Raw genomic sequence first — 57,671 nt, 5'->3', positions numbered from 1 at the left:
AGCCGGGCTGCGCTGAAGAGCGCCAGATAGAACAGCGTGACGGCCAGAAAAAAACGGATAAACGGAGGGATGCGGTGGATCATGGCTCACTTTCAGGTAATTATTGCGATAAGATATGAAAATCGAACAGAAAAAACGGGAAGCGTCAACGAGACGGTCTCACTCGTGGGCGCGTCCGATCAGTCGCCGTACCGTAAGGACGCCCAAGGCGGCAAGAGCGAAAAGGGTCAGGGGCAGGTCGGTCAGGTGGTCCCAGAGGTTGTCGGAAGGCAGCAGGTCCAGGCCGGCCGTCAAGAGCGCCGCGCCCAGGATAAAAACGATCCAATGCAGACGCAAGGCCAGGGCGATGAAACCGAGCAGGCCGATCCCCGCGAGCATGGGCATGGAAAAATAGCCCCAGGCGTAGAGATCGAAGCGGGTCAGCCCCAGGGCCGTGGGATAGAGCACCAAGCCAGCCACGCCAATACCCCCCAGCAGAATCAGACTCTGGGGCGGATCGATCACGGGCCGGCCGCGAAACCGCCCTGCCAGGGCCGCGCAGGCCAGAACCAGAGCTGTCACGCTGAATTCGCCCAGCAGCCCTCGCAGCCGGTAGACCGGCGGAGCTTCGCCAAGAGGAAGAGACAACGCGGCCAGGGCCGCAAGAAAAAGCAACCCAAGCTTGACCGGCGTCCAATGCGCTCCCCATGAAAATCGCGATGCAATCGCTGGACTGGAGGCGATCAGAGTCAGGCAGCAGGCCGCGACCACGGCGCTGATCACAAGGCCGATTTCCGGAGCGAACATGTTCACAGTGCGAGCTCCTGGTACGCCCGGTCCTCCAGGGACTGGTCAGGCCGGGATTTCAGCCAAGCCGAATTGAAGGTAACGTGGCGAATGAAAGCCCGGTTCCAAGTATAGAAAAGATGATAACGCCCCTTCACATCTTTGAGCAGCCACGGGTAGTCGAAGCGAAAGTCGCAGATGGGACGCCCGGGTTCGCACTGGGTTTCCGTGGCCGCCGCGGCCACGATTTCAGGGCTGAGGGGCATGTCCTCCTCCGAAACGGATGTCTTCCAAGCTGCGGCCAGGGAATATTCTTCAGGCGAAAGCGATGGCTGATGCGGTTCCACGTCATGAACCACGGCCCAGTCCCGTCCCTGGTCCGTGGATCGCAGAAGAGCAAGCGAGGACCGGTTGTACTCCGTGACGTTGGCCGCGGCCAGAAGGATATTGACGTCGCTCAAAGTGTCGCTCAGGGCGCCGCCCAAGGCGGAATTGCGATTCATAATCTTGCTGCGCTCCGGCGCGGACCACGTCTGTCCGCCGTCCTTGGTCCGGCTGCTCCACGCTAGGCGCGGCCTGTCCGAGTCAGTGTTGCGCATCAGAGCCATGGCACCATGCTTGCCCAAAGGGAATACCACGGGTTGGATCGCGAATCGTCCATAAGAGACGCGACTTTTACCCAGCACCCGACCTTGGCCGTCAAGGCGAAGATACTCGGAAAATTTCCCCAGAAATTCATGATAAACAGGCAGGCCCATGGTTCCGTCGGCGTGCTGCACCACCGGCCCCTTGACCAGGGTGCTCACGTTCAGAAACGGAGAGGTGATCAGTTGGCGCGGCTTGCTCCAGGTTTGGCCGTTGTCTTCGGAGACGACCAGATTGATGGAGCTGCCGCTCCAGCCGCCAAAAGACACGCTGACGTAGAAGAGCAGGATTCGACCTTGCGGGTCCACGGTCGCCACGGGGTTGCCGAGCTTGCGGACATGGCGACGCTCCGCCCTGGCGGTTTCCTGCCTGGTGAGTAATGGGGTCTCGTCAGTCCAGCGCTGCATATCGGGATCAAAGGTCGCCGTAAAAATCCGCACGTCCGCATGCCCCTCCCGAGTGCCACCAAACCAGAACGCCTGAATCGCCCCGTCGGAACGCTGCACAGCGGTGGCCGCATGTACCAGTCGGGTCAGACCGTCGGAGACGAAACGGACTTGGTAGATGGGATCTTCGACCACGGCTGCGGTTTCAGACTCGAAATGCATGGCGAACGGCGCCTCTTCAAAGCCTCTGGTCGAGCCTTGATGATGGAATGCGACCAGCAGGGAGCCGATCAAAAAGAACGCCCAAAATGTCGAGGCAGCGCGAGAGGTGCGGGTAGTTGGCATGAAGGAAGTGTGTTGCGAAAAAACGCCGTCAGGCGAAGAATCTTTAAGCTTCCGCATCTTTCTTGGTAAAAGCCGAAATCTTTGCTTGGCGTCCTTGGGCCCTGAGCGAAGCGAGGGCATTCTTTAGAAGATGCTCCACCCAAATGAACTTCCGGATGAACCGTATTTCACCGCGGGCACAGCTCCGCGACGCACTCGATATGCGAGGTGTGGGGGAACATGTCAACCGGTTGGACCCGGCCCAAGCGATACCTCGGGGCCAACCGCTTGACGTCCCGGGCCAGGGTGGCCGGGTCGCAGGAGACCAGGATCAGCTTTGGCGCGCCGATTTCCAGCAGCCGGGCCACGACGTCGGCCCGCATTCCGGCTCGGGGCGGATCGGCTACGATCACGTCCAGACGCTTGGGAGAAGCCCCTCCGAGAACTTGAGGGATGGTCCGGCTCACGTCTCCGGGCTCAAAGCGGCAATTAGCTATCCCGTTCCGCCGGGCATTGGCCTGAGCGTCCCTTACGGCTTGCGGTTCGGTTTCAAAGCCGACTATCCGGGCCGCTTTCCCGGCCAAGCTCAGCGCCATGGCACCTACCCCGGAATACAGGTCCCATACGGTATCTTGCCCCTTCAGTTCCGCGAAATCCGCGACAACGTCCCGAAGCTTTTCAGCGGCCCCGGAATTGACCTGGAAAAAGGCCCGGCTTGAAATGGCCAGTTCCAGGTCTCCCAGTACATGGATCAGTTCCTTTGATCCGGTGACGGACACGGTCCGCTCGCCCTGGGCCACCAGGGTGTGGCTTTTGCGTGTCTCGTGGATGACGGAGATAGCCGTCAAGGAATGATGCGGCAGTTTTTTCGCCATGTATTCCGCAAGGGGTGGACCTACCTCTTTGCCCCGAGGATCGTTGCTGGTGATCAAGGAAACCATCAGGTGACCCGGATCGGTCCCGCGACGTAGGACCACATGCCGCAAGAAACCGCGCCCCGTGTCCGGATCGTACGCCGGCAGTCCGGCTTCCTCGGTCCACTTCTCGACCAGATTTCCCGCGTCGACCATGGCCTGTGTGCAGAGCGCACAGGACTGGACAGGCACGACCGCGTTGGCCAGCCCTCGTGGACGCAGGCCCACGGCCACTCCAGCCTTGGCCACGGTCCAACCTCGGATGTCCCTTGCGCCGGTTACGATGGTCGTGGCCGCGGCGAACTCCATTTTGTTCCGGTAGCCGTGGGTCAGCGGCGAGGCGATGGTCGGAGCCACTTGGACGTCCGCGGCGGCGAGGTGGCGCAGCGATTCCCGGACCAGTTCCCGCTTCCAGTGCAACTGCCGATCATAATCCATGTGCAGCCAGTCGCACCCGCCGCAGACGCCGAAATGCCGGCAGACCGGCGGCACGTAATCCGGGGACTGCTCCAGAACCTCGACCAGTTCGGCCTTGGCGTGCCGGGCTTTGACCGAGCTGATTCGAGCCAGCACGCGCTGCCCCGGCAACGCACCGGACACGAACACGGCCATGCCCTCATGCCGGGCCAGCCCGTCCCCGCCCAGCACGGGCTTGACTACGTCCAGAAGCAGTTCCAGTCCGACGTGAATGTCCATGTTCAGCTCCCCCTCACCCATGCAGCCCGGCCCAAAGATCAATGATTGTAGCTCAGCGAGATGATTTCATAGCGGATTTTGCCGCGCGGCGCGTCCACCACCACTTCGTCGCCCTCCTCCTTGCCCAGCACGGCTCGGCCCACGGGGGAGGCGATGGAGATGCTGCCTTCGTTGGGATCAGCCTCGTCCGGGCCGAGGAGGGTGTATCTTTTGATTTCCTCGGTATCCAGGTCCTCCAGTTCCACCGTGGCCCCAAAGGCCACCCGTGAACCGCCCAAGGTCTTGGGGTCGATGACGTTGAACCGGCCCATCCGGGACTCGATGTACTTGATCTTGGCCTCCAACATGCCCTGCCGTTCCCGAGCCGCCTCGTAGCCGGCGTTTTCCCGCAAATCGCCCTCTTCACGAGCCACCTTGATGGCCTCGATGATCTCCGGCCGTTCCCGCTTGAGTCGGTCCAGCTCTCGCTCGAGCTTCCTAAATCCTTCAACGGTGATAGGGATAGAATCCATCGCGTTATCCTCGGTTGAATGGTTGCCGACGTCGCCGCGTCAACAAACGACGCGAAGCACGGTCCTCGAAACGACGACGTCATGGATGACGAAAGGCCAGGACACCCGCTTGCAGAGGATGGGTCGCCCTGGCCATGAAAATTCCCCCCATGGGGAATATCGAATTTGTTTTTCCGCCCAGCTACCCCATGGCCGGACGGCGGTCAAGTCGGCTCAAACCGGACTGTTGAAGCCCGGTTTCGATTGACCATCCCTTCGCCCTGTGCCAGAGATTTTCCGGATTGGGAGCCCTTCCCCTCATCTTCATCATCTCATCAACGGAGTACGGTGGAATGCGATTGCACATTCTCGGCTGTTCGGGCTCGGACTTGCCCGGATACAATTTGACGTCCTTTCTGGTGAACAAGACCGTCCTGCTGGACGCCGGGTCGGTGACCTCGTCCATGCCCCTGGCGGACCAGGCCGCGATTCGGGAAATCCTGGTCACCCACGCCCACTTGGATCATATCAAGGACATTCTGTTTCTGGCGGACAACCTCATCGAGCTGGTGGCCCGCAACAAGCACGGGGCCGTGCGCCTCCGCGGCCTGGCCCCGGTGCTGGAAAGCATCCGAACCCATCTGCTCAACGACACCATCTGGCCGGACTTCACCATCCTGCCGACCTTCGCCAACCCGGTTTTGACGTACGCGCCGCTGGAACCCGGTGTCTGGGTGGACGTGGTCGGGCTCCAGGTGGTCACCGTTCCGGTCAACCACGCCACTGCCGCGTCCGGCTACGTGCTCCGCGACCCGGCCTCCGGGAGTCATTTCGCCTTTACCGGAGACACCGGCCCGACAAACGACTGGTGGACGTTCTTGAACGACCTGCCCTTTGACCTGGAAAACCTGATCATCGAAGCCTCTTTTCCCGACGCCATGGAAGAGCTGGCCCTGCTCTCCAAGCACCTCACGCCCAGGCTGCTCCGGGCCGAGTTGGACAAACTGGGGGTTCGGCCCAAGATCTACATCTCGCACATGAAGTCCACTTTCTCCACCGAGATCCAGGAACAGTTGCACCAGGCCCTGGACGGCTACACTTACCATCTGCTGCGCGATGGCGAAGAAATCGTTTTCTGATTTCGCGGAGTTCCAGCGGCACATGGACGCCCTGGGCCTGTTCCACATGCGCCTGGGCTTCGAACGGATGCGCGAGGCCGCGCGACGGCTGGACATGGTCCGCTCGCCCGCGCCCCTGGCCCAGGTGGTGGGCACTAACGGCAAAGGCTCCACCGCGTTTTTTCTGTCCCGACTGGCCATGGAGCACGGCTTTTCCGTCGGGCTGTTCACTTCACCCCACTTTCTGACCCTCAGGGAGCGGGTCCGCATCAACGGCCTCCCGGCTTCGGAGGAGCACACCCTGGCCTGGGCCAACACCGTCCACACCGTCTGCCACGACCTCGGCCTGACCTATTTCGAAACCATCACGTTGATGGCCATGGTCGGCTTCAGCGCGGAGCGAGTGGACCTGATCGTGCTGGAAGCCGGACTGGGGGGACGCAACGACGCCACGTCCACCTGGCACCCGGACCTGCTCCTGATCACGCCCGTCGGCCTGGACCATGACCAGATCATCGGCCCGGGTCTGGAAAACATCGCCCGGGACAAGGCCGGGGCCATCAAGCCCGGAACGTTGGTCGTCTCCGCCCCCCAGGCCGCCGTGGTCCGCGGTCTCCTGGAGCAGGAGGCGGCCGCCCAGGGGGTTGTCGTCCACTCCGTAAGCGACATTCCAGGAACACCTGAACTGGCCGCCATCACTCCGGCCCTGCCCGGTCTCCACCAGCGGGACAACGCCCGTCTGGCCCTGGCCGGATGGACGGCCCTGGCCCATGGCCAGGGCTGGCCCCTGCGCCCCGATGCCTGCGAACGCGCCCTGACCTCCAGGGCCTGGCCCGGTCGCCTGCAACGCGTCCCCATGTTGCCGGGAGGCTCACCTGAAGGCTCACCGGATATCATTCTGGACGGCGCGCACAATCCCCCGGCCCTGGAAACCCTGAACGCGGCCCTGCACAACCTGGCCATCCGCCCCGACGCGGTGATTTTCACCTGCATGCGGGACAAGGACTTGGCCGCCATGGCCCCCCTGGTCCGGCAATTGACATCCGGCCCGATCTTTGTTCCTGAACTGCCCACGCAGCCGCGCAGCCGCCCCGCCCGGGAGATCGTCCGCGAACTGGGTCCCCAAGCCCAGGCCGCGCCCGACCCGGCAACGGCGTTGAATCTAGCCCTGGCCCAGGATCTGGTCCCGGCCCGGCCCCGTGGCTCCATTCTCATTTGCGGCTCGCTCTATCTCTTGGCGGAAATCTACGCCTTGCACCCGGAGTGGATGGAAGCATGACCGACACTCCGGGCAATTTATCGCTACAACGGAGATTTCATGTCTGAACTCTATCGTTTGCTGCCTTCCGTGGACCTGATTCTGCAACGGGTCTCGGAGTCCGGTCGCTACGCGCATCTGCCTCGTCCCCTGCTCAAGGATCTCGTCAATGTGCACCTGGATCAATTGCGGGCGGACATTCGTCAGCAAAAGCTGAACACTTCCGAAGACATGCAATGGTCCGCCCTGGAAGGGCCGCTGCACGCCTTTCTGGATCGGGCGTCCAGGCCGCATTTTCGGCGGGTGATCAACGCCACGGGCGTGGTGGTGCACACCAACCTGGGCCGCTCCCTGCTGGCCCGCCAAGCCGTGGAGGCCGTGACCGAGGCCTGCGCCCATTACTCCAATCTGGAGTTTTCCCTGGACACCGGCCAGCGCGGCAGCCGCTACGCCCATGTGGAGGAACTGCTATGCAAGCTGACCGGGGCCGAGGCCGGGCTGGTGGTGAACAACAACGCCGCGGCGGTGCTGCTGATGCTGGACACCCTGGCCAAAGGCAAGGAAGTGGTGGTTTCCCGGGGCCAACTGGTGGAGATCGGCGGCTCGTTTCGCATCCCGGACGTGATGGCCAAGAGCGGGGCCGTGCTGCGGGAAGTAGGGGCCACCAACCGCACCCATCCGCACGACTACGAACGGGCCATCACTCCGGAAACAGCGGCTCTGCTCAAGGTGCACACCTCGAACTTCCGGATCATCGGTTTTCACAAGGAAGTCGGGCTGCGGGAGATGGTCGCGCTGGGCGAGAAGCACGGCCTGCCGGTGCTGGAGGATCTGGGCAGCGGCAACCTGTTCGACTTCAGGCCCTACGGCCTGGATCACGAACCCACGGTCCAAGAGACCGTGGCCGCCGGGGCCGCGGTGGTCACCTTCAGCGGGGACAAGGTTCTGGGCGGGCCCCAGGCCGGAATCATCGTGGGTCGCAAGGAATACATCGATCCGATCAAGAAGAACCCCATGAACCGGGCCCTGCGCATCGACAAAATGACCCTGGCCGCCCTGGAGGCCACGCTGCGCCTCTACCTGGACCCGGAACTGGCCCGCCGGGAAATTCCGACCCTGCGCATGATCACCGCTTCGGACGAGGAGCTGCGGCGACAAGCAAGCAAACTGGCTCGCGGCTTGCGCCGGGCCCTAAACGGTGCCTTAAGAGGTTCCGGGGGAAGCGCAAACGCCGAAATCACATTGCTTCCGGGAGCTTCCCGAGTGGGCGGCGGCGCGTATCCGGAGCGGGATCTGCCCACGACCTTGGTGGCTGTTCGTCCTCTGGGCACGGACATCGGGGTGGAAGCGCTGCGCGACACCCTCCTGGACACCGATCCGCCCCTGATCGGTCGCATTGAACACAATGCCTTCTGCCTGGACCCCCGCACCCTGGACGAGTCGGAATACGTCCTGGCAGGCAAAGTCCTGGCCAAAGTGTTGGCCCCGTAATACCAATTCTAAACCGACAATGCGTTATTCGAAAATGCAGTTATCGGGGTCGGGGTCGGGGTCGGCATCGGAATAGGAAGAATTCAGAACGCATCCCAGCGTTTTCGATCCCGATCCCGATTCCGACCCCGGCAAAAGAATTACTCTATGCTGAATAGTTACACCGTATCGCCATCCTCGCGAACCCAAACACTCTCCCATTTGGAGCAACCATGCCCGCCCCTTCTCTTCCTCTCGCCGAAGTGAGCCTTGATCTGGAACACTGCACCAGTTGTCAAGCTTGCTTGGAACTGTGTCCGGAGGTTTTCGGCTGGGATGAATCTTCGGAACTTCCCTATTTGAAAACAAGCCAGGGCCCTGAAGAGGACCTGCGCAAGGCAGCGGCCTACTGTCCCAAGGACTGCATTGAGGTTACGTCCTTGCAGGGGAAGACGTCATAAAGAGAAATTGTTTGAGGCAAGATCGCGTGTACCTTAATACTGCTTGAGATTGAATATTTAAATTTTCTGGCGTTCCTAGAGTGCCTTCGCTGTTTTTGGGCTAGCGTTGCATCCTTTTATGCCGCCCTTTCAGGGCTATTATTGTTGGGGGCGTTTTACCCAGGGCGTTGCCCTGGGCTACGGTAGTTCGCCCTTTCAGGGCTTGTCTGAAGCCCCAACGGGGCGACATATTATAGCCCAGGGCAACGCCCTGGGTAGAAAGTTAAAACAAAAATAGCCCTGTAAGGGCGGCATAAAGGCATCATCAGATTTTTTTTACTGTTTCACTCTAAACCAGTATATCTTGCCGTCCGTTCAAAAACCCCAAATGCGAGAAGCAAAAAAAACTCAATCTCTCAAGTATTTACTCATACGTGAGAGTTTGAGTTTTTTGCAGCGACGCGGCAGTTGGGAGTTTTTCAGCGGACCGCTAGCCGCTCCGCTCCCGGGCCAGGGCGGCCTCTTCATGGCGTCCCTGGCTCTCCAGAGCCTTGGCCAGGACATCCCAATACGCGCCCTGTTCCGGAAGCAGGGCCACGCTTTGCCTGGCCAGGGTTTCCGCGATTTCGGCGTCCTCGCCCTGTTCGAGATACATTTTGGCCAGCAGATGCATGGCCAGGGCGTCCTTGGGGTTATGCACCAGAGCTTGATGCAGATGCTCCCTGGCCTGTTCGAGGTTGCCTTCCCGCAGTTCCAGGCGGGCCAAGTGACGATGCGTCACGCCTTCACCACCCGGGACCGATCGGGCACGGGCATAGTAATCCCGAGCCGCCTCCACGTCGTCGCTCTGCTCGGCCATTTGCCCCAGGCGGATCAGGCTGAACATGTGCTCCGGATCCAATTCCAGGCAACGCTCGAAAAAACGCCGGGCCTGGTCGGGCTCGCCTTGCTTCAGCAGGGTGTGCCCCTGATTGTAGGTGGCCATGATGTCGTCAGGAGCCTGGCGCAGAATGGCCGCGAACTGGGCCGAAGCGTCGCCGTATTTGCCCAGCCGGGCGTAGCAGACCCCCAGGGAGTTTCTGGCGATGAGGTTGGTCTCGTCCGCCAGCAGGGCCAGCTTGTACTCTTCCACGGCGGAATAGACGTCTCCGCTGGAAAAGGCCCGGTCCGCGCTGACCGTAAGTGAGGTGGAACAGAAGACCACGGCGTTGGGCTCGGACAGCAGCAGGGCGTGCTCCAGGGCCTTGCGGCTGCTCTCCAACGTATCCGCCTTGGTGAAGTTCAGCCAGGGATACTCCGCCAGGCCCACGTAGACAGTTCCACGCAACGTTTCCTCGGCTTCCTGGACCAGGGCCTTTGCCAAGTTCTCCAGGCTTAGAGCGCCGGACTCCGGAACCAGGCAGGCCAAGGTGCTGAAACTGAACCGGCCAAGGACCATGTCCGGCCCCAATTTTCCCGCGGCCATGGCTCCGAGTTGATGTATTTTGCGATCCACGTCACCGTGGTCCAACGGCTCCGACTCCATGGAGCCGCCTTCCAGAAAGACCAACATTACGGCAAACCGGGCATGTTTCTGGCGAAAGCCCGCCCAGTGCCGCGAAAAGTCATGGGCCCGCAAGGGCATCCAAGCCCGCGCCCCTCCGGGGGCTTGATCCCCTTCGCCGTCCGTTTCCCGGGCCTCGCGTTCGCGTCCTCCGGCGTCCGCCTCGGCAACAGGCTCCTGACCGTCGTCACGAACCTGATCTTCCTGAGAAATCGATCGGCGTTCCCGCCTCCTCTCGTTCACGGTGCCGAACACGTCCTGTCGGCTCCCCGGGTGCAGGATGGTCAACTGGTCTTCCGGCACGATGGCGCAGCCAGGATCGTGCAACAAAACGATCTCGGCCACGGAGGTCTCGCCCTGAACCTCGACCAACTGGATTTCAGCCTTGCAGAATCGGGACGGCGGCGCCTCTTTTCCTCCCGGCTCCAGAGGCGCGGCAGCGCCAAACCCGTTCTCCCGAGGGGCGGCCCAGACGAGAAAACGCTGTCCTTCCCGGGCGTCCACGGAGCGGCCCAGGCTGATCAGAACGCGGCTCATGGGTAAAACATCCAGTACGATACCGCTTTCCCGGAGAATGCCGGAAAATCCCCGGATTCTTCCCGGGCCGTGCTCCTGGGCGTCCCGCAGGGCCCGCCGGGCTTTTTCCAGCATCAACCCGGTCTGTTCCCGGACCGAACGCCGGAGTTGCCGGCCATGGAAGTCCTGGGGGTAGGTCACGAATCCCTGGCTGACGGAAAGCCTGATTCGCTCGCCGTTGATCTTGTTTTCACAGCTCAACTCCGAGACTTCCCGGGCCAGATTCGCCGCCAATTGATGGCATTTCGTCGTGGTGGCTCCGGAAAAACAAATGGCCAGGGTATCCTCGCGCAACCTGGCGCAGATAGCCTGTTCCGGAGCCATGCGGGCGACGAGCCGCGCCAGGTCTTGAAGCACCAGGTCACCGAACTGGTATCCCCAACGTTCGTTGATCCGCGAAAAACCATCCACATCCAGACAGATCAGCCCCACGCTGGCACTAAAATCGGATACCCCGTCCTCCAAGCTGCCTGGGGTGTCCGGCCACAGTCCGCGGTGTACCAGCCGGATCTCCCGACCCAGATTTTGTTCCAGACAAACCGCGTTGGCCAAACCCGTAAGCGGGTCCACCTGGGTCTTTTTATGCAGCAGCAGATTGTCCATGATCTGCCGACAAAGACAGGACCAGAGATAAAGCGTGCTTTTGGTCACCCGCCCCGGCACGTTGCGGGCCACGAAGATGCCCAAAAGCTCCCCATGGCGATGCAAGGGCAGCAAGGCTTTTTTTTCCAGGGAATGGTAGACGGGAACAAGACGTTGCCCCTGGTCGTCGACCACGAGCATCTCCTGAGGAGGATGGGGCGGGAAGTACAGTCCGTAGGAGGAAAACGACAGGAACCCGGCCATGGCTTGGCGCAGTTCGGATTCCAGGGTGATCATGTCCTGGCGCTCAAGGCGAATGTTTGATTCCGAGGTGTCTGGCGTCTTGATGAACATCCGAAAGAATCCTGAACCACCGGCGGAATGGGCGAAATAAATCAACCCGACCCGTCATCTCCACCAGGGGAGAGGAGGTGGCGCGTTTTGGGCTCGAAACCTAGTCGGCTTGGCGAAAATTGTCCATGGCGAATGGATGCGGCTACTGAGGGTTCCGGCTGCGCGGCTCGGCCCGTTTTCTGAACCAGTTCGCGACAAAAACATCCATGACCATTTGCACGAGATGGTAGGCGATGCCCGGAACCATGGCCAGGGGAAAGGCATGGGCGAAATAGCCGGCCCAGACCAGGTAGGAAATGGTCAGTGTTTTTTGTGAGGTATGAATGGTAAAGGCCGAAGTGGAAGGGCGGTCCAGGCGGATGCCTTTGGAAATGGCGTAGTTCAGGACGAGAATCAGCGAGTGCAGGACTATCATGAACCCGAACAGACCAATGAAACCCAGGCCCACCGTGCCAATCACGCCCACCGAACTGGAAACGGCATTGAAGATGATCAGCAGGACCACGGATTGCGAAAATATCGAAAACACCTTTTTGTACGGCGCGATATGATCCTTGATCCATGGCCGCAGGATCTGGCCGAGCACCGTGGGCAAAAGCACGATGGAGCTCAGGGTGAGCAAAATGTGTCGCACCGGCAGGGACACGGCCTCCTCCAGATGAAGAAGATCGCCCATAAACCCCAAAATGGCGTTGAGTACCAGCGGGATGGTCAGCAGGGAGAAAAAATTGCACAAAACACAGATGAAAAGGCTCAGCGGGACGTTGCCCAGGGCCATGGCCGTCATCACCGTGCCCGAGGCCACGGTCACCGGAGCCGCGGCGATGATGATCGACCCGATGATGAAGTCGACATTATCGCCAAAAAACAATGAAGCCAGCACGGCCGTGAGTACGGGGATCAAGATCAGGGCCGAAATCAAGGAGGCCGTGAGCACCCGAACGTTCTTCATCTGCTCCAGAATAGTCCGCGTATCCAGACTAAACCCGGTGATCAGGAAAGTCAGAAAGATGGCGTAATTGAGGATCTGATGTTCCTTGACGAACACGCCCAGGCCGGGAACCACGAAAGCCAGGGCCGAAACCACGGCCATGCCGACAAAGAACCAATGTTTTTTGAGGAACGGGATCATGATGATGGAGCGGCTCAGGGTTCAAAAAATGAAGATGTAGGGAACAATGGCGTGTCCTTATCGACAATTCCTTGCTGATGCAATCATCGCAACGTGGCCCCAAAACACGGGATCACGCCTCCATAAGCTCGCGCCCGTATGCAGCGGAAGGATCTCAAAATCCCTCAGCGTGAGGATGCAGGCGCAACAGGCCGGTCTCGCTCATAATCTCCAACCCGAGGATGGCCGCCGCGAAGAGCAGGCCTATCAGGCAGAGCAGTCGAAGAATCGGCCCTCGCCGCCGGTCCATGAGTACGATCAACGTAGGCAGGATGCCGAACAGGATCACGATGCCCACTCCGCCCACGATGTCCAGGGCCTTCAGGAAAATGTCCGGATAGATCAGGCCGATGGCCAGGGGCGGCAGAAAAGTCAGGGCGACCACCAACAGGCGGTTGTTCACCCCGAAAGTGTTCAGGGTCAGGTCGCGCAAAAAGCTCAACAGGCCCAGTCCGTTGGCCAGAAACGAGGTGCAGATGGCCACCAGGGCGAAAAACGAGGCGAACAGGGTGAACGTCGCGCTCTGGATGATCGCGCCCATGGGCACCGTGGCCGGGGTGTTCGTCTTCCAGGCGTCCAGGATGCTATTATCCCCGGCCAGGGGAATCACGCCGATGCCCACCGTCACCCACAGGGCGTTCATCACGAAGGCCAGCAGCATTCCCAGCAACACCGCCCTCCGGAAGGTGGCCATGTCCCAGCGCAGGTCCGCGGTGACCGTGGGAATGATGTTGTGAAAGTGAAACGCGGTGACGATGATCGGCAGGGTCGCCGGAAGAAAGGCCCAGTCCGTGTAATTCATTCGGGAAGCGTCAATGTGCCCACCACCCATGAAGACCAAAAGAGCGAAGGTTCCGGCCAGCATCAGCACCAGCATGGTGTTCAGGCGCTGGATCAGGCTGAGGTTGATGCAGGTCAGGGTGATCAACGGGACGGCGAACAGCAGGGTGACCAAGGTCTGCTGCGCCTCCATGCCCAGCAGGCTGGCCACGATCTTCGCGCCGCCGGTGAAATACGCGGTCAGCAATCCGTACAGGATGATCATGTTCGCGGCGATGGCCACCCACTTGCCCGACGAGCCCAGAAACTTTTCATACAGCGAGGGATAGTCGAAGGTCTCGCTGCGGCTTATGGCCGCCTGATCGCCGAGGATCTGGGCCGTGAGAAACATCATGGCTCCACCAGCAACCATGGCCAGCAGCGACGGCCAAAGTCCGGCCAGGCCGGTGTTGATCGGAAGTCCCAGAATTCCCGCGCCAACGAGGTTTCCGGCGATCAACGCCGCGGCGGCGATGGTCGCTCCGGCACCCAGGCCCGTCGAACGAGTATGATCCATGGCCATGCCTCCTGCATGCTGGTTTCAGCGGTCAATTGTCCCCCTGACATAAAAAGCCGTCCTTACGCTCGAAACACCTAAAAAAGCAATCCCTTGAGCACAACAAGGACGATTCCGGCGCTTGTTAGCCGGACAAGTTTGTTTTACGGATGCATGCCCTTCACCTTTTATCCTCCCTTCACCTTTTGGATCACGCCATGCAAACCACCTCTTCCCCATCCTCTTTGATCACGCCCCCGGAAATCCTCGCTCCCGCCGGGGACCGGCAGGCGTTTCTCGCGGCCCTGGCCGCCGGAGCAGATTCCGTCTATTGCGGCTTGAAGCATTTTTCGGCCCGAATGGAGGCGGAGAACTTTTCGCTGAATGAGTTGGCCGATCTGACCGAGCTGGCTCATGCCAAGGGCCGAAAGGTGCTGGTGGCCATGAACACCCTGGTCAAGCCCGGAGATCTCGCCGCTGCTGGTCGGCTGGTGGACCAGTTGCAACGCCATGTGCGTCCGGACGGGCTGATCGTACAGGACCTGGGACTGCTGGCCCTGGCCGGGCAGTGCGGCTTTTCCGGTGAACTGCACCTGTCCACCTTGGCCTGCATGAGCACGGTTTCCGGGCTGCAAGCCGCGGAGCGTCTCGGAGTTCGGCAGGTGGTCCTGCCCCGGGAGCTGCACCTGGATGAAATCAAGCTGATGGCCGAGGCCTGCCCACCGGGGATGCAGCTGGAGGTGTTCGTCCACGGAGCTCTTTGTTACGCCGTATCCGGGAGGTGCTACTGGAGCAGCTACATGGGCGGCAAGAGCGGGTTGCGCGGACGTTGCGTTCAGCCCTGCCGCCGCCGCTACACCCAGGAGAACCGCCGGGGTGGATTCTTTTCCTGCCAGGACCTGAGCCTGGACGTCCTGGTCAAGACCTTGCTGGACATCCCGCAAGTGCGCACCTGGAAGATCGAGGGCCGCAAGAAAAGCGCCCACTACGTCTTCTATACCACCACCGCCTATCGCCTGCTCCGGGACGAGGCCGTTTCCGTACGCTCCCGAAAAGAGGCCGCCGCCCTGCTGGAGATGGCCCTGGGCCGTCCCGGGTCCCATGCCGGCTTTCTGCCTCAGCGCCGGTACATCCCTCTGGCCCCGGACAGCCACCTTGGCTCCGGCCTGCTGGCCGGCCACGTACCCAAGGACGCCAAAAGCCCGTTCATCCGCCCCCGCATCCCGCTGCTTCCCGGGGATCTGCTCCGCCTGGGCTCCGAGGATCAACCCTGGCACCGGGTCATCCGCGTCACCCGACCACTGCCCAAGGGCGGACGGTTCGATCTGGCCCACGGACCGGTCAAAAGCCGATCCGAAAGCCGATCCGACAATCAGGAAAAAAATAAAACCAAAGCCTGGGGCACAGGAAAAGGCGCACGCATCGGCAAGCCCGGCGGAAGATACGCAGCGGACACCCCGGCCCATCCGCCCGCCGGAACCCCGGTCTGGCTGATCGACCGCCGGGAACCGGAACTGCACCGCTTGCTGAACCAGCTTGAACAAGAGGTCGCGGACATGACCGGGACCAGGGCCGAAACCCCCATCCCGGCCTCGACGTTCGTCCCGACCCTGCCTGAAACGCACCGCCCGGAAGGCCGTCCCTGGATGATGCGGGTCGCCCGCAGGCCTCAGCGCCGCGCCAAGGATGCGACAAGAGCCATGTGGGTGGACCCGAAATTCCTGGAGCACATGACCAGCGTCACGTGCCGCGATCTCTGCTGGTGGCTGCCTCCGGTGATCTGGCCGGAGGAAGAGGAAGTCTGGCGGAATGCCCTGGCCAAGGTCCGCTCCGCTGGCGCGGACGTGTTCGTGTGCAACGCCCCCTGGCAAATTGCCTTGTTCGACGCGGACCAGGAAGGTTTCCGCCCGGTCCGCTCCAATCCGGCCCGCATATGGGCCGGACCGTTCTGCAATACGGCCAACGCCCTGGCCTTGGATCGGCTGGCCGCCTTGGGATTCACCGGCGCGGTGGTCAGCCCGGAGCTGGACGAGCAAGCCCTCCTGGAACTTCCTGAGCGCAGCCCCCTGCCCCTGGGAATCGTCACGGCCGGGTTCTGGCCCCTGTGCGTCTCCCGCTGGCGGGCGCAGGAACTCCGCGTCGACACCCCGCTGGCCAGCCCCAAAGAGGAAATCGCCTGGGCCCGGGAATACGGTTCGAATCTCTGGGTTTTTCCGGACTGGGCTCTGGACCTGCACCAACACCTGCCCCGTCTGGAATCCGCGGGCTACCGTCTGTTCGTGGAACTGGAGGAAAAACTCCCCCCCGGCCTGGGACAACGCCCCCGCACTTCGCCGTTCAACTGGAACCTGCGGTTGTTGTAGAATTTTCAGTCCGCTTTGCAGCGGCTACATGCAAGGCGAGGGTCGTCGAGTGTGAAGGAATTTCCCGATATCGCGGGGCAATTTCGAAGTAGTGTGAAGGGCGAAGCCGTGGATCAGTGCTTGACGGCCATGGGGTTTTCCTGGAGCACCAGGGATTTTTCGCCGTCTCGAAGCAGGCTGATCATCCGGGCCAGGGAGTGGTCGTGGAGTTCGTGGATGTACTCCTGATCCACCCGAATCTTGCGGCGGACGTTGAGCAGGGAGAGGAAGACGAGACTTTTGTAGATTTTTCGGTTGGTTTTGAACGAAAAGATATAGCTGTCCAGGGAGCTTTCCAGAAAACGGTCGTTTCGCCGCTGCACGGCCCGGCTGAAGCTCACGGACTGTAGCCAGTAGGCGCGGTGAATCATGGCGTCGGCCTGCATTTCCAGCCAGGCATGGGACTGATCCTGCTGCTCCTCCACCAGAATCCCGTGAGCCACGGTATCGGCGGCCAAGTGACAGAGGTAGCCGTAGGCAAAGGCTTTTTCCGAGTCGTTTTGGGCCTGATCCAGAAACCGCATCCCAGTGGTCCAGCTGTGCGGGCTCTTGTCCTCAGGCAGGTAGCTCTTGCCCAAAATCATGTCCGCCATCAGGTTTCCATATAAAAAGTCTTGACGATATTTCGTCAACAGCCCAAATATGGCGCTTGGGATAATTGAGGCATAGGCGAAAAGTTCGCTGGCCACGTAGATGTGGGTCAGCGGGCCCCAAGCCCAGGCAGTGGACGGAATGACGAGGAGTCCGATAAGGACGAATAGACACCTGATGAGCATGACGATGACGGTTACCTCCGAAATTGAATCCGGGTTGTCTAGCCCAACCCGTCCCAGACCGCAAGGCGTAGTGGATTCTTTTCACCACCGATTCCCTCGCAGCGCAACAAATATGCTCATTCCGAACAAAGTCCAGGACCTTGCCTGAATCTTTTTAGTCAAAAACTTGACAGACATGCTTTCCTGTCTATCTTTGGACATTCTTTCCACATCTTGCCACGTTGATCTTGCGCAAGGAGAATAATCGACCATGAGCGTTTCCTTCAAAGACTATTACCAACTTCTGGGCGTTTCCAAGGCTGCGCCCCAGGACGAGCTTTCCAAGGCCTTCAAGAAAATGGCCCGGAAGTACCATCCGGACCTGAATCCGGACAACCCCGAAGCGGAGAAGAAGTTCAAGGAAATCAACGAGGCCTACGAAGTGCTCAAGGACCCGGAGAAACGAAAACTGTACGACTCCCTGGGCCCGAACTGGCAGCACGGCCAGAATTTTCAACCGCCGCCGGGCTTTGATTCCAGCCGCTTTCGTTCCTACTCATCAGGCGGCCCCTCCGGCGGCCCGCAATTCGAAGGCGGCTTCGGTGATTTCAGCGATTTTTTCGAGACCATTTTCGGGGGCCAGTTTCGCGGAGAGAAAAGTTATCAGGGCGATCCCTTCGGGTCCGGCGGATTCGGCCCTCGACAGACCAAGGGCCGAGACGTGGAGGTGGGCATGGAACTACCTCTGGAAGACGCATTTTCCGGCGGCAGCCGGACCATTTCCTTTCAGGAGCAGGTGATGGGCCCGGACGGGATGCCGCGCATGGAAACGAAATCCCTGCAGGTAAACATCCCGGCCGGGATCAAGAACGGGTCCCGTATCCGGCTGGCAGGGCAGGGTTCGCCAGGCATGCGCGGAGGACCCAACGGAGATCTGTATCTGAAGATCAAGATCGCCCCGCACCCCAAATTCAAGCTGGAAGGCAACTCTATCGTCTACGATCTGCCTCTTGCGCCCTGGGAAGCAGCTTTGGGAACCAAAGTACGAATCCCGACCCTGGCCGGAGCCGTGGAAATGAACATTCCCGCCGGGACCGGTAGCGGCAGGAAGCTGCGCCTGCGCGGCAAAGGCCTGGGCAAAGGCGACCAGCAGGGAGACCAGTTAATCCGCGTGATGATCGCGGTCCCGGTAAATCCCACCGATCAGGAGCGTGAGTTGTGGGAGCAACTGGCCCAGACGTCCACGTTTCAGCCCCGAGATGACGTTTGATCAATCCACAGGGAGCAAAAATCCATGGTACTGAGCATCAGAACACTAAATGAGGAATTACCCGCGACGTCCGAACTGGTGATCTGGTCCCGGTTCATCGAACTGACCGGCATCCACCCGACCAGACTGGGCGAACTGGTGGAACTGGGCTGGCTCTGCCCGAACAGGACCCAGGAAGACTGCTACCTCTTCCATCCCCGGGACGTGTACAAGGTCAGCAAACTGGAGCGGATCTGCGTCGACTTCGAGCTGTCGGCCCTGGCCGGGACGATCATCATCGATCTGCTGGAACGCATCGAAGACCTGGAGTTGCAAGTCCGTGACCTTCGGCGGCTGCTGTGATCAAACAACGCCGCTCGTCCCGGTCCACGTCCCCGTACTCGTTCACGTACGGCGCGCATCATCAGCCATGTCAAGTACGTGAACGTGTACGGGGACGATAGGTATAACTCGGAACATTTACCCCCTCACGGAGGAACCGCATATGGACATGAACAAATTCACCCAGAAGTCCCAGGAAGCCCTGGCCGAAGCTCAGACCGCGGCCATCCGCTTTGGACACCAGCAAATCGACGTGGAGCATCTGCTCCTGGCCCTGGTCAACCAGGAAAACGGCCTGGCGCCTCGCCTGTTGGATCGGGCCGGGGTCAAGCCGCGAAATTACGTGCAAGCCTTGGAAAGCGAGATCGGCAAGCTGCCCAAGATCAGCGGCCCCGGAGCCCAGCCCGGCCAGGTGGTGGTGACCCCGCGTCTGAACGGCGTCCTGCTCAAGGCCCAGGAAAAGGCCAAGAAGATGCAGGACGAATACGTCAGCGTGGAGCACGTCCTGCTGGCCATTCTGGATGAGCCCTCCTCCACGACCGCCGGGCGGGTGAACAAGCAGTTCAGCCTGACTCCGGACCGGATTCTGGCCGTGCTCACCGAAGTCCGCGGCAACCAGCGGGTCACCTCGGCCAATCCGGAAGACACCTACGAGGCCTTGCAGAAGTACGGTCGCGACCTGGTGGAGGAAGCCCGCAAGGGCAAGCTGGACCCGGTCATCGGCCGGGACCAGGAAATCCGCCGCTGCATCCGGGTGCTGTCCCGCCGAACCAAGAACAACCCCGTCCTGGTGGGCGAAGCCGGCGTGGGCAAGACGGCCATCGTGGAAGGCCTGGCCCAGCGCATCCTGAAGCAGGACGTGCCCGAGGGCCTCAAGGACAAGACCGTTTTCTCCCTGGACATGGGCGCGCTCATCGCCGGGGCCAAATACCGGGGCGAGTTCGAGGAGCGGCTCAAGGCCGTGCTGAAGGAGGTCCAGCAATCCGAGGGCCGTATCCTGCTGTTCATCGACGAGATCCACACCATTGTCGGCGCGGGCAAGGCCGAGGGGGCCATGGACGCGGGCAACCTGCTCAAGCCCATGCTGGCCCGGGGCGAGCTGCACTGCATCGGGGCCACCACCCTGGACGAGTACCGCAAGCACATCGAAAAGGATCCGGCACTGGAGCGCCGTTTTCAGCCCGTACTGGTGGAAGAACCCAGCGTAGAGGACACCATCTCCATCCTGCGTGGCCTGAGGGAACGCTTCGAGGTGCACCACGGGGTGCGGATCAACGACAGCGCCATTGTCGAAGCCGCGGTGCTCTCTCACCGCTACATCACGGATCGCCAGCTCCCGGACAAAGCCATTGACCTGATCGACGAGGCCGGGGCCATGCTGCGCACGGAGATCGACTCTCTGCCTTCGGAACTGGACGAGATCAACCGCAAGGTCCTGCAACTGGAGATCGAGCGCGAAGCCCTGAAGCGGGAGACGGACGAAAGCTCACGGGACCGCCTGGAAAAGCTGGAAAAGGAGCTGGCCGACCTCAAGGAAACCCAGGGCGCGCTCCTGGCCCAGTGGGAAAAGGAAAAGCAGACCATCGACGAGTTGCGCAACGTCAAGGAGGAGATTGAAAAGGTCCGCCTGGAAATCGAGGAGGCCGAACGGGCCTACGACCTGAACCGGGTGGCCGAGCTGCGCTACGGCAAGCTGGCCCAACTGGAAAAAATGCTTTCCGCCCAGGACGACAAGATGACCGCCGAATCCGGCGGGGCGCGGATGGTCAAGGAAGAGGTCGGTCCGGACGACGTGGCCGAGATCGTCTCCCGCTGGACCGGGATTCCGGTTTCGCGGCTCCTGGAAGGAGAGCGGGAAAAGCTGCTCCGCCTGGGTGACACCCTGCACGAGCGGGTGGTGGGCCAGGACGAGGCGGTCACGGCCGTGGCCGACGCGGTGCTCCGGGCCCGGGCCGGACTGAAGGACCCCAACCGGCCCATCGGCTCTTTCATCTTCCTCGGCCCCACCGGCGTGGGCAAGACCGAGCTGTGCAAGACCCTGGCCCAGGCCCTGTTCGACACCGAGGAAAACATGGTCCGCCTGGACATGTCCGAGTACATGGAAAAGCACACCGTGGCCCGCCTGATCGGCGCGCCCCCCGGCTACATCGGCTACGACGAGGGCGGGCAGCTCACGGAGGCCGTGCGTCGCAAACCCTACAGCGTGGTCCTCTTCGACGAGGTGGAAAAGGCCCACCAGGACGTGTTCAACACCCTGCTCCAGATCCTGGACGACGGTCGGCTGACCGACAGCCAGGGTCGGACCGTGGACTTCAAGAATACGATCATCATCATGACCTCCAACTTGGGCTCCCAGTACCTGCTGGAGGGCATCACCCCCGAGGGCGAGCTGCGGCCCGGCACCCGGGACCAGGTCATGGGCACGTTGCGCTCCCATTTCCGGCCCGAGTTCCTGAACCGGGTGGACGAGGTGGTCCTGTTCAAGCCGCTGCTCCTGGAACAGATCAAACAGATCATCGACCTGCTGCTCCAGGGCCTGCGTGGCAGACTGGCGGACCGCAAGATCGAGCTGGAGATGACCGACCAAGCCCGTGACTTCATCGCCCGGGAGGCCTACGACCCGATCTACGGGGCCCGGCCTCTGCGCCGCTATCTCCAGGCACGGCTGGAAACCCCGCTGGCCAAGGCGATCATCTCCGGCAAGATTCTGGACGGCCAGAAGATCCGCATCGACGTGGGCGATGAGGGGTTGGTGCTGAACAATGGGTGAGGTGAAGGGGAAGAATCAGGAGTCAGGAGTCAGGAGTCAGAATTCAGAAGTCAGAAGCCGGACAGGAGGAGAAGCGCGGGAGTTCGATGCGCAGCCGCGCTCGGTTCTGTGTCTGGACATCGGCAGCGGGACCCAGGACGTACTGTTGCACATCCCTGGCGAGCAGCCGGAAAACTGCCCCAAGTTCGTGCTGCCCTCTCCGGCCCGGGTGATTGCCGAGCGGCTTGCGGCCCTGACCGCGGCCCGGCGGGCCGTCTGGCTCTACGGGGATAACATGGGTGGCGGTTTTTTTCGGGCCGCCAAGGCCCATCTGGACCTGGGCCTGCCCCTGGCCGCCCATCCAGAGGCAGCCTTTTCCCTGGGGGACAACCCGGAGCGGGTCCGGGCCCTGGGCGTGAACCTGACCGAAGTCTGCCCGCCCGGCCACGTCCCGCTACACCTGGTCGACTTTGATCCGGGCTTCTGGCGAACCTTTCTGGCCGCCGCCGGACTGGACTACCCGGACCTGATCCTGGCCGCGGCCCAAGACCACGGATATCACCCGGATTCCAGCAACCGTATCGGCCGGTTCCACCTCTGGCGCGACTTCCTGCTCCAGGCCCACGGACGACCCGAGGCCCTGGTCTTCGCCGACCCGCCTTTACAACTGACCCGCCTGCGCACCCTGAAAGCTCGCATCGGAGCCGGACTGGTGGCGGACACCGGCGCGGCCGCGGTGCTTGGTGCGCTCTTCGAGCCCGAGGTCCGCGAACGTCAACGCAGGGAAGGCGTATGCGTGGTCAATGTGGGCAACAGCCACGTCCTGGGCTTCCTGCTCTTCCAGGACCAAATCCTGGGCGTCTACGAACAGCATTCCAACCGGAGCCGCGAGGATGTCCTGGCCGACCTGGCTCTGTTCCGCCAGGGCCTGTTGACCCACCAGCAGGTCATGGACCAATACGGTCACGGCTGCCTGACCCTTAACCTGCCGCCGCAAGCCGGAATATTCGCCCCCACCTACGTCCTTGGCCCCCGCCGGACTCTGCTCCAGGACACCGGGGCCATTTTCCTGGCCCCAGGCGGAGACATGATGTTGGCCGGATGCTTCGGCCTGCTGCAGGGATGGGAGTTCGCCTCCGCGAAGCACGCACGTTGAAAAAACGAAAAAAGCAATGATCTTCGCCAGCCACTACGAACGCCGCCCAAATCACCGCCGATCTGGGTGCCTCCCCCAGGAGGTGCCGTTCCGTCGGTCTACTTCAAGGGCGCGGATGAGATACGAGAACCGATTTGCCGGAACGACGAAGGTGGCTACAGTTGTCAACGCTGGATTGTTCTGCTAGGGCGTAGCAAAAAATTTTTGTCGTAGGACAAGGTTCAGGGGGAACACAATGACCAACACAACAGACGAGACGCAGGATCAGTTCGACCAGGAGATGGAACTCAACTTCGAGGCGGAGCTGGAGCAGTATTTGAACGACGATTTCGGCGATGTCGATGAAGGAAGCATCGTTCAAGGTGAGGTTGTCAAAATCGACGGGGATCACATCCTGGTGGACGTGAACTTCAAGTCCGAGGGTCAGATTCCGGCCGCGGAATTCAAGGACCAGGACGGAAATCTCACGATCAAGATGGGCGACAAGATCGACGTCTACGTGATCAAGAAAAATGAAGGAGAAGGCTCGATTCTCCTGTCCAGGGAAAAAGCCAAGCGGATGCAGCTGTTCGACAAGCTTGAGGGTGTCCTGGATTCCAACGAGGTTATCACGGGGACGATCACCAAACGCATCAAGGGCGGTTATCATGTGGACGTGGACGGCGTGGAAGCCTTTTTGCCCGGCTCCCACGTGGATCTGCGACCGGTACCGGACATGGACGCCCTGGTTGGCCAGGACTTCGAATTCCGAGTTCTGAAGGTCAATCGCCGTCGCAGCAACGTCATTGTGTCCCGCCGTGTCCTGCTTGAGGAAGAACGCGACAGCATGCGTCAGACTCTGCTCCAGAATATTGAGGAAGGTCAGACGATTGAGGGCAAGGTCAAGAACATCACCGACTACGGCGTGTTCGTCGATCTCGGTGGACTGGACGGCCTGCTGCACATCACGGACATGGCCTGGAAGCGCATCCGCCATCCCAAGGAAATGGTCCAAATCGGCGACGATCTGGAACTGATGGTTCTCAACTTCGACAAGGAAAACCAGAAAGTTTCCCTGGGCCTGAAGCAGCTGGTCCCGGATCCGTGGACCAACATCGCGGCCAAATTTCCCGAAGACACCCGCCTGACCGGCAAGGTTACCAACTTGGTGGATTACGGCGCATTCGTGGAATTGGAGCCCGGTGTTGAGGGCTTGGTGCACATCTCCGAAATGTCCTGGACCCGCAAGCTGCGCCATCCCTCCCAGATGGTCCGGGTTGGCGATGCCGTGGACGTGATCGTCCTGGGCGTGGATCAGGAAAAGAAGCGCATTTCCCTGGGCATGAAGCAGGTTGCGCCCAATCCTTGGGACGTGGTCGGCGAGAAATATCCGGATGGCACCGTGCTTGAAGGCACCATCAAGAACATCACGGAATTCGGCATGTTCGTGGGCATCGAGGACGGCATCGACGGCCTGATCCACGTGTCGGACATTTCCTGGACCAAGAAAGTCCGCCATCCCAGCGAGATGTACAAGGTCGGCGACGTTGTCCAGGCCAAAGTGCTCACCGTGGACAAGAACAGCGAGAAATTCACCCTGGGCGTCAAGCAGCTCACGGAAGACCCATGGTCTTTGGTACCCCAGCGCTATCCCGTGGGCTCCACCGTTTCCGGCACCGTGACCAACATCACGGACTTCGGCCTGTTCATCGAGGTCGAGGAAGGCATTGAAGGCTTGGTCCACGTTTCCGAGGTCAGCCGGAAAAAGATCAAGAAGCCCAGTGAATTGTTCCAGGAAAATCAGGTCATTCAGGCCAGGGTCATCCACGTTAGCGCGGATGAACGCCGCCTGGGCCTGTCCATTAAGGCCCTGGAAGAGGACGAATTGAAGAAAGGTCGCGAATTCCATGGCAATGTCGGAGCCTCCACCCAGGCCGCCAGCACCAACCTGGGCGACTTGATCCGGCAAAATATCGAGGAAGGAACATCTGAAGACTAAATCCAGCTTCAGTCAGCGTCATCCATTTCTCTTTGGATTACTGTTGATGTTCACGGCCGTGGCCCTGGTTTCCGGGGCCATGGCCGTTTGGCGTTCTTACGCCGAGAAGCACCCCGGCGCGTTTCTGGCCTTTTCCAGTCCCAAGATTGGCGTGGTGCACATCGAGGGGATGATTCTGGACCCCACGGACGACCTGAACTGGATTCGCCGCTTACGCGAGGATCCCACGGTTCTGGGCGTCTTGGTCCGGATCAACTCGCCCGGCGGGGTGGTCGGTCCGTCTCAGGAGTTGCATCGAGGTCTGCAACGTTTAGCTGAGCGCAAGCCGGTGGTCGTCTCCATGGGGGCGGTGGCCGCTTCCGGCGGCTATTACGTGGCCGTGGCCGGGGATCAAATCATGGCCAATCCGGGCACCCTCACCGGAAGTATCGGGGTGCGGATGGAACTGACCAACCTCCAGGGACTGATGGAAAAGCTGGGCATCCGACGAGAGTCCCTGGCCAGTGGCGAGTTCAAGTCCGCCGTGACGCCCTTTGAGGAGCTGACTCCGGAGACACGGGCCTATCTTCAGGCCGTGGTCATGGACATGCACGGCCAGTTCACGCGGGATATCGCCCAGGGCCGGGACATGCCCCTGGAAGAGGTAGAAAAAATCGCCGACGGCCGGATCATGACCGGCTTACAGGCCCTGGAACTCGGGCTGATCGATGCCATCGGCGGCCAAGAGGAGGCTTTGGATTTGCTGCGGTCCATTGCCGAGATCGACGAGCGCGTCGACCTCATTGAAGATCCGAAGCGAGACCAGTCACTCTGGAAAAAAATTCTCGGCTCGGTGGAAGAAGAGCTTCGCGTTCAAGGCCCTTTGTGGGTCTTTCGGTGAGCGGCTTCGGGAAATGAACGCGGCGAGGAGAATCCCACGTGCTTGACCGCATCATTGAAAAGGTAGTCGGCAATGCCCGGCTCAGTCGAGACGAGGTCCTGACCTTGGCCCGGGAGGCCGACATCCATGTTCTGGGACGGCTGGCCCTGGCCCGGCGCTCCGAACTGCATGGCCAAAACGCCTATTTCGTCTACAACCAGCACCTCAATTACACCAACATTTGCCAGAACGCCTGCCGGTTCTGCGCCTTCAGCCGCCGGGTCGGGGACGAGGACGCCTACACCTTAACCGTGGACGAGGCCGCTGAAAGAGTCCGGTCTAGGGGCGAAGAGCCGATTCGGGAGATCCACATCGTCGGCGGCCTGAACCCGGAATTGCCCTACCAATACTACCTGGACCTGGTCAGCGCGGTGAAGCAAGCCCGCCCCACCGCCTCGGTCAAGGCCTTCACCGCCGTAGAGGTGGCCTTTCTGGCCCAGCGCGGCGGAATATCCCCGCGCCAAGTGCTCCGGGACCTCCAGGCCGCCGGCCTGGACGCGTTGCCCGGCGGCGGCGCGGAGGTCTTTTCCCCAGCCCTGCGTGCCAAACTCTGTCCGGAAAAGGTTTCCGGCGAAAAATGGCTGGAAATACACGAGCTGGCCCATGAACTTGGCATCCGCTCCAACGCCACCATGCTCTTCGGCCACATCGAAACCTGGGACGACCGCCTGGACCACCTCCTGGCCCTGCGGGACCTGCAGGACCGCACCGACGGTTTCATGTGCTTCATCCCCCTGCCCTATCAGCCCCGGCACAACGACCTCCAGGCCAAAGGGCCGGACGGCCTGGACATCTTGCGGATGCTGGCCGTGTCCCGCATCGTTCTGGACAACGTCCGGCACCTCAAGGCCTATTGGGTGATGACCGGGATCAAGGCTGCCCAGATGGGCCTATGGTACGGCGCGGACGACCTGGACGGGACCATTGTCGAGGAACGTATCGGCCACGCCGCCGGAGCCGAGACCCCCAAGGGCATGACCCGTGACCAGATCATGGAAGTCATCTCCCAGGCCGGATTCATTCCGGTGGAGCGCACCAGCCACTTCGAGCCGACGAGCCCGGACGTTAGCGCATGAAAGTCATCAAAATCGGCGGAGGGTGCCTGAACGGCAAGGAAACCATCGCCGCCATCCTGGACTTGCTGGTCACCCGCGGCCAAGGCAACATCATCGTGGTTTCGGCCCTGGGCGGCGTGACGGACCTGCTTTTGGAGGCCATGCCCCAGGCCGTGGCCGAGGAGGAAGCGGTGGGCCGGGTCATGGACCGGCTGAAGCACAAGCACATGCTGGTGGCCCGGTATCTGATCCGCGACGACAAGGACGTCCGGGCCTACTCCCGCGAGCTGGGCAAAACCCTGGCCCGCCTGGAACGGCTGTTCTACGGCCTGCACTACACCAAGGACGTCACCCCGCGCATGGTCGACGCCATCAGTGGGTTCGGCGAAAAAATCTGCGCCCAACTCCTGGCCGCGATCCTCAATGCCCGGGGAAGCAAGGCGTCCTGTCGGCTGCCGGAAGAAATCGGCGTGATCACGGACGGCAAGTTCGGAGACGCCACGGCCCTTCTGGTTCCGTCAGAAAATAATTTCCAGGAGCGGCTCGCCTGCCGCCTCAACGGCGGACAGATCACCATCATTCCCGGATTTTACGGCATCAACGCAGACGGGGAGACCACGACCTTCGGACGCGGGGGCAGCGACTATTCAGCGGCCGTGTTCGCGGCCATTTCCGGGGCGGACGTGCTGGAAATCTGGAAGGACGTGGACGGTTTCCTCAGCGCGGACCCGAAATTCGTGCCCCAGGCCAAATTGATCCCGGAGCTGTCCTATGACGAAGCGGCGGAACTAGCCTACTTCGGAGCAAAAATCCTGCACCCCCGGACCGTGGAGCCTCTGCGCAAAAAAGGCCTGTCCATCGTCATCACCAACACCCTCAGGCCGGACAAGGTCGGCAGTCGGATCACGGCCAGGGGCAAGGCCGCTCCCGGCGTGATCAAGAGCGTGGCCTACACCACGGACATCGCCATTCTCAAGGTGCATGCCTCGGGAGTGGGCAAGCGACGCGGCATTCTGGGCGAGGTGGCCGCTTCCGTGGCCGCCCGGGGAGTAAACATCAAGTCCGTGGTCACCTCCCAGACCTGCATCAGCCTGCTGCTCTCCCGCCGGGACCTGGAACCGGCCGCCTTGGCCCTGGCCAACCTGCATCCCCGCCCCTATCGTAAGCTGGAAAAAAGCACGAACAAAGCCTTGATAGCCGTGGTGGGCAAGGGCCTGTCCACCAAGCCCGGCATCGCCGCGGCCTGCTTCAGCGCCGCGGCCCAGTGCCAAGTGAACATCGAAATGATCGCCTTCGGCCCTTCCCCAGCCGCCCTCTACTTCATCGTCCGCGAAACCGACCTGCACAAGGCCGTCACCGCCATCCACACCGCTTTTTTCGCCAATCCCGCCTGTTCAATCTGACGTTGAAACCCCATGAGCGCCGATAAAATCAGAATAGTCGCGTGCACCCTTTCTCTCGGGCAAGGTAATGGCATTGCCGCGATGGACAACCTTCTCTGGTCAAAAATCGACCGCGACAAATTTGATCTAACGTATTGCTACACAAGCATTACAGATAATCAGATTCCACCTGAAAACACTTACCATGTTTATGTTCCTCTGGAAAATAGATATGAAATTTTGAAAAATTTTTTTTTAAAAGCAGATATTGTACAATTTAATGGAGGCTTTGACCCTGTAGTTTGCGATGCTGCAAGAATATCGAACGTACCGATAGTTGTCGAAATTATGCACCAGTGCGAACGAGGCCAAAGAATGCAAAACATCGACATCACGGTCTGTGTTTCAGAGAGTGTACAGAGATTCCAGCCAAATAAAAACAAAACACTAATCATATCGAATGGAATAGATATAAAAAAATATAATTATTTAAAAGAAATAAGAGATGAAGATAGATTTGTTATTCTTCAAGTTTCGAGGAAAAACAAAAAAATGCACTTCTGTCTAAGCGAAGTTGCTGAAGAGTTCCTCAACATTGATTCTCGCATAGAAATATGGATTGTTGGAGCAGGATTTTCAAGAGAAGAAAGCCATAAAGGAAGATTAAAAAAGCTAGGTGTGAGCAGTAAAATGCAAACACTCTATCAAAAAGCTGACGTTATGCTCCTAGCTTCAGTCCAAGACGCATTTGGCCTTGCTTGTGTTGAAGCAATGGCGTCTGGTTGCATACCGATTGTTTCAGCAGATGGGGCTATGGATACTATTGTAGATCACGAAAAAAATGGTTGGCTTCTCTACAAAACGCACATCGAATATGCAAAAAAATACATAAAAAAAGCGATATAGTTAAAAAAAAACCAAAAAAATTATTTCAATGCAAAAAAAAGCAAGAGAAAAGGTTGTTAGTCAATATTCAGATAAATTTACCATACAAAAATACGAGCAACTTTACTCACATCTTCACGTATTAGGCTCAAAAAAGCAAAATATAGAACATAAGGCTTTCTCAATCAGTTCGGAAAGCCTTCTTGCTCAAACATTCTTTGAAATTCAAGCATCTATTCCAATCGAGAAAATTCTTTCAAAGTGGACAAACATCGACTCGAAATACATAGCCCCACTGAATGAACCACGAGATCCCGCAAATACCCAATGCATCAGGACTATCGAGAACGTTTTTAAAAAAATTGGCCATGCTGGCTACACACAACTATCAACTCATCTCCTTACATTACTGCACCACATTAAGCAGTGAATACTCCACCGGCTGTAAGCCGGTGGCTTCAGTTAACAGCTAAAGCTGGCGACATCGGCTTCAGTGACCAACCCGGGAACATCGTCGCTTTCCGCCACCCACCCCCCCGGCCTCCGTATCCCAAAACGCCGTGACTGTGAATTCTTCAAGCATGCAACTCTCCTTTTCCCCAAAACTCAATCAATACCCGCTTTCCGCCACCCGAGTTCCCCCGTCCCGGGGCTGGACCGGAGGGAGGCGGAGGCTGACACGGGTCAGCGGTTGGCCGAGGCGGTGTTCGTAAATGGCGGTGTAGGACAGGACGCGTTCCACGTAGTTGCGGGTTTCGTTGAACGGGATGGTTTCCACCCAGATGTCCGCGGGGAGTTCGCCGCCCTGGGGCAGCCAGCCTTTGACCCGGTGTTGACCGGCATTGTAGGCGGCGGTGGCCAGGGCGTAGTGGTTCTGGAGATCGTCCAGCTGTCGGCGTAAATAGGTGGTGCCGTAACGGATGTTCCGCTCGGGCTGGAGCAGCAGCTGGGAGTTGGCGAGCCGCTCTCCGTGCCACCCGGCGATGCGCTGACCGGTCTGGGGCATGATCTGCATCAGCCCCAGGGCGCCGGCGGACGAGCCCACGTCTTCCATGAACAGGCTCTCCTGACGCATCACTCCGTAGACCCAGGCTGGGTTGAGGCTTTTAGATGTACTCTGGGCCATGATCTGGGACGAATAGGGCAAGGGGAAGCGGATTTCCAAGTCCGTATGGTGCCGTGCAGCCACTGTGGCCGTGATGGCCCGGTCATGCCACCCCAGTTCCCTGGCCCAGATGGCCGCGGCCAACTTAACACCTTCATCCAGCCGGGGCAGCGCCCGCTGCCATTCGCTACGCCCCGGGCCGAAACGCTTCAGGGCGAAAAATTCCACGGCCCGGCGTAAACCGGGGTCTTGCTTGGCCATGTTCAGCATCTCGGCGGTCACGGCCACGGGCTGATGCTCCACCTCGTAGGCCCGTCCGAGGCGGTCCGCGGCCAGCATGCCGAAATAGTGCGTTTCACTGGCCAAATCCTGGTACAGGGCCAGGGCGTGTTCAGCCCATCCGGTCTGCTCCAAGGCCCGCGCCCGCCAATATCTCCACCTGGGGTCTTGCTGCTGACTTTTCGTCAACCCGTCCAGCTTGGTCAGGGCGGCCGCCCAATCCTGTTGGCGCAAGGCCGCACGCACGCCCCATTCCCGCAGCCGATCACTTCTCAGGTCCACGGGCAGAGTCCCGATCCGTTCCACGGCCCCGTCCTCGAAACGCAGGCTCATGAACAGGGCGATATCCACCTCGATGTCGGCGAACCGCTCCCGTTCCAGGCCGTAGCGCAAGCGAAGCCGGTCCCAGTCCCGAGCTGTTCGAGAGGCGTCCACACGGGTCAGCTTGCGCATGCCGTGGGTCAGCACCGGGAGGACGAAGTCACTTTGGACCCCGTTCCAAGTGCGCTCCAGGACCAGACCGGGACGTTCGTCCACCTTGCACCAGTACTCCACCCAGGGGCGTTCCTCCGGGGGGAGAAACCGCGTCAGGTAGCGCGCCAGCCCTGTCTGTCCGGCGTTCATGGCCAACTGAATTCGCTCCACCACCAACCCCTTGGTCAAGAGTCCCTTGCCCATCCAGGCCGCGAAGAGTGGATCGCAACTCTTTGGGCGGGATGTCCCGGACAGCCACATCTCACCGGCATGCTCCATGGCCGCCCCGGTTTTTCCGGCGCCCAGCAGGGCTTGGCCATACAGGCATTGAAGGTCCTCATTGGTCTGAGGGGTATAGTCCTGAACAAAATCCGCCCAGCGTGACTGTTTGGCCAGCTCCCGCAGCCACTTCCGACGCAGGGAATCCGATGCCGGGATATCACCATAGGCCTTCAAAAAAGCCCGAACCTCTGCTGTCGATCCGGATCCGAGCCTTCGCTCAAGGTCAGTGGCGGCCAGATAGGGCGTCAGCGGGTAGCCGTCGAGGCGGGGCAGCAGGTTCAAGTAGGCTTGGCGTTGCCCTTTGCGCAATGCTTCTTCGGCCTGAAGAAACAACCTCCGTTGTTCTTCCACGGATGCGGCTTGGGCGGGACCAAGCCAAACAAGTAAGGCGGCCACGGCAAAAAGGACGTAGATCGTCAATCGCGGCATGCGCATGTGCGGATCTCCTGAGCGGGTTGAGGTTCGCCTGATCAATGGCTATGCATACTGTCAATTCCGCTCAAGACTGACAAGCCCCATTTCCTTCAGCAGCCAACCAAAACTTTCATCAGGACTCATAATGGACGCGTTCATCTTTGATTTGGACAATACCCTTTACCCGGCGTCAACCTCGTTGTTTCCGTTGATCGACGCCCGGATCAACCAATACATGCATGAACGGGCCGGCATTCCCGAAGACCGGGTGGACGAGTTGCGCCGCCGATACTGGAAAGACTACGGGTTGACCATGGTCGGACTGGCCAAGCATCATGGCGTGGATCAGGAAGACTACCTGGACTTTGTCCATGACGTGGACGTGGCCTCGGTCCTGCGGCCCCAACCGGAACTGGCCCTGGCCCTGTCCGCCCTGCCCGGGGTCAAGGTCGTCCTGACCAACGGCTCCCTGAACCATGCCCTGCGGGTGCTGGCAGTTCTTGGCCTGCGGGATGTATTTACGGAGATTTTCGACGTTCGGCTGGCGGCCTACCGGCCCAAGCCTTACCCGGAACCGTACCGGGAAACCCTGCGCCGACTGGGCGTCCCGGGGTCGCGGTGCGTGATGGTGGAGGACATTGCCCTGAATCTGAAGACAGCCAAGGAATTCGGCATGACCACGGTGCTGATCGGTCCTGGCAACGGCGAAGACTACGTGGACGTGCGCATCGACGAAGTAGGATTGTTTCCGGACGTCTACGCACGCCTTGAGTGGGAAAAGAAAAAGGCGGGCTGATAGCCCGCCGGAAATGTCATCGACTGGTTGCCGTTGGCAGGATGCTATCGGCGTTCCGCCAGAGCCGCTTCCTTGAGCCAGGCATACCAAGGTTCCAGTCCCTCTCCCGTACGGCAGGAAACCGGGAAGACGATGATTTCCGGGTTCAGGGCGCGGGCGAAGCGGGTGGCCCGCTCCAGGTCGAAGTCCACGTAGGGCAGCAGGTCGATCTTGTTCAGCAGCAGCACTTTGGACTGGGCGAACATCATCGGGTACTTCTCCGGCTTGTCGTCGCCCTCGGTCACGCTGAGCAGGGTCACCTTGGCCTTTTCCCCCAGGTCAAACTCCGCCGGGCAGACAAGATTGCCCACGTTCTCGATGAACAGCACGTCCAAGGCCGCCAGGTCCATCTGCTTCAAAGCCTCCAGGATCATGGAGCTGTCCAGGTGGCAGCCGCCCTCGGTGTTGATCTGCACGGCCTGAGCCCCGGTGGCGGCCACTCGCCGGGCGTCGTTGTCCGTCTGCAGGTCGCCCTCGATCACGGCCATGCGCAGTTCGTCGCGCAGATCGTTCAGGGTTCGCTCCAGCAGAGAGGTCTTTCCGGCTCCCGGCGAACTCATCAGGTTCAGGGCCAGAAGATTGTTTTCCGCATAGACGTTGCGGAGCTGATCAGCCAGGCGGTTGTTGGCATCCAGGATATTCCGGATCACGGGGATGGCTTTGGACATGATATCAAGTGTCTCCTTCGATATGGGCGATGTTCAGTTCCTTGCCGGTGAGCACGGCATGCGCGAACTCCTCGCCGCAGGACGGGCAGGGGGCGAAGTGCAGACTCCGCACCTCAGGCGAAAACGTCGTTTCGCACTTGGAGCATCGCAAAGACAGCGGCACTTTTTCATACTCCAATACCGCCCCTTCCAGGGCCGTGCCTCGGGTCATGGCCTCAAAGGCCAGGTCCAGGGCCTCCGGAACCATGGTGGACAACGCTCCGTGCTGGATGGTTATCCGCTGCACGGTGCGCAGACCGTGATTGGCCATCTCGGTTTCCACGATCCGGATCAAGGCGTCGGCAATTGACATCTCGTGCATGGGGAACCCCTTACTGGAAACCTCCGGCATCGTCCAGGGAGAAAAAGACCGCCCGTTACTGCCCAGATTCCTTGCCCCCGCAACCTCGGCTGGACTCCAACGGCTTGAGCGGCTATCAGTGCCGACACCGGCACGCCGAATACTCCGTTCATGCCTTCATATCGCCGTTGACGGAGCAAGTATTGGACAAAAACCTCCATCGCCTGCTCCATTTCGTTGAGTGCGAAAAATCACAACCCATGTTTTCCGCAAGCCCAAGGAGAATCCCGCCATGTATGTCGGACTGAAAATGCTCACGGACATGCCCACCATCACCCCCAAGACCCTGGTGATGGAAGCGGACAAGATCATGGAAGAAAACCGCCTCTGGATGCTCATGGCGGTGGATGAGAAAGGCCGATTCATCGGCGCCGTGCGCAAGGAGGACGTTCGCTCGGCCCTACCCTCGCCGGTGACCACCCTCAGCCGTCACGAACTGAACTACCTGATGTCCAAGCTGACCGTGGAAAAGCTGATTCTCAAGGATATTCCCTCCGTGCCGCCCCAGATGGAAATCGAGGAGGCGGCCAAGATCATGTACGACAAGGACTTGGCCGGATTGCCCGTGGTGGACTCCAAAAACGTTCTGCTGGGGTACATCAACCGCAACGTGATGCTCGACGTTCTGGTGGAGGAAATGGGGCTGGCCCAGGGCGGATCGCGGATCGTCTTCGAGGTGGAGGAACGCACCGGGGTCATCGCCGAAGTCTCGAACATCATCGCGGCCATGAACGTGAGCATCATCTCCACGGCCACGTTTTATCACAACAATAAGCGGATGGTGGTCATTCGGGTCCAGATGGACGATCCAGGGCCGGTTCTCAAGGCCTTGCTGGAACGCGGCTACCATGTCGTCGGCCCCTGCGATTTCGCCAAGGAATGGTGCTAAAAATGGCCATGCTGGAAGTCAGTGACGTCACCCTGACCTTTCGCGGCCTGGCCGCCCTGCTGAATGTCGGCTTCAGCGTGGAGCAGGGCCAGATCGCCTCGCTCATCGGCCCCAACGGCGCGGGCAAGACGAGCATGCTCAATTGCATCAGTGGGCGGTACCATCCGGACGAGGGCAAAATCGCACTAAATGGACGCGACCTGCTCCCCATGGCGGCCCACGACCGGGTCACGGCCGGACTGTCGCGCACCTTTCAGAACATCGCCCTATTCAAGGGCTTGAGCGTGCTGGACAACCTGATGGTCGGCCGCCACGTCCGCCTGGACTACGGCCTGCTTTCGTCCCTGTTTTACTGGGGCAAAGCCCGGCGCAGCGAGGATCTGCACCGCAAGCGCATCGAGGAAATCATCGACTTTCTCGGCCTGTCCCCCTACCGCCACCAGGTGGCGGGCAAGCTGCCCTACGGGGTGCAAAAACGGGTCGAGCTGGGCCGGGCCCTGGCCGGAGAACCGGAACTGCTGCTCCTGGACGAACCCATGGCCGGGATGAACCTGGAAGAAACCGAGGACATGGCCCGCTACATCCTAGACATCAACGAGGAATGGGGCATCACCGTGCTCCTGGTGGAACACGACATGGGCGTGGTCATGGATATCTCCGACCAAGTGATCGTCCTGGATTTCGGCCAAATCCTGGCCACCGGCACCCCGGCCCAGGTCCAGGCCGACCCGAACGTCGTCGCCGCCTACCTGGGCAGCGACAATGCGTCGTTTGTCGGAAGATAGCCACGCAGCCCCCCCCTTGAACCTTACGAAGACTGAATCGCCTTTGAACGATACGGAAGACGAAATGCAGGAAGAACAACGTTCCCAACGCCCTTATGATACAACCCTGCCCCGGTTGCTGCTGGACAACGCTGCACGGTTCGGGGACAAAACGGCTATGCGGGAAAAGGAATGGGGCGTTTGGCAGCCGTATTCCTGGGCCGATTACTTGCGCAAAACCTCGGAGTTCGCCGCGGGGATGAAGAAGCTCGGACTGGGCAAGGACGACGTGCTGGTGCTCATCGGCGACAACCGCCCGGAATGGCTCTGGGCCGAACTGGCCATCCAGTCCCTGGGCGGCATGGCCCTGGGTCTGTATCAGGACGCGCCGGTGGACGAAATCGAGTACATCTTTTCGCTCACCAAGTGCCGGATGGTCGTGGCCGAGGACCAGGAGCAGGTGGACAAGATGCTGGACCTGAAACAGCGCGTGCCCCATCTGCAGTATGTGGTCTATCACGACTCCAAGGGCCTGTCCGGCTCCAAGGAAGAAGGGCTGCATCCCTTTGAGTTGATTTGTGAGCAAGGCCGACCCGAGGCGAACAAGTTCGCCGAGTGGGTGGACCAACTCCAGCCCGACGACACCTGCCTGATCGCCACCACCTCCGGAACCACGGGGCGGCCCAAGCTGGCCATGCTCTCCCACCGCAACCTGCTGTCCATGGCCACCAACCTGGGCAGGGTGGACCCCAAGCACGACAATGACGAGTTCGTCTCCTTCCTGCCCCTGGCCTGGATGGGCGAACAGATGATGGCTGTGGCCTCGGCCCTGCTGTTCGGGTTTTGCGTCAATTTTCCGGAGGAGCCGGACACGGTGCAGGAAAATATCCGGGAGATCGGTCCGCACCTGATCTTCTCTCCGCCCCGGGTCTGGGAGAACCTGGCAGCCCGGGTGCGGGTGAAGATCATGGAGACCAGCCCGCTGAAGCGCTTCCTGTATAATCTGTTCCTGCCCATGGGGACGCGTTACGCCGAGTGCCTGCTGGCCGGAACCAAACCCGGCCCGGCCTTGCGTCTGGGCAAGGTTCTGGCCGATGCCGGTCTGTTCCGGGCCCTGCGGGACCGGCTGGGCTTTTCCCGAATCCGCTCCGCCACCACCGGCGGCGCGGCTTTGGGGCCGGACACCTTCCGCTTTTTCCACGCCCTGGGCGTGAACCTGAAGCAGATCTACGGCCAGACGGAAATCGCCGGTATCTCCTGCATCCACGCGGACGGTCGGGTGGACTTCGACTCCGTGGGCGAGCCCATCCCGGAAACCGAAATCATCATCTCCGAGGAAGGCGAAATTCTTTCCCGTTCCCCGGCCGTGTTCCAGGGCTACTACGCCAACCCCGAGGCCACGGACGAGACCATCCAGGACGGCTGGCTGCGTTCCGGGGACGCCGGATTCTTCAAGGACAACGGCCAGCTCGTGGTCATCGACCGGCTCAAGGACGTCATGCACCTGGCCGACGGGACCCAGTTCTCGCCGCAGTTCATGGAGAACAAGCTCAAATTCTCGCCCTATGTCCGGGAAGCCGTGATCCTGGGCAAGGATCGGCCCCACTTGGCCGCGATCATCAGCATTGACCCGGAAATCGCGGGCCGCTGGGCCGAGAGCCGGTTGCTCACCTACACCACGTACCAGGATCTGGCCGCCAAGAACGAGATATACGACCTGATCCGGACCGAAATCGCCGAGATCAACGCCGGTCTCCCGGAGACCACCCGCATCAAGCGCTTTGCCTTGCTATTCAAAGAGCTGGACGCGGACGACGGTGAACTGACCCGGACCCGCAAGCTGCGCCGCAAAGTCGTGGAAGAGCGCTACCAGCCGCTCATCGAATCCCTCTACGGCCCGGACGTCTGCATGAATCTGACCACCTCCATTCAATACCAGGACGGGCGGATTCGGGAAATGTGCGGGAGCATTCAGATTGCCACGGTGGACTGACCGCCTCCTTGATCATAAACCCTCCAGCCTGAATCAATCATGGAATACTATCTTCAACTCTTCGTGAACGGCCTCGTTGTCGGGAGCATCTACAGTCTGGTGGCCCTGGGTTTCGTGATCATCTACAAGGCGACCAAGGTTGTGAATTTCGCCCAGGGCGAGATGGTCATGGTCGGGGCATATATTTGCTTCGCCCTGACCGTGCAGATGGGCCTGCCGTTTCTGGTCTCCTTTCTGATGACCCTGTTTTTTTCCGTGATTCTCGGCTTGTGCATCGAGCGGGTGATTTTGCGTCCGCTGATCGGCGAACCGATCATCAGCGTGATCATGGTCACCGTGGGACTGTCCACGGTGCTCAAGTCCCTGGTCCAGCTGTTCTGGGGCACCCAGATCCGGGTCTATCCGCCCATCCTGCCCACGGACCCGATCTGGATCGCCGGGGTGCCGGTGGCGCCGGTGTACATCGCGGCCTTCGTCCTCTCCGCCCTGCTGTTCACCGTGTTCTCGCTGTTCTTCAAGTATTCCCGGACCGGCATCGCCATGCGGGCCACGGCCATGGATCAGCAGGCGGCCCAGTCCATGGGCATCGGCGTGAAGAACATCTTCGCCCTGTCCTGGTGCATCGCCGCGGTGGTGTCCAGCATCGGCGGAATCATCCTGGGCAACATCAACGGAATCAACGCCCAACTGGGCCACCTGGGGCTGAAGGTCTTTCCCGCGGTCATCCTCGGCGGACTGGACAGTCTGTTGGGCGCGGCCCTGGGCGGACTGATTATCGGCGTACTGGAAAACGTGGCCGACGGCTTCATGCAGCAGGTCTTCAGCCTGCCCGGCTTCAAGGAGGTCGCCGCCTACGTGGTCCTGGTGATCATCCTGATGTTGCGACCGTATGGTCTCTTCGGCACCCATGAGATCGAGCGGGTCTAACCCCATGAACATTTCAGACATCTTTTTCAAGCAGGTCGGCCATGCGCGGTAAATGCGGACTCTTCCACACCTCCTACGCCTCGGAAACCCGGTTCTTCCAGACCGGATTCCAGAAACTGAGCCTGGGCGTTTTCCTGGCTCTGCTGCTCTGCTCCCCGTTTTTCCTGAGCAACTACCAGGTCTCGATGCTGAACATGATCAACATCGCCGTAATCGGGGCCGTGGCCCTGAACCTGCTCACCGGATGCTGCGGCCAGATATCCCTGGGCCACGGGGCGTTCATCGGCGTGGGGGCGTATACCACGGGACTGTGCACCCTGGCCGGGTGGCCGTTTTTCGCGGCCCTGCTCTTCGGCGGGCTGGTCACCGCGGTGGTGGGCATGCTCTTCGGCATCCCATCGTTGCGCCTGAAAGGCATCTACCTGGCCATCGCCACCCTGGCCGCCCAGTTGATCCTGAGCTACGTCTTCCTGCACTGGGAATCGGTCACCGGCGGTTCCATCGGCATGGGGCTGGACGCGCCGGTGATCCTGGGCATGTCCCTGGATAACGACGCCAAGATGTTCTACCTGACCTTCGGCGTGGCCGCGGCCAGCGTCCTGCTGGTGGCCAACATCCTGCGCACTCGCCACGGCCGGGCCTTCGTGGCCATCCGGGACTTTCACCAGTCCGCGGAATCCGTGGGCGTGAACCTTTTTGCTTACAAGCTGCAAGCCTTCGCGGTCAGTTCGTTCCTGGCCGGGATCGCCGGGGGGCTGTGGGCGCACTACACCATGTACATCACCCCGGAACAGTTCGACATCATGCTCTCCATCCAGTACCTGGCCATGATCATCATCGGCGGCCTGGGCAGCGTGCTGGGCAGCATCTTCGGCGCGGTCTTCGTGACCCTGCTGCCGGAATTCCTGGGCGCTCTGGCCCAATTGGCCGGTTCCTTCTTTCCCAACATCAGCATGTATTTCCTGGCCCTGCGCGAAGGCATCTTCGGCCTGATCCTCGTCCTGTTCCTGATCTTCGAGCCCGAAGGCCTGGCCCATCGCTGGCGGCTGATCAAGGCCTACTGGAAGCTGTATCCGTTCGCGCATTAGCCTTTTTCCACGTATTCCAAGGAGGGATGGAAATGAGACGAGGATTTTTCACACTGGCGGCGGCCATGATCCTGTTCACGTCGTCACCGGGACTGGCCCAAATCAAGATCGGCGTACTGTCCGACCTGAGCGGCCCCACTTCCGACGTAGGCCGGCCGTATGCCGACGGAGTTCGACATTGCGTCGAACACCTGAACAAGCAAGGCGGCATAGCCGGGCAGAAGATCGAATTGCTCCAGGTGGACTACGCCTATAACGTGCAGCAGGCCATCGCGGCCTACAACCGCTTCAAGGGCCAAGGCATCGTGGCCCTGCAAGGCTGGGGCACCGCGGACACGGAAGCCCTGGTCCGTTTCGTGGCCCGGGACGAGATCCCGACCTATTCAGCCTCCTATTCCGCGCACCTGACCGACCCGAAAACCGCGCCCTACAATTTCTTCATCGCCGCGGACTACACCACCCAGGCACGGGCCGCCCTGCAGTACTTCCATGACAACTGGACCGAGGACCGCCCCATCAAGCTCGGCCTGCTCTATCCCAACCACCCCTACGGCCTGGCGCCCATCCCGGGCATCAAGGCCTTTGCCCAGGAACTGGGTTTCGAGCTGGTAGGCGAAGACAACGTCGGCCTGGGAGACATGGACGCCACCAGCCAGTTGCTGCGCATGCAGCGCCTGGCCCCGGACTACGTCTGGGTGGGCGGGACCATCTCCTCCACCGCGGTGATCCTCAAGGACGCTCAGAAGATCGGCATGAAAGCCAAGTTCATCACCAACATCTGGGGCAGCGACGAGCAGCTCCTGAAGCTGGCCGGTCCCGCGGTCAACGGCCATTACGGACTGCATACTTCCGCTGTTTACGGCGCTGACGTGCCGGGCATGAAGGTTATCGAGGAACTCACCGGTGGCCGTCATCAGAATATCCACTACATTCGCGGCTTCGCCTCCATGTACACCATGGCCGAAGCCATCCGCGTGGCCGCGGAGCAGGGCAAAATCACCGGACCGGCCATCCGGGACGCGTCCCGCACCCTGCGCGACTTCGACCCACTGGGGCTGACCCCGCCGATCAGCTTTTTCGAGGAAGATCACCGGCCGAACATGACCGTGTACCTCTATCAGCTCTTTGAGGATCGCATGGAGCTGGTGGCCGAACAGGAGCTGGAGCGTCGTCCGGAGTGGCTGGGGCATTAAAATTCTCCGTGGGGGCGATTCGCGAAATCGTCCCCACGCTATACGGCACGTTCGTCAAACCATGAACCCTGACCCACCACCATGGATCTGCTGAAAATCGAAAACCTCGAGGTCGTGTACAACGACGTCATTCTGGTGCTCAAGGGCCTTTCCCTGAAGGTCCGGCAGGGCCGGATCACGGCCCTGCTCGGCCCCAACGGAGCGGGCAAGTCCACCACCCTCAAGGCCGTATCCGGATTAATCCGCACCGAGGACGGCGAGATCACCGAGGGCGCGGTCATCTATCAGGACCGGCCCATCCACAAGACCCTGCCCGAAAAGATCGTCCGCGAGGGCATCTTTCAAGTCATGGAGGGCCGGCGCGTCTTCGAGGACTTGAGCGTCGAAGAAAATCTGCGTTGCGGGGGCTTCACCCGTCCGGCCTCGGAGTACCCCGAGTCCTTGAAGCGGGTCTACGAATACTTCCCCCGCCTTCAGGAACGCCGCAAACAGCTTGCAGGCTATCTTTCCGGCGGTGAACAGCAGATGCTGGCCATTGGCCGGGCCTTGATGGCCAAACCGAAACTGCTCTTGCTGGATGAGCCCTCCCTGGGGCTGGCTCCGCTGCTGGTGGAGGAAATCTTCACCATCGTCCAACGTGTCAATCAAGAGGAAGGTGTGACGATCCTCCTGGTGGAGCAAAACGCACGGGCCGCCTTGAGCATCGCCCAACACGGCTACATTCTTGAAAACGGACGTATCGTCATGGATGGTTCTTCGGAGTCCCTGTTGAACAATCCGGATGTTCAGGAATTCTACCTCGGCCTGGGCCATGGCGGAGAAAAACGCAGCTACCGCGACGTCAAGCACTACCGTCGACGCAAGCGCTGGCTGGGTTAGTTCATGCCCGCCGGAGAACCGTCCGTGTCGCGCCCTATGGAGAGTCACGATCTGTTTTCGGACGGCCCGGTAGTGCTGATCGTCTGGCTCCCCGCCCCTGGGTGGCCCGTGGAGATGGCGACCCCAAACATTACCGAGTTGCTGGGTTATCAGCCTTCGGAACTCCTCGCCCCTTCCTTCCACTTCAGGGATATCATTCATCCCTACGACCTTTTCTTGCTTGAAAATGAAGTCCGGAGCCATCTCGCTTCAAAAGCCCGTCAATTCGAACGAGTGTACCGCATCCGCTCCAAGAATGGGGTCTATCGCTGGATTCGCGACGACAACCGACCGGTATACGGCCCCACCGGATCCGTAGAGCGCATTCGCGCCTGGCTCTGGGACTACGCACCTCTCAAACAGGCCGAGGCCGAACTGGCCCGCCAACGCTCCCGACTAGAGGAGGTTCAGCGTCTAGCTCGCTTGGGCCACTGGGAAGCCAACCTGCTGACCGGAAATCTCTGGTGGTCTGAAACCATTTACGAAATTTTCGGACAAAATCCACGGACATTCACCCCCAGCGTGGAAGCCTTCAATCAAGCCCTCCATCCGGAGGACGTCCCCCTGGTCCGGGAGAGCGAAGCCCGGGCCATGGAAACGGGTCGTCACGACGTCGAACATCGCATCATTCTCCCCACTGGAGAAGTGCGCTGGGTACATGAGCTGGCCACATCGGCAAAGGACGAGCAAGGCCGCCCCGTTCGCCTGATCGGGACGGTCCAGGACATCACCGAACGTAAGCAAGCCGGATTGGCCCTGGCCGAAAACAGCCGTCACACCCAGGCCATTCTGGACAACGTCATCGACGGGATCATCACCATTGATCAAAAACGCATCGTGACTTCTCTCAACCAGGCCGCGGAGAGTATTTTCGGATACTCAGCGGAGGAAGTCCTGGGACGAAACGTGAACATGCTCATGCCCGAACCTTATCACTCGGAGCACGACGGCTATGTGGCCACCTATATGAAGACCGGAGCCACCAAGGTCATCGGCATCGGGCGCGAGGTCGTGGCCCAGCGCAAAAACGGAGAAGTCTTCCCCATGGAGCTTTCCGTTTCCGAGATCACCCGCAACAACGGCAAGATGTTCATCGGCGTGGTCCGGGACATCACCGAGCGCAAGCGCATGGAGCGAATGAAAAACGAATTCGTGGCCACGGTCAGCCATGAGCTGCGAACGCCCCTGACTTCCATCATCGGCCCCATCGGTCTGTTGCTGGGAGGGGCTCTGGGCGAGATCCCGGAAACGGCCCGCCGGATGCTGGAGGTGGCCCATAAAAACAGTCAGCGCCTGGGCGCCCTGATCAATGACCTGCTGGATATGGAGAAAATTGCCGCGGGCAAGATGCGCTTCGAGATACGCACCCAGGAAGCAATGCCCCTGGTGGAGCAGGCCATCCAACTCAGCCAGCCTCAGGCCGATCTGCGCCGGGTGATCTTGGTCCTGGGTCGACGCGAGGAGGGAGTATTGATTCGCGTTGACGGTCAGCGCCTGCTACAAGTCCTGACCAACTTTCTTTCCAATGCCGTCAAGTTCACGCCCGAAGACGGGACTGTCCGGGTGGACGTCCTAGAACATGAGAATACGGTTCGGATTCAGGTCAACGACGATGGGGCAGGAATCCCAAAAGATTTTCAGGAACGAATCTTCCAGAAATTTTCCCAGGCCGATTCCTCAACCACCCGCGCCCAGGGCGGTACAGGTCTGGGGCTGGCAATCGCCAAAGAACTGGCAGAAAAAATGGGCGGGCGGATCGGCTTCGAATCCGAGGAAGGCCGAGGAGCGACGTTTTACGTGGACCTGCCACGAATGAAGAAGGGAACTTGAGACTGAGCGAAGCAAGCTGGACGTCAGGCTTGAGAAACATCCGGCAACGTCGTAGGGTGCCGCCATCGTCGGCATAACCCCGCCGCCTTCATCCTTTTTCCCCTTCCGCCCCATACACACGCCATGCGTACGCTCCAAAAAATTCTCTACGTTGAAGACGAGCCGGACATTCAGGCCGTGGCCAAAATCGCCCTGGAAATGGTCGGGGGCTTCACGCTGAAAGCCTGCTCTTCGGGCCAGGAAGCCCTGGACTCCGTGAAGGATTTCCACCCGGACCTGATCCTGCTGGACGTGATGATGCCCGGCATGGACGGCCCGACCACCATGCGCAAACTGCGGGACCAGCCGGGCATGGCCGCCGTTCCGATGGTTTTTATGACCGCCAAAGTCCAACCCCAGGAAGTTCAAGAGTATCTTGCCCAAGGGGCCAAGGGCGTCATCGCCAAACCGTTCGACCCCATGAAACTGAGCGAAGAGGTCCGGGCCATTTGGGAGCAAGGCCATGGCTGAGGACAGAACCGCCGCGGCTGAGGACCAGCTCCGGGCCTTGCGGGAAATGTTCCGTCAACGGCTGGACACTGATATCCCCGAACTGGAACGTCTTGCCGAAACGCTCTTTGGCCGGGAGGCTCTCCACCCCCCGGATACAACCGACACGGGCAACACCAGATTAAAGGAATTGAACCAGGCCCTGCACAAGCTGGCCGGTTCCGCCGGAACCTTCGGATGCCCGGAATTGGGAGCGGCGGCCCGTGACCTGGAAATTCGCGTCCAGAGATGGTTGGAAGGTGAACATCCGGAATCTTCTGAAACACGGGCCGCGCATGCCGGGGTCCATGCCCTGCGCGGCCTTGTTCCCACGATGCAAACCGTCTCGGAAACAGCATCGGAAGCATCACAAAAAACAACCCCAAAATCACCTCTGACAAAAGCCCCGGATTCGCTTCCAGCCAACGCGGCCTCGAAACGGCAAGAGGAATCCGTGGAGATCTGTCTCGTTGAGGACGACCTGGAACTCGCCGATAATCTCAAGCGGGCCTTCGGGCACTTCGGCTACCGGGTCGACCATTACGAACGACTACCTGATGCAGCGGAGGCCATGCTCCACAGCCCCCCTGACGTGCTGATCCTGGATGTGACCTTTCATGCCGACGGCCTGAACACCATCGAGCAGGTCGCCTTGTCCCCGGTATATCACGACCTACACTGCCCGCTGATCTTCCTGTCCGACCAGGACGACTTCGAAGTCCGGGTCCAGGCCGCCCGGGTCGGGGCCGAAGGCTTTTTTCTCAAGCCCCTGGACATTCCCAAGCTCATCGACCGGGTGGAGCTGACCGTGAAGCACCTCCAAACCTTCCCGTATCGGCTGTTGATCGTAGACGACGATGAAGACTTGGCCAGCCATTACGCCCTGGTCCTTCGCGGTGCCGGCATGGAAGCCAAGGCCCTTTCCGCTCCCAAACGCATCCTGGAAGTCATGAAAGAGTTTCAACCGGAATTGGTTCTGATGGACGTTTCCATGCCCGGATACAGCGGGATGGACCTGGCCAGAGTGATCAGGATGCACGAGCAATGGACCAGTTTGCCCATCGTCTATCTCTCGGCGGAAACGGACAGGGACCGACAACTGTCAGCCTTAAGCAGCGGCGGGGACGACTTTCTGACCAAGCCCATCGCGGACCATCATCTGGTGGCCGCTGTTTCCGTGCGGGCTGCCCGGATGCGCCAACTCAACGACCTGATGGTCAAAGACAGCCTGACCGGCCTGCTCAAGCACTCCCGAATCAAAGATCTGATTGCCGTGGAGTTCGCCCGGGCCAAGCGGGACCAAACGCCCCTGTGCGTAGCGATGCTGGATATCGACCACTTCAAGAACGTCAACGACACCCATGGCCACACAGTGGGGGACCAGGTCATCAAGGCTCTGGCCCACCTGCTGAAGCAACGGCTGCGCAAGACCGACGGCATCGGCCGTTACGGCGGCGAAGAATTCGCCGCGGTCCTGCCCCGATGCGAGGCTGACTCGGCCTTGGAATTGCTTAACGATATTCGCGAACGATTCAAAGATATTCGCTTCACCGCTGACGACCAGGTTTTCTCCGTGACCCTCAGCGCCGGCGTGGTCACGGCCGCGCGGTATCCAGACGCCTCGGACCTCCTGTCGGCCGCGGACGAAGCCCTCTATGAAGCCAAACGCGGAGGCCGGGACCAAGTCTGTCTCGGTCCCGGCCACATGCAAAAGGATAGATGAACATGGACAAGATCGAAGCCCTGCTTAGGCAGATGCGGCAGACTTTCCTGAACGAAATGGGAGAGCGATGCGATCGACTGGAACAAAAGGTCATTGAACTTGAACGTTCTCCCGACGACCGCGAAGTGTTCGAGGAACTTTACCGCGGCGTACACAGCCTCAAAGGCTCGGGAGGAACCCATGGGCTGCACATCATCACGTCCATTTGTCACCAGCTTGAAAACCACCTCACGGAGGCCGCCGAAACCTGCAACTTTAGGAGCACCTGCATTTCCAAAGCCTTGGCCTACTTTGACCTCTTGCGAAAGGTTCAGCATGTGGCCGGCGAGGACGAACCGGACTACGCTGCTCTGGAAGCCGAGTTGGAACGCCTGCGGGAACCAAAAGAGCAACGGCTGATCCAGGTGCTGATGGCCGAACCTTCGAACATCATGCGCCAGGTTTTGAACAAGGCCCTGACGGATCAACCCGTACAGGTCGCCATGGTGGACGACGGGATCGCGGCCATTGAGCTGCTGATGCGCCAAAAGTTCGACATCGCGGTGCTGGCACGGGAGCTGGTCCGGCTCAACGGGGTGGCCGTAGTCGCGGCCATTCGCGCGTCCAAGGGCCGCAACGCCAACATTCCCTTCATCCTCCTGACCAGCAACCCGGAAACCGTGCCCCTCAATGTGACGATTGACAGGGTGCTGCCCAGGGACAAACACTTGATGGTCGAGGTGCTCCAGACCTTGACGGGGATGACCGGCTCCCAAACCGATATTTGACCTTTGCCGCGAGCCGAGGCTACAAGCCTCACGCCTTTGCCCACGACACAATAATTTTATCTCGCCAGTCGCTCAACATCTACGCTCAAAAGACATCCGGGCGTTTCAAAATCTTCGCGCTCGCATTTTCAAAGGAGCACCCATGCAACGTCGCCTCAACCGCATCCTGGTCACCGGAGGATGCGGGTTCATCGCCTCCAACTTCATTCTGGCCCTGCTGGAGCGCAGAAAAGATATGCTCGTCGTCAACCTGGACAAGCTGACCTACGCCGGAAACAAGATGAACCTCCTGGCCCTGGAACAGGCTCAGGACTCTCGGTATGTTTTCGTCCACGGTGACATCGCCGATCAGGAACTGGTTCCCCGCCTGCTGGCCGAACACCGCATCCAGGCCGTGCTCAATTTCGCGGCCGAATCTCATGTGGATCGGTCCATCCACGATTCCTCGCCGTTCATCACCACGAACATTCAGGGAACGCACAATCTGCTGGAGGCCTCCCGCAAAGCGGGAATCGAATTGTTTTTGCAGGTTTCCACGGACGAGGTCTACGGGACTCTCGGCCCGAAGGGCCTGTTCACCGAGGATACGCCCCTGGCCCCAAACAGCCCCTACTCCGCGTCCAAGGCCTCAGCGGATCTGCTGGTCCGGGCCTATCATGAGACCTACGGTCTGCCCACGGTGATCACCCGCTGCTCCAACAACTACGGCCCGTTCCAGTTTCCGGAAAAGCTGATCCCTCTGATGATCACCCTGGCCTGGGAGGACAAGCCCCTGCCGGTCTACGGCGACGGGGCCAACATCCGGGATTGGATTCACGTCCTGGACCATTGCCGCGGCGTGGAGTTGGCCATGGACCAAGGCCGTTCCGGAGCCGTTTACAACTTCGGCGGCGACGCCGAGCGTACCAACATCCAGGTGGTCACCTCCATCCTGGACCTGCTGGGCAAGCCCCACTCCCTGATTCGCTACGTCCAGGACCGGCCCGGTCACGACCGACGCTACGCCATGGACTTCTCCCTTCCCGCCCGAGAGCTGGGATTCGCCCCGTCCGTCACCTTTGAGCAGGGGCTTCAGGAAACCATCCAGTGGTACGGGGACAATCGCGAATGGCTGCGCCGGGTCCAGGACGGCAGCTACCGGGACTTCATGGACGCCTGGTACGGAGAGCGACGATGAGCGAGCAAACGGATTCCACCGCGCACCAGACACCGCGAACCGTCATGGTCCTGGGCGGCAAGACCGGCCTTTTGGGTCAATCCCTCTGCGCCGCCCTGACCAAGACCGACTGGACCGCGCTGCCCGTGGGCCGGGAAGACGTAGACCTCTTCGACACGGATCAACTCGCCGCCTTTTTGGACCGCCACGAGCCGGACGTGATCTGCAACACCGTGGCCTACACCCAGGTGGACCTGGCCGAGGACGAGCCGGACCTGGCCATGCGGGTGAACAAACTCCTGCCCGTCAAGCTCGGTCGTTTGGCCAAGCAACGCGGCATCCAGTTGGTACATTACAGCACGGACTTCGTCTTCGACGGCCAGGGCTGCGAGCCTTACCGGCCCGACGACGCCGTCAATCCGCTGTGCATCTACGGCAAGACCAAACTGGCCGGAGAGAACGCGCTGCGGGAACTGGCCCTGGACCGATTGAGCATCGTCCGCACGGCTTGGCTCTTCGGACCGGGGCGGACCAACTTCGTGAGCAAGATTCTCACCCTTGCCTCTCAGCGCGCCTCCTTGAACGTGGTCCACGATCAGGTCGGCTCTCCGACCTACACCCCGGATCTGGCCGAATACTCCGTGGAATTGCTCAAGACCGGAGAGAACGGGATATTTCACCTCGTGAACGGCGGCTGCGCCTCCTGGTGCGAGCTGGCCGCCTCCGCCGTGCAAGCCATGGGCCTGCAATGCGACGTTCACCCCATCACCTCGGACCAATATCCGCAAAAAGCCCGCCGCCCGGCCTATTCCGTGCTGAACACCGAATCCTTCACCGCGCTTACCGGCGTCAAACCTCGCCCCTGGCTCCACGGACTGCGGGAATACGTATTCCGCCACGTCTGCTGACTTTCAGTAGCAAAGCGCCCGCACCGGGCCATCTACTTCGCGATACCGATTCTGATCACGGGTGAGGTTCAAGAACGAATCTAACCGGAATCAATCCCTTCTTTCCTTGACAGAACCTTCCGGCATATTTATTGGGTCTAGCACTCTCTCGCATCGAGTGCTAGACAGGATAGCAACATGGAACTCCAGCCACGCGAAATCGGCGTTTTGACGACGCTCATTGAGGATTACATCCAGACGGCCGCGCCCGTGGGATCCCGGACCATCGCCAAAAAGTCCAGCCTGAACCTCAGCCCGGCCAGCATCCGCAACATCATGGCCGACCTGACCGATAAGGGCTACCTGGAACAGCCTCACACCTCGGCCGGGCGGATTCCCTCGGCGCAAGGCTTTCGCTTCTACGTGGACACCCTGCTGAAGTACCACCCACTCACCCTGGAGCAACGGAACCGACTTACCGAGAACATGGGCGACGACCGCCTGGACGTCACCGAACTGCTGCGCAACGCCTCCCGGCTCCTGTCGGCCTATACCCGTCAGGTGAGCATGGTCCTGGCACCCAAGGCCTCGAACATCGGCTTCAAGCACATCGACTTCGTCCTACTCAAGCCCGGCCTGGCCATGGCCATTCTGGTGGTGGAGGGCGGCATCGTCCGAAACAAGATCGTCTCCGTGGAGCCGGAATTGGGCACGGACGACCTGGTCACGTACAGCAATTACCTGAACCAACTGTTTCAAGGCCGGACCCTGGCCCAAGTCCGAACCAAGCTCCTCCAGGAAATGGACGCGGTCCAGCGTGAGTACCAAGCCGTCAGCCAACAGGCCCTGGTCCTGGCCCAGCAGGTTTTCACCGGCGGCAGCGAACGGGAGGTCTATGTCGAGGGAACGGTCAACTTCTTCACCCATCCGGAATTCGCCAACCCGGCCAAGCTTCAGGAACTGCTGCGGATGCTGGAAGAACGCACCCGACTTCTGGAACTGCTGGACAAGGTGGCCAAGCCCGACGGCATATCCATCATCTTCGGGCGCGAAGAGGACCAGGAAGGCTTGCAGGAATTCACGCTGATTTCATCGCCCTACCTGGGACAGGACGACCCCCTGGGAGTGGTGGGCATCATCGGCCCGATCCGCATGGATTACGCCAAGGTCGTCCCACTGGTTGAATTCACGGCCCAGGTGATCAGCCAGCTCTTGAGAAATCGCTTTTAATAATGATGGGCAGATTCGCAAGGAGGAACGCATGTCCCAGAAAAATAATCCCTACGCCGAGGCGGCAAACAAGACGGACATTACCGTGGGCGTAAACATTGATGTCGAGGATGTCGCGCACGAACCTGAAGAAACCGGAACGCCGGAGATGATCGACGAGGAACGGTTGACCCGACTTTGCGAGGAAAAAGTCTGTCCCAACTGTCGGCTTTTGGCCCAGGTTCAGGATGAAAAGCTGCGCATTGCCGCGGACACTGAAAATCTGAAGAAGCGCTTGCAACGGGAAAAGGATGACTTTTGCAAATTCGCCACCGAGTCCGTGCTGGAGGACCTGTTGCCGATCCTGGACAACCTGGACCTGGCTCTGGAACACGGCGGCAAGACCGGCACGGGCAAGGAATTGCTCAACGGCGTGGAAATGACCCGCAAACTGTTTCTGGATATTCTCGCCCGCCACAATCTGGAGCCCCTGGGCCAAGCCGGCGAAATCTTCGACCCTAATTGGCACGAAGCCCTGGCTCAACAACCGCATCCGGACTTCGAGCCCGGCAAGGTCTGCCAAGTGGTTCAAAAAGGCTATCGCCTCAAAGGTCGGCTGCTGCGTCCGGCCAAGGTGCTGGTCAGCATGGAGTGCGCCGTATAATTTTTGCTTCCGCCCCTTTACAAGCGGACAATCAACCTTAACTTGATCGAAAAATATCCATCGCGTTCAGGAGGAATCAAAAACATGGGAAAAATCATCGGTATTGATCTGGGAACAACGAATAGTTGCGTCTATGTGATGGAGGGCAAGGAGCCCAAATGCATCACCAACCCCGAAGGCGGGCGAACCACTCCGTCCATCGTGGCCTTCACCGACAAGGAACGGCTGGTCGGTGAGATTGCCAAGCGCCAAGCTGTCACCAACCCGGAAAAGACCGTATTCGCTATCAAGCGACTGATGGGTCGGCGGTTCGACGCCAAGGAAATCACGTCCTGGAAGGACAGCTGCCCGTACAAGATCGTCGAAGGAAGCAACGGCGACTCCTACGTGGACATCAACGGCAAAAAGTACAGCGCTCCGGAAATCTCGGCGATGATCCTGCAAAAATTGAAGTCCGACGCGGAAGCCTATCTGGGCGAAACCGTGACCGAGGCCGTGATCACCGTTCCGGCCTACTTCAACGACAGCCAGCGCCAAGCCACAAAGGACGCCGGACGAATCGCCGGACTGGAAGTCAAGCGGATCATCAACGAGCCCACCGCGGCCTCCCTGGCCTACGGCTTCGATAAAAAGAAGAATGAAAAGGTAGCCGTGTTCGACCTGGGCGGCGGAACCTTCGACATTTCCATCCTGGAAGTCGGCGACAACGTCGTTGAAGTCCGGGCCACCAACGGCGACACCTTCCTGGGCGGCGAGGACTTCGACCACCGGGTCATCGACTACCTGGTAGCTGAATTCAAGCGGGACAACGGAATTGATCTGTCCAAGGACCGCATGGCCCTGCAGCGGCTCAAGGAAGCCGGGGAAAAAGCCAAGAAGGAACTCTCCACCTCAATGGAGACGGAGATCAACCTGCCCTTCATCACCGCGGACCAGAACGGCCCCAAGCACCTGCTGATCAAGCTCTCCCGAGCCAAGCTGGACAAGTTGGTGGAAGACCTGGTGGACCGAACCATCGAACCCTGCAAAAAGGCCTTGTCTGACGCCGGACTGAAGACCTCGGACATCGACGAGGTGATCCTGGTTGGCGGGATGACCCGGATGCCCCTGGTGCAGAAAAAGGTCCAGGATTTTTTTGGACGCGAACCGCACAAAGGCGTGAATCCGGACGAGGTCGTGGCCATGGGCGCGGCCATTCAAGGCGGGATTCTGGCCGGAGACGTGAAGGACGTGCTGCTGTTGGACGTCACCCCGCTGTCTTTGGGCATCGAAACCCTGGGAGGAGTTTGCACCAAGCTGATCGAGCGCAACACCACCATCCCGACCCGCAAAAGCCAGGTCTTCACCACCGCCGCGGACAACCAGCCCTCGGTCTCCATCCACGTGCTCCAGGGCGAACGCCCCATGGCCGGGGACAACAAAACCCTGGGCCGCTTCGAGTTGACCGGCATTCCGCCCGCTCCCCGAGGCATGCCCCAGGTGGAAGTGGCCTTTGACATCGACGCCAATGGCATCGTCAACGTCTCGGCCAAGGATCTGGGCACGGGCAAGGAGCAGTCCATCCGAATCACCGCGTCCAGCGGCCTGTCCGAGGACGAAATCCAGAATCTGGTCAAGGACGCCGAAACCCACGCGGACGAAGACAAGAAAAAGCAGCAACTCATTGAAGCCCGCAACCACGCCGACTCCCTGATTTATGCCACGGAAAAGTCCATCAACGACCTGGGCGAAAAGTTGGACTCCGTGTTGCGCGGCGAAATCGAAACCAAGATTGAAAGCCTGAAGAAGCTCATGGAAGGCGACGACGAAGCTGAAATCCGCCGGGCTTCCGAGGAGTTGGCCCAGGCTTCGCACAAGCTGGCCGAACAACTCTACGCCCAGAAGAGCGGTGGAGAGCAGGGCGGCCAAGCCGGTCCCCAGCCTGGAGCGCAGCCGGGCGGCCAGCAGGACGGTCCGAAGAAGGACGACGACGTCGTGGACGCGGACTACACCGAGGTCAAGTAGAGACCGCGGGGCACCGTCGCCTTGACAGGCTGTTTGCCGTATCCCTATACCTCAAGCCTGACCCGCGTTACCGCGGGTCAGGCTTTTTTTATACGCGACACCTGCTGCCTCATCTCGTCCAATACTTCCACGATGCTCCAAAGTCTTCATTTCAAGGCGGTTGCATGGTTTACCAGCTTGCTCTACGCGAAATCCTGATCCTTCTCCTGCTCATCCCGGTCTTTTTTGCCGGCGGCTGTGTCGAGAAGAAACGCCTGCCCCCCATTTCCCCACCACCCACGGAAGAAACCGTCCAGGGGCTGCTCCTGCAGGCCGACACGGCATGGCAGGCCAGGGATTACCAGCGCAGCCGACAACTGTACGACATCCTGGTATCCGAGCCCCTGGCCCATCGCCAACTGAACCTGGCCTGGGAGCGGCTGGCCATCAGTTCCCTGCAGACCCAGGACTACGTCCGCGCCCAGGACGCCCTGATCCGCTGGGCACTGCTGGATCCGAAACTGCGCCTGGAGTGGTTCTGGCATGAGTACCGGGTCCTTGCTCTGCTGGGACAAGATAAGGAAGGTCAGGCTGAGGACTATCTGCTTCAAATTCTGCGGCAACCCGAATCCCCTTGGTCCCTGCGTTCCTCCGCCGGAGTCCGACTTTCGGAGATGTACCGCCAACGCCGGGACTACGACCCCTTGCGCCCCCTGTTCGCCGACCTGCACGCCGCGGCCCCGGACGCCAAGACCAGGGCTGAACTGGAACGGGTCGTCATCCAGATCGTCAGGGAAATCCCGGATGCATCGCTCCAACAATTCGTGGAAGTGATCCCGCCTACGGATTCGGCTACCTTTCCCAATGCCGTGTTCGTCTGGGAACAACGCCGCCGCGAGGTCCAAAAACGACCGGGGGATTGGCCGGAGACATGGGCGATCATGCAACGCCTGCTACAGCAAGGCGAGTGGGCCGATCCCCGGCCCTTTGTCGAGGATTTCGATGAATTGCAGGAACACTTTGGGACGCCCGGTATCTGCGTCGGCCTCGTTCTGCCTCTGGACGGGCCACTGGCCGAAACCGGCTGGAAGGTTGTCCGCGGGGCCGAGGCCGGGCGCGACGCGCTTGAGAAAAACGGCTATCCGGTGCGCTTGGAGATCGCCAATTCCCGAGCCGCGGACATGCTGGAACCCTTGGCGACCATGGACCCGGAATGCCGAGTGATCGGCGGCCCCATCCAGCGCGACGCCTGGGACCGGATGCATGGAGCGAACCTCACGTCCCAGCGCCGTTTTTTCACCTTTATGCCCACCATGGGCGAAGCCGAAGAGGGCCGTCAAGCCTGGCGATTCTTCGCCGGCCCGCAAGACCAGGTCCACGCCCTGGCCGATTTGGCCCTGCGGCAAATGGACATTTCCGGCCTAGCCGTGCTTTTCCCCCAAGACCGCTTCGGTGAGCACCTAGGAGAGATGTTCACCCGGGAAGTGCTCCGCATGGGCGGACAAGTCACAGGCCAGCAAAGCTATCAACCTGGCCGGCACGAGGAATGGGGCGATGCCGTGGCCTCGCTGCTGGGCGTCCAGGCCCAGCAGCGCCGTGGTCGCCAGGAGAGGACCGTACTGCCTAGACCACCGTTCCAGGCCGTGTTCATTCCGGACAACCTGAGCGACGCCGAAGTTCTCCTGCCCCAGTTCTTCTACTACGACGAGCCGCGCCTGCTGATCCTGGGCCCGGAACTTTGGAGCCAGGCTTGGCTGCAGCGGCCACGGCACACTGAACTCCAATACTTTCGCTTGGCCGCGATGCCCGGCGCCTGGTGGCCGGACAATCCAACCCCCGCGACCCGCTCCCTGATCGAGGTCATGCATGCCTCCGGCCAAGCCCCGGACTTCTGGATAGCCCTTGGCTACGACTTCATCCGCTTCGCCGCCCGCATCAGTCAAGCCGCCCAGACCAGTTCCCCGGACCGCCTGAACGCCCACTTGGCTTCGTTCAAGGACTTCGACTGGAGCATGGCCCCCCTTTCCTGGAACGACCACGGCCACGCCCGCCAAGACCTCTTCCTGTTCCAACCTACAAGCCAGGGATTGAACCTCATTGATCCGATGGCTCTGCGCAACCAGCTTGACCGGGTCAGGGAGCGATTCGCGCGGTGATGGCCGTGCGATGCTGTGCGAAATCAAGGGCATGTTCCTCTGGATGAAACCACGAAGATAGTTAATGCAGTACGGACAAGGAGAATGCATGAGCATCAGTGTTGATGAAGTGACCAAAGTGGCCGGGTTGGCCAGACTGAACCTGGAGCCGGAGAAGGTGGAACAATTCGCGCTTCAATTCAATGATATTCTCGGTTATATGCGAAAGCTCAACGAACTGGACACCTCCGGGGTGGAGCCGCTGTATTCACCAGTGACCCACGAAACCGTGTTCCGGGACGACGACGTCCACATGGAATACAGTCGGGAGGAACTCCTGGGCAACGCTCCGGAAACCGACGGGAGTTACTTTATCGTCCCCCGGATCGTCGGTTGATTCGCGCCGCCTTGACGCTCCGCCGCTTCACGTTCACGACAACTCAAAATTATCGCTGAAGGACATTACATGTCTGAACCGTATTTGCACACCATGGCCGAGATTCGCCAACGATTGGCCACCGGCGAGGTCCGGGTCGAGGACGTTGTCCGGTCCTGTTTGAACCGGATGGACGCCCTGGAGCCTTCCATCCACGCCTTCCTTACTCGAGCCGACGAGGAAGCCCTGAGCCAAGCCCGGGAAATGGACCGCGTCGGCCCCACGCCGGACATCCTGGCAACCAAACCTTTGTGGGGCGTGCCCCTGGCCCTCAAAGACGTACTGACCACTCGCGGCATGCGAACCACCTGCGGTTCGCGGATGCTTGCCGACTTCACGCCCTGCTTCGACGCCGAGGTCGTGACCCGACTGCGTGATGCCGGGGCCGTGATTCTGGGCAAGGTGAACATGGACGAGTTCGCCATGGGCTCGTCCACGGAAAACTCCGCCTTTCACCCCACGGCCAACCCCTGGAACCTGAACGCCGTCCCCGGCGGCTCCAGCGGCGGTTCAGCCGCGGCCGTGGCCGCGCGGATGAGCTTTGCGGCCATGGGCACGGACACCGGCGGCTCCATCCGTCAGCCCGCTGCCTTTTGCGGCGTGGTTGGGCTCAAGCCCAGCTACGGTCGGGTCTCCCGCTACGGCCTTGTGGCTTACGCCTCCTCTCTGGATCAAATCGGCCCCATGACCCTGACCGTGGAGGATGCTGCCCTGCTCCTGCGGGTCATCGCCGGCCATGATCCCAAGGACTCCACCTGCGCGGATCTGCCCGTGCCGGACTACCCGGCCCTGCTGGCCGAACGGGCCGATCTTTCCGGCTTGCGCATCGGGATGCCCAAAGAGTTCTGGGGCGAGGACGGCCTGGAGCCGGACGTGGCCCAGCGCTGCAAGCAGGCCATGACTCTGGCCGAGGAACTGGGCGCAATCTGCGTTCCGGTCGCCTTGCCTCACACTTCCTATGCCGTGGCCGCCTACTACATCGTGGCTTCGGCCGAAGCCAGCTCCAACCTGGCTCGGTTCGACGGGGTGCGCTACGGGTATAGGGACAAGGACGCCCGAGATCTGATCGAGATGTACCGCAACTCCCGCAGCAAGGGCTTTGGCGAAGAGGTCCAGCGCCGCATCATGCTCGGAACCTACGTGCTCTCCTCGGGCTACTACGACGCCTACTACAAGAAAGCCGCTCAGATCCGCCGCCTGATCCAGCGGGACTTCCTGGATGCCTTTACGCACTGCGACGTGATCTGCGGCCCGGTCACGCCCACCACGGCCTTTGGCCTGGGCGAGAAGACCGCGGACCCACTCCAGATGTACTTAAGCGACATCTTCACCATCTCCCTGAATTTGGCTGGCCTCCCAGGCCTGAGCCTGCCCGTTGGCTTGGGCGAGCGAAGCGGCCTGCCAGTGGGGCTGCAGATTCTGGGACCGGCCTTTCGGGAAGACCTGCTGCTCCAGGTCGGCCATGTCCTGGAAAGCCGCCTGCCCCGGCTGCCTTTGCCCGCCGGAATCGCCCGAAAGGCCCCGTGACCGTCGCCGTTGCCGTCAGCGGAGGCCGGGACAGCCTGATGGCTCTGGCCCTGCTCCGGCGGCGGGAGCGTGACCTTATCGCGGTCCACGCCCAGTTGGCCGACGCGACTCCGCCTGAAGTCCTGGACGGACTCCGAGAGAACTGCCGCGCCCTGGATGTCCCGCTCCAAGTTCTTGACCTGCGCTCCCGGTTCGAAGAGCTGGTCATCGCGCCCTATGTCCAGAGCTATTTGGAAGGTCGCACGCCCAACCCTTGCGCCTGGTGCAACACCCGGATCAAGTTCGGCCTGCTCCTGGACGCGGTGCGCGAACAGGGGGCGGGAACCCTGGCCACCGGCCACTACGCCCGCCTGACCATCGCGGACTATGGCCCGGCCCTTTGGAGGGGAGCGGACCCAGCCAAGGACCAGAGCTACTTCCTGGCCCTGCTCACCCCGAACCAACTCGCCCGGGCCGCCTTCCCCCTGGCCGACCACCGCAAGCAGGACGTGCTTCCGGAATTAGATCGTCTGGGTCTCTCTCCGCCCTTGCCCGGAGAGAGCCAGGAGGTCTGCTTCATTCCGGACGATTATCGGGAATTTCTAGCTCGACGGTTTGGAGCTCGACGGCTTGCGGACCTGCCGCCGTCCGGCCCCATCGTGCTGGAGGACGAACGAACCGTAGGGGAGCACAAGGGCCTTTGGCGGTACACCATCGGCCAGCGCAAGGGCCTGGACGTGGCCTGGAAAGAACCCCTCTACGTACTGCGTAAGGACGTTGCCGCCAATCGCCTGATAGTGGGGGAAAGGGCTCGACTGTTCAGCACGGCATGCCGCCTGAAGACCGTCAATTACCTCGTTCCGGCAACCGCCTGGCCCCAGGACCTCCGTCTGCAAACCCGCTACCGCCAACGCCCAGAACCGATCCGCCTGACATCGCCCCAGAATATATGCTCATCTCCCTCCGAAACGCTCACCTTGACCTACCCCGAACCCCGCGAGCTCGCCGCGCCGGGCCAGATCGGCGTGATCTACTCCGATGAAGGGCAGGTCCTGGCTGGCGGCGAGATCAGTTCCTGACCCTTTGTTTTTTTGAACAATACCGAATCATGCATTTCTACCTGACCACCTTCGGCTGCAAGGTCAATCAATACGAGTCCCAGGTCATCCTGGAGCACTGGGCGAGACAAGGCCATGTTCAGGTTGCCGAGGCCGCCCAGGCGGACATAATCTTGATTCATTCCTGCGCCGTGACCGCCAAGGCCGTGGCCGAGCTGCGCAAGGCCGTTGCGGCACTGCAGCGCAACGCGCCCAAGGCCGGAATCGTGATCACCGGATGCGCGGCCCAGACGTTTGGCTTGGAACTGCGCAACCTTCACGGGGTGGTTGGGGTTGTCGGAACGCAGGATCGAGGAATGCTGTTGGAAGGACCGGACGTGTTGCTGCAACAGTTCGGGAATGATCCGTCTTTCGGCTCAAAGCCCAAAGCGAACATGCTGGCCGGCGTCTCGGACTTCCAGCGGGCCCGGGCCCAGGTCAAAGTCCAGGACGGCTGTTCCCACGGCTGTACCTACTGCATCGTGCCTCTGGCCAGAGGGCCAGGGCACAGCCGGAGGGCGGAGGAGGTGATCGAAGAGATCCGACGTCTGCTCGCGAGGGGATTCCGAGAGATCAGCCTGATCGGTGTCAACCTGCGGCT

The 57,671-nt window shown here is 60.5% G+C and carries 49 protein-coding genes (2 of these 49 cut by a window edge); 36 read left to right on the top strand and 13 right to left on the bottom strand.

Annotated features, from left to right (window positions below; genetic code table 11):
* The 5 genes from GY33_RS0110555 to greA all read right to left on the bottom strand — a co-directional run.
* Window positions 1-83, bottom strand: the 5' portion of a protein-coding gene (locus GY33_RS0110555) for an LTA synthase family protein (protein WP_051822512.1). 1,945 nt of this gene lie to the left of the window's left edge; the window shows 83 of its 2,028 coding nt (coding positions 1-83); the start codon lies at window positions 81-83; its stop codon lies off the left edge, out of view.
* A 76-nt stretch (window positions 84-159) separates the two neighbouring features.
* The gene (locus GY33_RS19835) at window positions 160-792 is read right to left on the bottom strand and encodes a hypothetical protein (protein WP_051822511.1); all 633 of its coding nucleotides are present in this window, start codon (window positions 790-792) and stop codon (window positions 160-162) included.
* Window positions 789-2,018 carry a sialidase family protein gene (locus GY33_RS0110545; protein WP_161788467.1) on the bottom strand — a complete coding sequence of 410 codons (1,230 nt, stop codon included), beginning with the start codon at window positions 2,016-2,018 and terminating at the stop codon, window positions 789-791. Before GY33_RS0110545 ends, GY33_RS19835 begins: the two co-directional genes overlap by 4 nt.
* Before the next feature lie 290 nt (window positions 2,019-2,308).
* Entirely contained in the window at window positions 2,309-3,730 is a 1,422-nt protein-coding gene (gene rlmD, locus GY33_RS0110540) for a 23S rRNA (uracil(1939)-C(5))-methyltransferase RlmD (protein WP_031387307.1), read from the bottom strand.
* A gap of 38 nt (window positions 3,731-3,768) precedes the next feature.
* Window positions 3,769-4,242, bottom strand: a complete 474-nt coding sequence (gene greA / locus GY33_RS0110535) for a transcription elongation factor GreA (protein ID WP_031387306.1) — start codon at window positions 4,240-4,242, stop codon at window positions 3,769-3,771.
* A gap of 332 nt (window positions 4,243-4,574) precedes the next feature.
* Here greA and GY33_RS0110530 point away from each other — a divergent pair, with 332 nt between their 5' ends.
* The 4 genes from GY33_RS0110530 to GY33_RS0110515 all read left to right on the top strand — a co-directional run bounded on the left by GY33_RS0110530 (window position 4,575) and on the right by GY33_RS0110515 (window position 8,528).
* Window positions 4,575-5,360, top strand: a complete 786-nt coding sequence (locus GY33_RS0110530) for a 3',5'-cyclic-nucleotide phosphodiesterase (RefSeq protein ID WP_031387305.1) — start codon at window positions 4,575-4,577, stop codon at window positions 5,358-5,360.
* Window positions 5,338-6,618, top strand: a complete 1,281-nt coding sequence (locus GY33_RS0110525) for a bifunctional folylpolyglutamate synthase/dihydrofolate synthase (RefSeq protein WP_031387304.1) — start codon at window positions 5,338-5,340, stop codon at window positions 6,616-6,618. Before GY33_RS0110530 ends, GY33_RS0110525 begins: the two co-directional genes overlap by 23 nt.
* A 39-nt stretch (window positions 6,619-6,657) precedes the next feature.
* Window positions 6,658-8,088 carry an L-seryl-tRNA(Sec) selenium transferase gene (selA, locus tag GY33_RS0110520; protein ID WP_031387303.1) on the top strand — a complete coding sequence of 477 codons (1,431 nt, stop codon included), beginning with the start codon at window positions 6,658-6,660 and terminating at the stop codon, window positions 8,086-8,088.
* A gap of 212 nt (window positions 8,089-8,300) precedes the next feature.
* On the top strand, window positions 8,301-8,528 hold the full coding sequence (locus tag GY33_RS0110515) for a ferredoxin (RefSeq protein ID WP_031387302.1): 228 nt from the start codon (window positions 8,301-8,303) through the stop codon (window positions 8,526-8,528).
* A gap of 469 nt (window positions 8,529-8,997) precedes the next feature.
* Here GY33_RS0110515 and GY33_RS19175 read toward each other — a convergent pair whose 3' ends face one another.
* From GY33_RS19175 to GY33_RS0110500, 3 genes are all read right to left on the bottom strand, one after another.
* Window positions 8,998-11,562 carry a GGDEF domain-containing protein gene (locus tag GY33_RS19175; RefSeq protein ID WP_035271859.1) on the bottom strand — a complete coding sequence of 855 codons (2,565 nt, stop codon included), beginning with the start codon at window positions 11,560-11,562 and terminating at the stop codon, window positions 8,998-9,000.
* Between the two features lie 142 nt (window positions 11,563-11,704).
* The gene (locus tag GY33_RS0110505) at window positions 11,705-12,694 is read right to left on the bottom strand and encodes a bile acid:sodium symporter (protein ID WP_031387300.1); all 990 of its coding nucleotides are present in this window, start codon (window positions 12,692-12,694) and stop codon (window positions 11,705-11,707) included.
* A 154-nt stretch (window positions 12,695-12,848) separates the two neighbouring features.
* Window positions 12,849-14,069: an aromatic amino acid transport family protein gene (locus tag GY33_RS0110500; RefSeq protein ID WP_051822568.1), complete on the bottom strand. Its 1,221-nt coding sequence runs from the start codon at window positions 14,067-14,069 to the stop codon at window positions 12,849-12,851.
* Between the two features lie 197 nt (window positions 14,070-14,266).
* Here GY33_RS0110500 and GY33_RS0110495 point away from each other — a divergent pair, with 197 nt between their 5' ends.
* The gene (locus GY33_RS0110495) at window positions 14,267-16,411 is read left to right on the top strand and encodes a peptidase U32 family protein (protein ID WP_051822567.1); all 2,145 of its coding nucleotides are present in this window, start codon (window positions 14,267-14,269) and stop codon (window positions 16,409-16,411) included.
* Between the two features lie 113 nt (window positions 16,412-16,524).
* Here the strand turns inward: GY33_RS0110495 and GY33_RS19830 are convergent, their stop codons facing one another.
* Complete coding sequence (locus GY33_RS19830) at window positions 16,525-17,226, bottom strand: zinc dependent phospholipase C family protein (RefSeq protein ID WP_031387297.1); 702 nt, start codon at window positions 17,224-17,226, stop codon at window positions 16,525-16,527.
* A 250-nt stretch (window positions 17,227-17,476) separates the two neighbouring features.
* Between GY33_RS19830 and GY33_RS0110480 the strand changes: the two genes are divergently transcribed.
* The 9 genes from GY33_RS0110480 (at window position 17,477) to GY33_RS0110440 (ending at window position 28,941) form a co-directional block, all read left to right on the top strand.
* Window positions 17,477-18,475: a DnaJ C-terminal domain-containing protein gene (locus GY33_RS0110480; protein WP_031387296.1), complete on the top strand. Its 999-nt coding sequence runs from the start codon at window positions 17,477-17,479 to the stop codon at window positions 18,473-18,475.
* 24 nt (window positions 18,476-18,499) lie between these two features.
* Window positions 18,500-18,817 (top strand): chaperone modulator CbpM, encoded by a 318-nt coding sequence (locus GY33_RS0110475; protein WP_031387295.1) that lies wholly within the window; start codon window positions 18,500-18,502, stop codon window positions 18,815-18,817.
* 142 nt (window positions 18,818-18,959) lie between these two features.
* Entirely contained in the window at window positions 18,960-21,566 is a 2,607-nt protein-coding gene (gene clpB / locus GY33_RS0110470; protein ID WP_031387294.1) for an ATP-dependent chaperone ClpB, read from the top strand.
* Window positions 21,559-22,701: a DUF1786 domain-containing protein gene (locus tag GY33_RS0110465; protein ID WP_084185086.1), complete on the top strand. Its 1,143-nt coding sequence runs from the start codon at window positions 21,559-21,561 to the stop codon at window positions 22,699-22,701. Before clpB ends, GY33_RS0110465 begins: the two co-directional genes overlap by 8 nt.
* Window positions 22,702-22,936: 235 nt before the next feature.
* Window positions 22,937-24,679 (top strand): 30S ribosomal protein S1, encoded by a 1,743-nt coding sequence (locus tag GY33_RS0110460; RefSeq protein ID WP_031387292.1) that lies wholly within the window; start codon window positions 22,937-22,939, stop codon window positions 24,677-24,679.
* 46 nt (window positions 24,680-24,725) lie between these two features.
* The gene (gene sppA, locus GY33_RS0110455) at window positions 24,726-25,559 is read left to right on the top strand and encodes a signal peptide peptidase SppA (RefSeq protein WP_051822508.1); all 834 of its coding nucleotides are present in this window, start codon (window positions 24,726-24,728) and stop codon (window positions 25,557-25,559) included.
* Window positions 25,560-25,597: 38 nt separating this feature from the next.
* Window positions 25,598-26,674 carry an aminofutalosine synthase MqnE gene (gene mqnE, locus GY33_RS0110450; RefSeq protein ID WP_031387290.1) on the top strand — a complete coding sequence of 359 codons (1,077 nt, stop codon included), beginning with the start codon at window positions 25,598-25,600 and terminating at the stop codon, window positions 26,672-26,674.
* Window positions 26,671-28,056, top strand: a complete 1,386-nt coding sequence (locus tag GY33_RS0110445; protein ID WP_031387289.1) for an aspartate kinase — start codon at window positions 26,671-26,673, stop codon at window positions 28,054-28,056. Before mqnE ends, GY33_RS0110445 begins: the two co-directional genes overlap by 4 nt.
* A 12-nt stretch (window positions 28,057-28,068) precedes the next feature.
* Window positions 28,069-28,941 (top strand): glycosyltransferase family 4 protein, encoded by an 873-nt coding sequence (locus GY33_RS0110440; RefSeq protein ID WP_031387288.1) that lies wholly within the window; start codon window positions 28,069-28,071, stop codon window positions 28,939-28,941.
* Between the two features lie 441 nt (window positions 28,942-29,382).
* On the opposite strand, the gene GY33_RS21975 is transcribed toward GY33_RS0110440, so the two are convergent.
* Together GY33_RS21975 and GY33_RS0110435 are read right to left on the bottom strand one after the other, a co-directional pair.
* Window positions 29,383-29,499 (bottom strand): DUF1902 domain-containing protein, encoded by a 117-nt coding sequence (locus GY33_RS21975; protein ID WP_200874862.1) that lies wholly within the window; start codon window positions 29,497-29,499, stop codon window positions 29,383-29,385.
* A gap of 31 nt (window positions 29,500-29,530) precedes the next feature.
* Window positions 29,531-31,495, bottom strand: a complete 1,965-nt coding sequence (locus GY33_RS0110435) for a transglycosylase SLT domain-containing protein (RefSeq protein ID WP_051822507.1) — start codon at window positions 31,493-31,495, stop codon at window positions 29,531-29,533.
* A 124-nt stretch (window positions 31,496-31,619) separates the two neighbouring features.
* On the opposite strand from GY33_RS0110435, the gene GY33_RS0110430 reads away from it, so the two are divergent.
* Window positions 31,620-32,270 carry a pyrimidine 5'-nucleotidase gene (locus GY33_RS0110430; protein ID WP_035271853.1) on the top strand — a complete coding sequence of 217 codons (651 nt, stop codon included), beginning with the start codon at window positions 31,620-31,622 and terminating at the stop codon, window positions 32,268-32,270.
* Window positions 32,271-32,314: 44 nt separating this feature from the next.
* Here GY33_RS0110430 and hypB read toward each other — a convergent pair whose 3' ends face one another.
* On the bottom strand, window positions 32,315-32,977 hold the full coding sequence (gene hypB / locus GY33_RS0110425; protein WP_031387285.1) for a hydrogenase nickel incorporation protein HypB: 663 nt from the start codon (window positions 32,975-32,977) through the stop codon (window positions 32,315-32,317).
* 4 nt (window positions 32,978-32,981) lie between these two features.
* Entirely contained in the window at window positions 32,982-33,338 is a 357-nt protein-coding gene (hypA, locus tag GY33_RS0110420; protein ID WP_031387284.1) for a hydrogenase maturation nickel metallochaperone HypA, read from the bottom strand.
* Between the two features lie 271 nt (window positions 33,339-33,609).
* Here hypA and GY33_RS0110415 point away from each other — a divergent pair, with 271 nt between their 5' ends.
* The 21 genes from GY33_RS0110415 to GY33_RS0110315 all read left to right on the top strand — a co-directional run.
* Window positions 33,610-34,266, top strand: a complete 657-nt coding sequence (locus tag GY33_RS0110415) for a CBS domain-containing protein (protein ID WP_031387283.1) — start codon at window positions 33,610-33,612, stop codon at window positions 34,264-34,266.
* 2 nt (window positions 34,267-34,268) lie between these two features.
* The gene (locus GY33_RS0110410) at window positions 34,269-35,051 is read left to right on the top strand and encodes an ABC transporter ATP-binding protein (RefSeq protein WP_031387282.1); all 783 of its coding nucleotides are present in this window, start codon (window positions 34,269-34,271) and stop codon (window positions 35,049-35,051) included.
* Between the two features lie 64 nt (window positions 35,052-35,115).
* Window positions 35,116-37,023 carry an AMP-binding protein gene (locus GY33_RS0110405; protein WP_031387281.1) on the top strand — a complete coding sequence of 636 codons (1,908 nt, stop codon included), beginning with the start codon at window positions 35,116-35,118 and terminating at the stop codon, window positions 37,021-37,023.
* A gap of 39 nt (window positions 37,024-37,062) precedes the next feature.
* On the top strand, window positions 37,063-37,950 hold the full coding sequence (locus tag GY33_RS0110400; protein WP_031387280.1) for a branched-chain amino acid ABC transporter permease: 888 nt from the start codon (window positions 37,063-37,065) through the stop codon (window positions 37,948-37,950).
* A gap of 41 nt (window positions 37,951-37,991) precedes the next feature.
* The gene (locus GY33_RS0110395) at window positions 37,992-39,038 is read left to right on the top strand and encodes a branched-chain amino acid ABC transporter permease (protein ID WP_031387279.1); all 1,047 of its coding nucleotides are present in this window, start codon (window positions 37,992-37,994) and stop codon (window positions 39,036-39,038) included.
* Between the two features lie 32 nt (window positions 39,039-39,070).
* Window positions 39,071-40,231, top strand: coding sequence for an ABC transporter substrate-binding protein (locus GY33_RS0110390; protein ID WP_031387278.1), 1,161 nt, complete (start codon window positions 39,071-39,073; stop codon window positions 40,229-40,231).
* Between the two features lie 81 nt (window positions 40,232-40,312).
* Window positions 40,313-41,110, top strand: a complete 798-nt coding sequence (locus GY33_RS0110385) for an ABC transporter ATP-binding protein (RefSeq protein ID WP_031387277.1) — start codon at window positions 40,313-40,315, stop codon at window positions 41,108-41,110.
* Between the two features lie 24 nt (window positions 41,111-41,134).
* On the top strand, window positions 41,135-42,979 hold the full coding sequence (locus GY33_RS0110380; RefSeq protein WP_161788466.1) for a PAS domain S-box protein: 1,845 nt from the start codon (window positions 41,135-41,137) through the stop codon (window positions 42,977-42,979).
* Window positions 42,980-43,102: 123 nt separating this feature from the next.
* On the top strand, window positions 43,103-43,489 hold the full coding sequence (locus GY33_RS0110375) for a response regulator (protein WP_031387275.1): 387 nt from the start codon (window positions 43,103-43,105) through the stop codon (window positions 43,487-43,489).
* On the top strand, window positions 43,482-45,230 hold the full coding sequence (locus GY33_RS0110370) for a diguanylate cyclase (protein WP_031387274.1): 1,749 nt from the start codon (window positions 43,482-43,484) through the stop codon (window positions 45,228-45,230). Before GY33_RS0110375 ends, GY33_RS0110370 begins: the two co-directional genes overlap by 8 nt.
* Window positions 45,231-45,232: 2 nt before the next feature.
* Window positions 45,233-45,997: a response regulator gene (locus GY33_RS0110365; protein WP_031387273.1), complete on the top strand. Its 765-nt coding sequence runs from the start codon at window positions 45,233-45,235 to the stop codon at window positions 45,995-45,997.
* Window positions 45,998-46,139: 142 nt separating this feature from the next.
* On the top strand, window positions 46,140-47,174 hold the full coding sequence (gene rfbB, locus GY33_RS0110360; protein ID WP_031387272.1) for a dTDP-glucose 4,6-dehydratase: 1,035 nt from the start codon (window positions 46,140-46,142) through the stop codon (window positions 47,172-47,174).
* Entirely contained in the window at window positions 47,171-48,061 is an 891-nt protein-coding gene (gene rfbD / locus GY33_RS0110355; protein ID WP_051822505.1) for a dTDP-4-dehydrorhamnose reductase, read from the top strand. Before rfbB ends, rfbD begins: the two co-directional genes overlap by 4 nt.
* A gap of 177 nt (window positions 48,062-48,238) precedes the next feature.
* On the top strand, window positions 48,239-49,270 hold the full coding sequence (hrcA, locus tag GY33_RS0110350) for a heat-inducible transcriptional repressor HrcA (RefSeq protein ID WP_031387270.1): 1,032 nt from the start codon (window positions 48,239-48,241) through the stop codon (window positions 49,268-49,270).
* A gap of 31 nt (window positions 49,271-49,301) precedes the next feature.
* A complete protein-coding gene (gene grpE / locus GY33_RS0110345; protein ID WP_084185079.1) occupies window positions 49,302-49,913 on the top strand; it encodes a nucleotide exchange factor GrpE in 612 nt (203 codons plus the stop codon).
* An 84-nt stretch (window positions 49,914-49,997) separates the two neighbouring features.
* A complete protein-coding gene (gene dnaK / locus GY33_RS0110340) occupies window positions 49,998-51,917 on the top strand; it encodes a molecular chaperone DnaK (protein ID WP_031387268.1) in 1,920 nt (639 codons plus the stop codon).
* 164 nt (window positions 51,918-52,081) lie between these two features.
* Window positions 52,082-54,052: a penicillin-binding protein activator gene (locus GY33_RS0110335; protein WP_031387267.1), complete on the top strand. Its 1,971-nt coding sequence runs from the start codon at window positions 52,082-52,084 to the stop codon at window positions 54,050-54,052.
* An 88-nt stretch (window positions 54,053-54,140) separates the two neighbouring features.
* Window positions 54,141-54,428 (top strand): Asp-tRNA(Asn)/Glu-tRNA(Gln) amidotransferase subunit GatC, encoded by a 288-nt coding sequence (gene gatC / locus GY33_RS0110330; protein ID WP_031387266.1) that lies wholly within the window; start codon window positions 54,141-54,143, stop codon window positions 54,426-54,428.
* A gap of 69 nt (window positions 54,429-54,497) precedes the next feature.
* Window positions 54,498-55,994 carry an Asp-tRNA(Asn)/Glu-tRNA(Gln) amidotransferase subunit GatA gene (gene gatA / locus GY33_RS0110325; RefSeq protein WP_031387265.1) on the top strand — a complete coding sequence of 499 codons (1,497 nt, stop codon included), beginning with the start codon at window positions 54,498-54,500 and terminating at the stop codon, window positions 55,992-55,994.
* Entirely contained in the window at window positions 55,991-57,052 is a 1,062-nt protein-coding gene (gene mnmA / locus GY33_RS0110320) for a tRNA 2-thiouridine(34) synthase MnmA (protein ID WP_031387264.1), read from the top strand. Before gatA ends, mnmA begins: the two co-directional genes overlap by 4 nt.
* A 29-nt stretch (window positions 57,053-57,081) precedes the next feature.
* Window positions 57,082-57,671 carry the 5' end (the start) of a MiaB/RimO family radical SAM methylthiotransferase gene (locus GY33_RS0110315; protein ID WP_051822504.1) on the top strand. The gene runs 838 nt beyond the window's last position, so only the first 590 of its 1,428 coding nucleotides appear in the window; its start codon is at window positions 57,082-57,084; the stop codon falls past the right edge of the window.

This window comes from Desulfonatronum thiodismutans, from assembly GCF_000717475.1.
In the GTDB taxonomy this organism is placed as follows: domain Bacteria; phylum Desulfobacterota; class Desulfovibrionia; order Desulfovibrionales; family Desulfonatronaceae; genus Desulfonatronum; species Desulfonatronum thiodismutans.
This window is presented reverse-complemented; position numbering and strand designations above follow the sequence as displayed.

Coding starts and splice junctions, on each gene's coding strand:
- GY33_RS0110545 (WP_161788467.1), bottom strand. CDS start 2,018: ATGCATTTCGAGTCTGAAACCGCAGCCGTGGTCGAAGATCCCATCTAC.
- rlmD (WP_031387307.1), bottom strand. CDS start 3,730: ATGGACATTCACGTCGGACTGGAACTGCTTCTGGACGTAGTCAAGCCC.
- greA (WP_031387306.1), bottom strand. CDS start 4,242: ATGGATTCTATCCCTATCACCGTTGAAGGATTTAGGAAGCTCGAGCGA.
- GY33_RS0110530 (WP_031387305.1), top strand. CDS start 4,575: ATGCGATTGCACATTCTCGGCTGTTCGGGCTCGGACTTGCCCGGATAC.
- GY33_RS0110525 (WP_031387304.1), top strand. CDS start 5,338: ATGGCGAAGAAATCGTTTTCTGATTTCGCGGAGTTCCAGCGGCACATG.
- selA (WP_031387303.1), top strand. CDS start 6,658: ATGTCTGAACTCTATCGTTTGCTGCCTTCCGTGGACCTGATTCTGCAA.
- GY33_RS0110515 (WP_031387302.1), top strand. CDS start 8,301: ATGCCCGCCCCTTCTCTTCCTCTCGCCGAAGTGAGCCTTGATCTGGAA.
- GY33_RS19175 (WP_035271859.1), bottom strand. CDS start 11,562: ATGTTCATCAAGACGCCAGACACCTCGGAATCAAACATTCGCCTTGAG.
- GY33_RS0110505 (WP_031387300.1), bottom strand. CDS start 12,694: ATGATCCCGTTCCTCAAAAAACATTGGTTCTTTGTCGGCATGGCCGTG.
- GY33_RS0110500 (WP_051822568.1), bottom strand. CDS start 14,069: ATGGATCATACTCGTTCGACGGGCCTGGGTGCCGGAGCGACCATCGCC.
- GY33_RS0110495 (WP_051822567.1), top strand. CDS start 14,267: ATGCAAACCACCTCTTCCCCATCCTCTTTGATCACGCCCCCGGAAATC.
- GY33_RS19830 (WP_031387297.1), bottom strand. CDS start 17,226: ATGCTCATCAGGTGTCTATTCGTCCTTATCGGACTCCTCGTCATTCCG.
- GY33_RS0110480 (WP_031387296.1), top strand. CDS start 17,477: ATGAGCGTTTCCTTCAAAGACTATTACCAACTTCTGGGCGTTTCCAAG.
- GY33_RS0110475 (WP_031387295.1), top strand. CDS start 18,500: ATGGTACTGAGCATCAGAACACTAAATGAGGAATTACCCGCGACGTCC.
- clpB (WP_031387294.1), top strand. CDS start 18,960: ATGGACATGAACAAATTCACCCAGAAGTCCCAGGAAGCCCTGGCCGAA.
- GY33_RS0110465 (WP_084185086.1), top strand. CDS start 21,559: ATGGGTGAGGTGAAGGGGAAGAATCAGGAGTCAGGAGTCAGGAGTCAG.
- GY33_RS0110460 (WP_031387292.1), top strand. CDS start 22,937: ATGACCAACACAACAGACGAGACGCAGGATCAGTTCGACCAGGAGATG.
- sppA (WP_051822508.1), top strand. CDS start 24,726: ATGTTCACGGCCGTGGCCCTGGTTTCCGGGGCCATGGCCGTTTGGCGT.
- GY33_RS0110445 (WP_031387289.1), top strand. CDS start 26,671: ATGAAAGTCATCAAAATCGGCGGAGGGTGCCTGAACGGCAAGGAAACC.
- GY33_RS0110440 (WP_031387288.1), top strand. CDS start 28,069: ATGAGCGCCGATAAAATCAGAATAGTCGCGTGCACCCTTTCTCTCGGG.
- GY33_RS0110435 (WP_051822507.1), bottom strand. CDS start 31,495: ATGCGCATGCCGCGATTGACGATCTACGTCCTTTTTGCCGTGGCCGCC.
- GY33_RS0110430 (WP_035271853.1), top strand. CDS start 31,620: ATGGACGCGTTCATCTTTGATTTGGACAATACCCTTTACCCGGCGTCA.
- hypB (WP_031387285.1), bottom strand. CDS start 32,977: ATGTCCAAAGCCATCCCCGTGATCCGGAATATCCTGGATGCCAACAAC.
- hypA (WP_031387284.1), bottom strand. CDS start 33,338: ATGCACGAGATGTCAATTGCCGACGCCTTGATCCGGATCGTGGAAACC.
- GY33_RS0110415 (WP_031387283.1), top strand. CDS start 33,610: ATGTATGTCGGACTGAAAATGCTCACGGACATGCCCACCATCACCCCC.
- GY33_RS0110410 (WP_031387282.1), top strand. CDS start 34,269: ATGGCCATGCTGGAAGTCAGTGACGTCACCCTGACCTTTCGCGGCCTG.
- GY33_RS0110405 (WP_031387281.1), top strand. CDS start 35,116: ATGCAGGAAGAACAACGTTCCCAACGCCCTTATGATACAACCCTGCCC.
- GY33_RS0110400 (WP_031387280.1), top strand. CDS start 37,063: ATGGAATACTATCTTCAACTCTTCGTGAACGGCCTCGTTGTCGGGAGC.
- GY33_RS0110395 (WP_031387279.1), top strand. CDS start 37,992: ATGCGCGGTAAATGCGGACTCTTCCACACCTCCTACGCCTCGGAAACC.
- GY33_RS0110390 (WP_031387278.1), top strand. CDS start 39,071: ATGAGACGAGGATTTTTCACACTGGCGGCGGCCATGATCCTGTTCACG.
- GY33_RS0110385 (WP_031387277.1), top strand. CDS start 40,313: ATGGATCTGCTGAAAATCGAAAACCTCGAGGTCGTGTACAACGACGTC.
- GY33_RS0110375 (WP_031387275.1), top strand. CDS start 43,103: ATGCGTACGCTCCAAAAAATTCTCTACGTTGAAGACGAGCCGGACATT.
- GY33_RS0110370 (WP_031387274.1), top strand. CDS start 43,482: ATGGCTGAGGACAGAACCGCCGCGGCTGAGGACCAGCTCCGGGCCTTG.
- GY33_RS0110365 (WP_031387273.1), top strand. CDS start 45,233: ATGGACAAGATCGAAGCCCTGCTTAGGCAGATGCGGCAGACTTTCCTG.
- rfbB (WP_031387272.1), top strand. CDS start 46,140: ATGCAACGTCGCCTCAACCGCATCCTGGTCACCGGAGGATGCGGGTTC.
- rfbD (WP_051822505.1), top strand. CDS start 47,171: ATGAGCGAGCAAACGGATTCCACCGCGCACCAGACACCGCGAACCGTC.
- hrcA (WP_031387270.1), top strand. CDS start 48,239: ATGGAACTCCAGCCACGCGAAATCGGCGTTTTGACGACGCTCATTGAG.
- grpE (WP_084185079.1), top strand. CDS start 49,302: ATGTCCCAGAAAAATAATCCCTACGCCGAGGCGGCAAACAAGACGGAC.
- dnaK (WP_031387268.1), top strand. CDS start 49,998: ATGGGAAAAATCATCGGTATTGATCTGGGAACAACGAATAGTTGCGTC.
- GY33_RS0110335 (WP_031387267.1), top strand. CDS start 52,082: ATGGTTTACCAGCTTGCTCTACGCGAAATCCTGATCCTTCTCCTGCTC.
- gatC (WP_031387266.1), top strand. CDS start 54,141: ATGAGCATCAGTGTTGATGAAGTGACCAAAGTGGCCGGGTTGGCCAGA.
- gatA (WP_031387265.1), top strand. CDS start 54,498: ATGTCTGAACCGTATTTGCACACCATGGCCGAGATTCGCCAACGATTG.